Origin of the sequence: Lacticaseibacillus songhuajiangensis (assembly GCF_003946025.1) — a bacterium.
GTDB lineage: Bacteria > Bacillota > Bacilli > Lactobacillales > Lactobacillaceae > Lacticaseibacillus > Lacticaseibacillus songhuajiangensis.
The window spans coordinates 1-43,029 of record NZ_RHNR01000017.1 but is presented as its reverse complement, the minus strand read 5'-3'; the positions used below and the strand labels follow the sequence as shown (position 1 = coordinate 43,029).

39 protein-coding genes are annotated in these 43,029 nt (G+C 53.4%); 28 read left to right on the top strand and 11 right to left on the bottom strand.

Annotated features, from left to right (window positions below; all coding sequences use genetic code 11):
- Positions 1 to 218: 218 nt before the first annotated feature.
- The 21 genes from EKM97_RS05800 to recQ all read left to right on the top strand — a co-directional run bounded on the left by EKM97_RS05800 (position 219) and on the right by recQ (position 26,035).
- Positions 219 to 1,703: a UDP-N-acetylmuramoyl-L-alanyl-D-glutamate--2,6-diaminopimelate ligase gene (locus EKM97_RS05800; protein WP_164507453.1), complete on the top strand. Its 1,485-nt coding sequence runs from the start codon at positions 219 to 221 to the stop codon at positions 1,701 to 1,703.
- A gap of 256 nt (positions 1,704 to 1,959) precedes the next feature.
- The gene (gene rimP, locus EKM97_RS05795; protein WP_164507452.1) at positions 1,960 to 2,433 is read left to right on the top strand and encodes a ribosome maturation factor RimP; all 474 of its coding nucleotides are present in this window, start codon (positions 1,960 to 1,962) and stop codon (positions 2,431 to 2,433) included.
- A gap of 24 nt (positions 2,434 to 2,457) precedes the next feature.
- Positions 2,458 to 3,666: a transcription termination factor NusA gene (gene nusA / locus EKM97_RS05790; protein ID WP_125571431.1), complete on the top strand. Its 1,209-nt coding sequence runs from the start codon at positions 2,458 to 2,460 to the stop codon at positions 3,664 to 3,666.
- A gap of 11 nt (positions 3,667 to 3,677) precedes the next feature.
- A complete protein-coding gene (rnpM, locus tag EKM97_RS05785; RefSeq protein WP_125571430.1) occupies positions 3,678 to 3,977 on the top strand; it encodes an RNase P modulator RnpM in 300 nt (99 codons plus the stop codon).
- On the top strand, positions 3,974 to 4,282 hold the full coding sequence (locus EKM97_RS05780) for a YlxQ-related RNA-binding protein (RefSeq protein ID WP_125571429.1): 309 nt from the start codon (positions 3,974 to 3,976) through the stop codon (positions 4,280 to 4,282). The genes rnpM and EKM97_RS05780 overlap by 4 nt, the downstream gene beginning before the upstream one ends.
- A gap of 13 nt (positions 4,283 to 4,295) precedes the next feature.
- Positions 4,296 to 7,157 (top strand): translation initiation factor IF-2, encoded by a 2,862-nt coding sequence (infB, locus tag EKM97_RS05775; RefSeq protein WP_125571428.1) that lies wholly within the window; start codon positions 4,296 to 4,298, stop codon positions 7,155 to 7,157.
- A gap of 188 nt (positions 7,158 to 7,345) precedes the next feature.
- Positions 7,346 to 7,693 (top strand): 30S ribosome-binding factor RbfA, encoded by a 348-nt coding sequence (rbfA, locus tag EKM97_RS05770; protein ID WP_125571427.1) that lies wholly within the window; start codon positions 7,346 to 7,348, stop codon positions 7,691 to 7,693.
- A 78-nt stretch (positions 7,694 to 7,771) separates the two neighbouring features.
- Positions 7,772 to 8,521: a TerC family protein gene (locus EKM97_RS05765; RefSeq protein ID WP_125571426.1), complete on the top strand. Its 750-nt coding sequence runs from the start codon at positions 7,772 to 7,774 to the stop codon at positions 8,519 to 8,521.
- A gap of 1 nt (position 8,522) precedes the next feature.
- On the top strand, positions 8,523 to 9,449 hold the full coding sequence (gene truB, locus EKM97_RS05760) for a tRNA pseudouridine(55) synthase TruB (RefSeq protein WP_125571425.1): 927 nt from the start codon (positions 8,523 to 8,525) through the stop codon (positions 9,447 to 9,449).
- Entirely contained in the window at positions 9,436 to 10,377 is a 942-nt protein-coding gene (ribF, locus tag EKM97_RS05755; RefSeq protein ID WP_125571424.1) for a riboflavin biosynthesis protein RibF, read from the top strand. The genes truB and ribF overlap by 14 nt, the downstream gene beginning before the upstream one ends.
- Positions 10,378 to 10,604: 227 nt before the next feature.
- Positions 10,605 to 11,642 carry a heat-inducible transcriptional repressor HrcA gene (gene hrcA, locus EKM97_RS05750; protein WP_125571423.1) on the top strand — a complete coding sequence of 346 codons (1,038 nt, stop codon included), beginning with the start codon at positions 10,605 to 10,607 and terminating at the stop codon, positions 11,640 to 11,642.
- A gap of 36 nt (positions 11,643 to 11,678) precedes the next feature.
- A complete protein-coding gene (gene grpE / locus EKM97_RS05745; protein WP_125571422.1) occupies positions 11,679 to 12,230 on the top strand; it encodes a nucleotide exchange factor GrpE in 552 nt (183 codons plus the stop codon).
- 36 nt (positions 12,231 to 12,266) lie between these two features.
- Complete coding sequence (dnaK, locus tag EKM97_RS05740; RefSeq protein WP_125571421.1) at positions 12,267 to 14,129, top strand: molecular chaperone DnaK; 1,863 nt, start codon at positions 12,267 to 12,269, stop codon at positions 14,127 to 14,129.
- A 335-nt stretch (positions 14,130 to 14,464) separates the two neighbouring features.
- Positions 14,465 to 15,610: a molecular chaperone DnaJ gene (gene dnaJ / locus EKM97_RS05735; protein WP_125571420.1), complete on the top strand. Its 1,146-nt coding sequence runs from the start codon at positions 14,465 to 14,467 to the stop codon at positions 15,608 to 15,610.
- An 81-nt stretch (positions 15,611 to 15,691) separates the two neighbouring features.
- Entirely contained in the window at positions 15,692 to 16,903 is a 1,212-nt protein-coding gene (locus EKM97_RS05730) for a hypothetical protein (RefSeq protein ID WP_125571419.1), read from the top strand.
- Positions 16,904 to 17,213: 310 nt separating this feature from the next.
- Positions 17,214 to 18,890, top strand: coding sequence for an acetolactate synthase AlsS (gene alsS, locus EKM97_RS05725; protein WP_125571418.1), 1,677 nt, complete (start codon positions 17,214 to 17,216; stop codon positions 18,888 to 18,890).
- Positions 18,891 to 18,900: 10 nt separating this feature from the next.
- Positions 18,901 to 19,611: an acetolactate decarboxylase gene (budA, locus tag EKM97_RS05720; RefSeq protein ID WP_125571417.1), complete on the top strand. Its 711-nt coding sequence runs from the start codon at positions 18,901 to 18,903 to the stop codon at positions 19,609 to 19,611.
- 459 nt (positions 19,612 to 20,070) lie between these two features.
- Complete coding sequence (locus EKM97_RS05715; RefSeq protein ID WP_225419224.1) at positions 20,071 to 20,928, top strand: DUF2399 domain-containing protein; 858 nt, start codon at positions 20,071 to 20,073, stop codon at positions 20,926 to 20,928.
- A 62-nt stretch (positions 20,929 to 20,990) separates the two neighbouring features.
- Positions 20,991 to 22,094 (top strand): A/G-specific adenine glycosylase, encoded by a 1,104-nt coding sequence (gene mutY, locus EKM97_RS05710; RefSeq protein ID WP_225419223.1) that lies wholly within the window; start codon positions 20,991 to 20,993, stop codon positions 22,092 to 22,094.
- Positions 22,095 to 22,172: 78 nt separating this feature from the next.
- Complete coding sequence (lepA, locus tag EKM97_RS05705) at positions 22,173 to 24,011, top strand: translation elongation factor 4 (protein ID WP_125571416.1); 1,839 nt, start codon at positions 22,173 to 22,175, stop codon at positions 24,009 to 24,011.
- 248 nt (positions 24,012 to 24,259) lie between these two features.
- Positions 24,260 to 26,035, top strand: a complete 1,776-nt coding sequence (recQ, locus tag EKM97_RS05700) for a DNA helicase RecQ (RefSeq protein WP_125571414.1) — start codon at positions 24,260 to 24,262, stop codon at positions 26,033 to 26,035.
- 88 nt (positions 26,036 to 26,123) lie between these two features.
- On the opposite strand, the gene EKM97_RS05695 is transcribed toward recQ, so the two are convergent.
- Positions 26,124 to 26,468 carry a hypothetical protein gene (locus EKM97_RS05695; RefSeq protein ID WP_125571412.1) on the bottom strand — a complete coding sequence of 115 codons (345 nt, stop codon included), beginning with the start codon at positions 26,466 to 26,468 and terminating at the stop codon, positions 26,124 to 26,126.
- Between the two features lie 403 nt (positions 26,469 to 26,871).
- Between EKM97_RS05695 and EKM97_RS05690 the strand changes: the two genes are divergently transcribed.
- From EKM97_RS05690 to EKM97_RS05675, 4 genes are all read left to right on the top strand, one after another.
- Positions 26,872 to 27,129 carry a hypothetical protein gene (locus EKM97_RS05690; RefSeq protein ID WP_125571410.1) on the top strand — a complete coding sequence of 86 codons (258 nt, stop codon included), beginning with the start codon at positions 26,872 to 26,874 and terminating at the stop codon, positions 27,127 to 27,129.
- 342 nt (positions 27,130 to 27,471) lie between these two features.
- A complete protein-coding gene (gene galE / locus EKM97_RS05685; protein WP_125571408.1) occupies positions 27,472 to 28,464 on the top strand; it encodes a UDP-glucose 4-epimerase GalE in 993 nt (330 codons plus the stop codon).
- 149 nt (positions 28,465 to 28,613) lie between these two features.
- The gene (gene recJ, locus EKM97_RS05680) at positions 28,614 to 30,893 is read left to right on the top strand and encodes a single-stranded-DNA-specific exonuclease RecJ (protein WP_225419222.1); all 2,280 of its coding nucleotides are present in this window, start codon (positions 28,614 to 28,616) and stop codon (positions 30,891 to 30,893) included.
- Between the two features lie 17 nt (positions 30,894 to 30,910).
- Positions 30,911 to 31,438: an adenine phosphoribosyltransferase gene (locus EKM97_RS05675; RefSeq protein ID WP_125571406.1), complete on the top strand. Its 528-nt coding sequence runs from the start codon at positions 30,911 to 30,913 to the stop codon at positions 31,436 to 31,438.
- An 89-nt stretch (positions 31,439 to 31,527) separates the two neighbouring features.
- Here the strand turns inward: EKM97_RS05675 and EKM97_RS05670 are convergent, their stop codons facing one another.
- Positions 31,528 to 31,836, bottom strand: a complete 309-nt coding sequence (locus EKM97_RS05670) for a hypothetical protein (protein WP_125571404.1) — start codon at positions 31,834 to 31,836, stop codon at positions 31,528 to 31,530.
- A 159-nt stretch (positions 31,837 to 31,995) separates the two neighbouring features.
- Here EKM97_RS05670 and EKM97_RS05665 point away from each other — a divergent pair, with 159 nt between their 5' ends.
- Together EKM97_RS05665 and EKM97_RS05660 are read left to right on the top strand one after the other, a co-directional pair.
- Positions 31,996 to 32,502, top strand: a complete 507-nt coding sequence (locus EKM97_RS05665; protein WP_225419221.1) for an aminoacyl-tRNA deacylase — start codon at positions 31,996 to 31,998, stop codon at positions 32,500 to 32,502.
- A gap of 78 nt (positions 32,503 to 32,580) precedes the next feature.
- A complete protein-coding gene (locus EKM97_RS05660) occupies positions 32,581 to 32,895 on the top strand; it encodes a DUF960 domain-containing protein (RefSeq protein WP_125571402.1) in 315 nt (104 codons plus the stop codon).
- Positions 32,896 to 32,985: 90 nt separating this feature from the next.
- On the opposite strand, the gene EKM97_RS05655 is transcribed toward EKM97_RS05660, so the two are convergent.
- From EKM97_RS05655 to EKM97_RS05615, 9 genes are all read right to left on the bottom strand, one after another.
- The gene (locus EKM97_RS05655; protein ID WP_125571400.1) at positions 32,986 to 33,651 is read right to left on the bottom strand and encodes an MmcQ/YjbR family DNA-binding protein; all 666 of its coding nucleotides are present in this window, start codon (positions 33,649 to 33,651) and stop codon (positions 32,986 to 32,988) included.
- Between the two features lie 231 nt (positions 33,652 to 33,882).
- Complete coding sequence (locus EKM97_RS05650; RefSeq protein WP_225419220.1) at positions 33,883 to 34,332, bottom strand: GtrA family protein; 450 nt, start codon at positions 34,330 to 34,332, stop codon at positions 33,883 to 33,885.
- 17 nt (positions 34,333 to 34,349) lie between these two features.
- Positions 34,350 to 36,272, bottom strand: a complete 1,923-nt coding sequence (locus tag EKM97_RS05645; RefSeq protein WP_125571397.1) for a hypothetical protein — start codon at positions 36,270 to 36,272, stop codon at positions 34,350 to 34,352.
- 10 nt (positions 36,273 to 36,282) lie between these two features.
- Positions 36,283 to 37,224 (bottom strand): glycosyltransferase family 2 protein, encoded by a 942-nt coding sequence (locus tag EKM97_RS05640; protein WP_164507451.1) that lies wholly within the window; start codon positions 37,222 to 37,224, stop codon positions 36,283 to 36,285.
- A complete protein-coding gene (locus EKM97_RS05635) occupies positions 37,190 to 37,867 on the bottom strand; it encodes a phosphatase PAP2 family protein (RefSeq protein WP_125571395.1) in 678 nt (225 codons plus the stop codon). The genes EKM97_RS05640 and EKM97_RS05635 overlap by 35 nt, the downstream gene beginning before the upstream one ends.
- Positions 37,857 to 38,513, bottom strand: coding sequence for a VTT domain-containing protein (locus EKM97_RS05630; protein ID WP_125571393.1), 657 nt, complete (start codon positions 38,511 to 38,513; stop codon positions 37,857 to 37,859). The genes EKM97_RS05635 and EKM97_RS05630 overlap by 11 nt, the downstream gene beginning before the upstream one ends.
- Positions 38,514 to 38,770: 257 nt before the next feature.
- Positions 38,771 to 40,144 carry a sensor histidine kinase gene (locus EKM97_RS05625; protein ID WP_225419219.1) on the bottom strand — a complete coding sequence of 458 codons (1,374 nt, stop codon included), beginning with the start codon at positions 40,142 to 40,144 and terminating at the stop codon, positions 38,771 to 38,773.
- An 11-nt stretch (positions 40,145 to 40,155) separates the two neighbouring features.
- Entirely contained in the window at positions 40,156 to 40,848 is a 693-nt protein-coding gene (locus tag EKM97_RS05620; RefSeq protein WP_125571391.1) for a response regulator transcription factor, read from the bottom strand.
- A 179-nt stretch (positions 40,849 to 41,027) separates the two neighbouring features.
- Entirely contained in the window at positions 41,028 to 41,453 is a 426-nt protein-coding gene (locus tag EKM97_RS05615) for a hypothetical protein (RefSeq protein ID WP_125571389.1), read from the bottom strand.
- A 378-nt stretch (positions 41,454 to 41,831) separates the two neighbouring features.
- Here EKM97_RS05615 and EKM97_RS05610 point away from each other — a divergent pair, with 378 nt between their 5' ends.
- Positions 41,832 to 42,872 carry a zinc-dependent alcohol dehydrogenase family protein gene (locus EKM97_RS05610; protein ID WP_125571387.1) on the top strand — a complete coding sequence of 347 codons (1,041 nt, stop codon included), beginning with the start codon at positions 41,832 to 41,834 and terminating at the stop codon, positions 42,870 to 42,872.
- Positions 42,873 to 43,029 lie beyond the last annotated feature (157 nt).

Below are 43,029 nucleotides of genomic sequence, written 5' to 3'. Positions count from 1 at the left end.
CCGACCTTCGGTCTAACCACTATTTTCAATTCCTGCATCCTTGCGGATGAAAGTTTCATGACTTACGCTGACGGACAGCGAAAAGGTTAAGGCGTTAAGAATTTTGTATCTAATTCCCCGAGAAAAGTGCGCAGTGCCTTCAAAGAAAAATCACGTTTGGCCGGCAAACTAGAAGCATCAAGTAAGTATGAACGATTGAATTAAGGGAGATGCTTTCGATGAATGCACAAAAACTGAGCCAATACCTGCTACTGCAGCCTGATGACCGCGAGAAAGTTGCCGATTTCCGTGCCCAGATTACGCACTTAACGAGTGATACGAAGGAGGTTCAACCTGGTAGTTGCTTCGTCGCAATTAAAGGTGAACACTTCGATGGTCACCAGCATCTTGATGAAGTCTTTGCGGCCGGGGCCGTGTTGGCCGTTGTTGAACAGGCCGTGCCCCGTGAATACGCCGAAAGAACCATTAAGGTTTCGAGCACACGCAAGGCACTCGCTCAGCTTGCCCACGCCTTTTATAACGAACCCAGTCGTAGTTTGAATCTAGTTGGCGTCACCGGCACGAACGGTAAGACGACCGTGAGCCAGTTGATTGCCCAAGTGTTGACCAATGCTGGGCGTCATAGTGGTTTGGTAGGTACTGTGCGCGGTGATGATGGTAAGAAGCAGTTTCACTGCGTCAATACCACGCCTGATGCGTTGACGCTGGCACGGGCAATGAACCAGATGCGCGCTAATGGCCTGCATGACTGCGTGATGGAAGTCAGCTCGGTTGCCCTGGATCAGGGGCGCACATGGGGACTGGATTTTGATACCACAGTCTTCACCAACCTGACTGAAGACCATCTTGACTACCATGGCACAATGGAAAATTATTTTCAGGCGAAAGCTAAGCTATTCACCCAGATGCAAGGCTATGGCGGTCACGCGAAGACTGCCGTTCTGAATGTCGATGACGTTTACGGCCAGCGCTTGGTGCCACTGGCAACCGGCACTGGTGCGAGTGTGCTGACTTACGGCATCAAGCAGGAAGCCGACGTTCGTGCCGTGCACCTGCGCATGGATGATCGCGCCAGCTATTTTGAAATTCAGTTCGGTGGCCGCAGCTATCCGCTACGCATTCAGTTACTCGGACGGTTCAACGTCTACAACACGCTCGCTGCGTTTGCGGCTTGTTACGCCCAGGGACTGACTCCCGAAGAAATTATTGCGGGCCTCACGCGGGCACACGGTGCCACCGGTCGTCTCCAGATTGTGGGTACCGGCCGCGGCGGTATCCTGGGTGTCGTTGATTATGCGCACACACCGGATGGACTGGAGAACGTCCTGACGACTCTGCAGCACGTTAAGAAGGGGCAACTCATCTGCGTCTTCGGTTGTGGGGGCGATCGTGAAACTCAGAAGCGGCCCATTATGGCCAAAATTGCGGTCAAGTTCGCCGACAAGGTCATCATCACGAGTGACAACCCGCGCAGTGAAAGTCCGCGCGCAATTGCGAGCGAGATGACCCGGGACTTGCCCAAGACCAGTTATGAATTGCAGCTCAACCGGCGCGCCGCAATCGAGCAGGCGGTGGATGAGGCCAAGCCAGGCGATCTGGTGCTAGTTGCCGGGAAGGGGCATGAGGATTACCAAATCCTTGCCGACCGCACCATCCATTTTGACGACGTTGAGGAACTTGGTAAGGCGCTGGCCATCAATTAAATCACGCAAAAACAGTCGCCTACGTGGCGGCCGTTTTTGCGTACGACCTAGCGACATCTGAAAGAGCGCGTGGCAGCGGCCGCGTAAACGCGTAGTCAAGCAAAAAAGCTTGTCACCACCTAGCGCTTATGTTATTATGATGACAGGATTTTTAGACCTCGGTCGAGTGAGCAGCGATGCTCACTCTTTTTATTGCAAGTACCTTGTGGCCGCTTGCAGTTGCGAGGTATACGCTCTTCAAAGGAGGTACAGAAATTTGAGTACGGTAGTTGAGACCGTCAGTGAAATCGTCAAGCCCATCTTGGACAAGCACGACTTTTACCTGGCAGATCTTGAGTTCACCAAAGAAGGCAGTGGCTGGTACCTGCGTGTCTACATTGACAAGCAGGGTGGCATCACGCTTGAAGACTGTGTCGTGGTGAATGATGAGCTCAGTGAAGCATTAGACGCTATTGAACCAGATCCAATTCCGCAGGCATATTTCCTTGAGGTATCTAGTCCAGGTGCAGAGCGCCCGCTCAAGACCGAGGATGATATGAAAAACGCGGTTGGTGAGTACATTCACATCAGCTTGTTCCAGAAACAGGACGCCAAGAAGGTGTACGAGGGAACGCTGAAGGAATTGAATGACGACAGCCTCGTTCTCGTTGTGAAAGACAAAGCCCGGCGCAAGGAACTTACTTTTGACCGTAAGAATATTGCCAAGGCACGGCTTGCCATTGAGTTTTAATTAGCGAGTAAAGGAAGGAAACACATGTCTAAGGAAATGTTATCTGCACTCGATGTTCTGGAAACGGAGAAGGGTGTTAAGAAAGAAGTCGTCATCGGCGCGCTTGAAGACGCACTGACCGCGGCATACAAGCGTAACTACAACCAGGCGCAAAACGTTGAAGTGACCTTCGACCAAAAGAAGGGTGACATCAAGGTTTTCGCTGTTAAGGAAGTCACCGAAGAAGTCTTTGACTCACGCTTAGAAGTGAGCCTGAAGGACGCGCTTGAAATCAACAAGGCATACGAAATCGGCGACGAGATTCGCTTCGAAGTGACGCCAAAGGACTTCGGCCGCATTGCTGCGCAGACCGCTAAGCAGGTCATCATGCAGCGGGTGCGTGAAGCAGAACGTGGCATCATCTACGACGAATACTCCAAGTACGAAAACGAAATTATGCAGGGTGTTGTTGAGCGCCGTGACAACAAGTTCGTTTACGTCTCCCTTGGCAAGATTGAGGCGGTACTCGGTAAGTCTGACCAGATGCCAAACGAGCGTTACGAGGCCCACGACCACGTTAAGGTCTTCGTCACCAAGGTGGAAAATTCCACTAAGGGCCCACAAGTCTTCGTTAGCCGCACCGCACCTGGTTTGGTGAAGCGCTTGTTTGAACAGGAAGTGCCAGAAATCTTTGACGGTACCGTTGAAATCGTGGGTATTGCCCGTGAGGCCGGCGACCGGACTAAGATTGCAGTTCGTTCAACCATCCCTGACGTTGATGCCGTTGGGACCACAGTCGGTCCCCGTGGTAGCCGTGTGCAGGCCGTTGTTAGCGAATTGTCTGGTGAAAACATGGACGTTGTGCAGTGGGAAGAAGACGCTTCTGACTACATTGCCAACGCTCTGAACCCAGCGCAGGTTATCGCCGTTCAGTTTAACGATGAGGACAACGAACGTAGCGCAACGGTCATTGTTCCTGACTACCAGTTGTCACTGGCTATCGGGAAGAAGGGCCAGAACGCACGTCTGGCTGCTAAGCTCACCGGATTCAAGATTGATATTAAGCCTGAATCCGAAGTTGAATTCGTTGATGACGAAGAACTGACCGCCGAAGACGAAGAATTGCAGGAAGAAACAGAAGAAAGCATCGCAGCCGCAACAGATGATGTTGATGGCGATGCTGCTCCTGCTGAAGACGACGACGCGGCTACGGACGACGACGTCAAGGAAACTGACGAGGACACAGAGGAATAGGAGGTGGCACAATGAAGCCACGGAAAATTCCGATGCGGAAAGACCTCCTTACGGGTGAGATGCACCCGAAGAAGGAAATGATCCGCATTGTTCGGCTCAAGGACGAGACAATCGAAATTGATCCGACCGGTAAGAAGGCGGGCCGCGGTGCCTACGTTGCTTTGAACCCTGAAGCAGTTCAGGATGCAAAGCAGAAGCACGTTCTGGAGAGCGCGTTCAGCGTGAAGGTAGATCCTAAGTTTTATGATGACCTTTACGAGTACGTTGACCACCAAAAGGCGCGGCGCGAGCTGTTTGGCGACAAAGCATGAATAACAAGGACCGTTTAATGAATCTACTTGGCCTCGCTCAGCGAGCAGGTAAACTCGAGACGGGGACCGATTTTGTGCTGAGAGCAATTACGGCGCAAAAAGCCCGCCTCGTTGTCCTTGCAAATGATGCAAGTGTAAATCTGGATAAAAAGATGCGTGACAAGAGTGCTTTTTACAAGGTGCCATTGATTGCCGAGCTCAGCACTGCTGAGCTGAGCATTGCAGTGGGCCACAAGCGCAGTGTTGTTGCCGTCATGGATTCAGGTTTTGCCAAGTCGATCACGAAACTCACGAAGCAAGATTAAGGAGCGTGAACAGATGGGCAAAAAACGCGTGTACGAAGTTGCTAAGGAGATTGGCGTCTCCAGCAAAGCCGTGATTTCCGCCGCTCAGGCGCACGGCATCGACGTGAACAACAACATGAATTCAATTAACGAACAGGATGAGGCAACTATTAAGAACGAATTGAACACAGATAAAACTGTTAAGTCTCAGGGCAGCGCCCCTGAAAAGAAGACCGAAGCCGCGGCTGCAAAGCCAGAAGCAAAGGTAGAGGCCAAGACCGAAGCCAAGGCACCAGCTAAGGCGGAAGCAAAAGACGGCGCTAAGCCTGGGACCACGCATGCTAACCACGTGACGGCTAGCGGCAAAACCAAGATTAGCAAGAACGCGATTCGCCGTCCTGGTACTCAGGGCGCCAACCGTGGCGGTCGCAACGAAGGTAACAATGGCGGCAGTCGTAACAATGGCAACCGCAATGGTAACCAGAGTCGCGATAACAATCGTGGTGGTAGTCGCAACAATGGCAGCCGTAATGGTCAGGGTCGGAGCAACGACAACCGTCAGCGCCGCAATGACAACAACGGGAGCCAGAGCGCACCAGTACGTCGCGCACCAGGCCGCGCAGCTGCGCGTGTTGAAGCACTGCGCCAGCGTCAGGCTAGCGAATTCCGCAACAGCAACTCCCCAATTGGTCGTTTTGAAGAGACCAAGAAGGCGGAAACGCCTGCCGCAAAGCCAGCAGCAACGCAGCAGAACAAGCCAGCGGAACAGGCTGCTAAGGCTGCTGTGAAGGCAGAGACCAAGTCTGCAGTTCCAGGCTTGAAGATTATCAGCCGTGCTGCAGACCAGAAGCCTGCTACAAACAGCAGCCGGCCAAGTAACGGTCGCAGCAACAGCAGTGCGCGCCCAAGCGGCAGTCGCAACAACAACAACGGTTCCCGTCCTGCAACTGGTTCACAGCCCGCAGCAGCTTCTAGCAGCAGCGACAAGAAGCGTCAGGAACGTCAGCAGAACCGGGAACGGAACTTCCGCTCTGGCCGCGAAACCCCATACAAGGGGAAGCGCAACAAGCGTAACAAGCGCCAGCAGCGCCGTGACGAACCAAAGAAGGTTATGCCACAGCGTAAGGACCGGCCATTACCAGAAACACTCGTTTACTCCGTGGGGATGAACGTCCAGGATCTGAGTAAGGCACTGCACCGCGAACCAGCTGAAATCATCAAGAAGCTGTTCATGCTGGGCATCATGGTTAACCAGAACCAGAGCCTCGACAAGGACACTATTGAACTGATTGCGACCGATTACGGCATCAACGCTGAGGAAAAGGTTGTTGAAGACATCACTGACTTGGACAAGGTCTTTGAAGAAGAAAACGCTACGACCGAAAACCTCAAGCCACGTGCACCAGTTGTTACCATCATGGGTCACGTTGACCATGGTAAGACGACCCTGCTGGACAAGTTGCGCCACACGCACGTGACCGAAGGCGAAGCCGGTGGGATTACCCAGCACATCGGGGCTTACCAAGTTCGCCTGAACGACCGGCTCATCACCTTCCTGGATACCCCAGGGCATGCCGCATTTACCAACATGCGTGCACGTGGTGCTGATATTACCGATATTGTTATCCTGGTTGTTGCGGCGGATGATGGTGTCATGCCACAAACCATCGAAGCAATTAACCACGCCAAGGCTGCCAACGCGCCAATCATCGTGGCGGTTAACAAAATCGATAAGCCGGGTGCTAACCCTAACCACGTGATGGAACAGCTTGCTGAATACGAACTGATTCCTGAATCATGGGGTGGTGAAACCATCTTCGTTGAAATCTCCGCGAAGTTTGGTAAGAACATCGACCAGCTGCTCGAAATGATTCTGCTTGAAGCCGACATGCTTGAATTGAAGGCTAACCCAGAGCAGAAGGCCGTTGGTACGGTAATCGAAGCCCGTCTGGACAAGGGCCGCGGTTCTGTTGCGACCGTTCTGGTTCAGCAAGGGACGCTGCACGTTGGGGACCCAGTCGTTGTTGGGAATACCTTCGGCCGTATCCGGACGATGACCAACGATCGTGGTCGCCGCGTCAAGGAAGCCAAGCCAAGCACCCCAGTTGAAATCACCGGGATGAACGACGTGCCTCAGTCCGCTGACCGTTTCGTTGTCTTCGACGACGAAAAGTCTGCCCGTGCTGCTGGTGAAGAACGTGCTGAACGTGCCCTGGTTAAGGAACGTGAAAGCACGCACCACATTACACTGGACAACCTCTTCGAATCCATGAAGGAAGGCCAACTCAAGGAAGTTGACGTTATCATCAAGGGTGACGTTCAAGGCTCCGTTGAAGCAATTGATGGCTCCTTGCGTAAGCTCAATGTTGAAGGCGTTCGCGTTAACATCATCCACAAGGCCGTTGGTGCCATCAGTGAATCTGATGTTACGCTCGCCAGTGCATCTAACGCCATCATCATCGGGTTCAACGTGCGTCCTACCGCTCAGGCACGGGCACAAGCTGAATCTGAAGACGTGGACATTCGTCTGCACAGTGTCATCTACAAGGCTATCGATGAAATCGAAAGTGCCATGAAGGGGATGCTCGAACCAACCTACGAAGAAAAGGTTACCGGTTCCCTTACTGTTCGTGAAACCATCAACGTTTCTAAGATTGGGACGATTGCTGGTTCCTACGTCGACACTGGGTACATCACCCGTGATGCTGGCGTCCGCCTGATTCGCGATGGGATTGTGGTTTACACTGGTAAGCTGGGCAGTCTGCGCCGCTTCAAGGATGATGTCAAGGAAGTACGGAGTGGGTTCGAATGTGGTCTCACTATCGAAAACTTCAACGACATCAAGGTTGATGACCAGATTGAAGCTTACGTGATGGAAGAAGTTCCAGTTAAGTAAGAATTTTGACTCAGTTAAGTTGTGGTTGGCGTGCTGTCGTTAATGCGCAGTCGCGCTCCAAGAGGCTGATTGCTACCAGCTAAGGTGGTACCGGCACAAATCCTAAATGCGGGATTTTTGCCACCACCACCTTAGCTAACGCAATCAAACCGCCTCTTTCCGCAGCCTACAAATAAGGAGGCCGTAGTATGAAACACCGAATTGGCCGTGTGGAAACACAGATTCAGCGTGAAGTTGATGACATTTTGCTTAAGCTTGTTAACGATCCGCGGGTTGATGGGGTTACCATCACCGGCGTCCAGCTAACGGGGGATCTACAACAGGCGACGATTTACTTCAGCATCCTCAGCGATGATGAAGCAAAAGTCGCGGAGGCTCAGGCTGGCCTGGATAAGGCCAGCGGCCTGATTCGCCGCGAAGTCGGCAAGCGCGTGCGCTTGTTCAAGGTGCCAAGCATCACGTTTGCGCAGGATAAATCTGTGCAGTACGGTGCGCGCATCGACGAACTGATTGCCGAAGCAAAACGTAAGGATTAATCGTTAGTGGAGGGGCGCCAGGCGGAAGCCGGCGCCCCTTCGTACATATGTTGTTAAATTGAAAGGGCGATTGCGTCGATGAACACCATCATTAATTTGTATAAACCTTTTTTTGAAGCTGCGGATTGGCACGCCGCAGTGATGACCGGCAGTGGTTTATTGACCATTGCGATGTTGGCCCTGATGGAATGTTTGCTGTCCGTTGATAACGCGGTGGTCCTGGCGGCGCAAACGCGATCTTTGGAAGACCCAGTTAAGGAGAAAGAGGCACTAGTCTACGGCTTGTGGGGTGCCTACATTTTCCGTTTTATCGCCATTGGTCTGGGTACCTACCTGATGAAGTTCTGGGGCGTGAAGGCCGTGGGTGCGGCATACTTACTGTGGATGTCGCTGCATTTCTTCTACAAGCAGCACAATCCGGACCCTACAGAGGAAGACGGCGGACCCAAGCGCAAACCACGCTCGTTTTGGGGGACTGTAGCCACAATCGAGTTGCTGGACATTGTGTTCTCCATCGACTCGATTCTCACGGCGCTCGCGATTGACAATAACCCAGTCATCGTCTTGCTCGGGGGGTGCATTGGCATTCTGGCCATGCGGTTGGTCGCGCAGGTCATGATTACCCTCATTGCCAAAATCCCGGAATTACTCTACATGGCCTACGTCCTAATTGGCGTCATTGCCATTAAGTTAATTCTGAGTCTGCCCATAATTAATATTGAAATCCCGAACCTCGCCTTCAGTGTGGTTGTTTTCGGGGCGTTCGGTGCGACGATGTTGTGGCATTATTACCGGCAACGGCAGCACTCTGCGCGAAAGGAGAAGTAAGATGAACGGGTTCCTTGCAATGTATAAGCCAGTTGGCATGACTTCAGCCGACGTGGTGTACAAGGTGCGCAAGATTGTGCACATGAAGAAGGTTGGTCATTCCGGCACGCTCGATCCGAACGTTGATGGGATGTTGCCCATCGCGCTAGGTGCGGCCACAAAAGCCATTACCACCTTGCAGGACGGCGGCAAAATTTATTCAGGGGAAGTGACCCTGGGTTTTGCCACGACAACTGAAGATTTGGACGGGGATGTGGTCGAGCGCACGCCGCTGACCGCTGCGATTAGCAACGCTCAGATTGATGATGCGATGGCCAGCTTTATCGGCACCATTACCCAAATTCCGCCGATGTACTCGGCAGTTAAGGTCAATGGGCGCCGGCTCTACGACTACGCTCGTGCTGGCGAAACGGTCGAACGTCCGCAGCGGCAGGCCGTGATTAAAGAATTTACCCGGGTGAGTGAACCAGAGTTTGACGCCGCGGCAGGCACGCAAACCTTCAAGTTTGTTGCTAAAGTCGGTAAGGGGACCTACATCCGGACACTAGCAGTTGATCTGGGCCGCAAGCTGGGACTGGCGTCATGCATGAGTCAGCTGACCCGTCAGGAAAGCGGCGGCTTCACATTGGATGAATCCACGACCTTAGAACGCTTGCGCGAACTTGCGGACGCGGGTCAGCTGGAAGAAGTCTTGCACCCGATTCAGCACGCCTATCCGGACTTGCCAGAAGTTGAATTGACGCAGGCGCAGTGGGCGCTCGTGCAAAATGGTGGCTTTGTCGCGCTAAACACGACTGCCCCACGTGTGCTTGTCCGCCATGCCGGCATTATGAAGGCTGTCTACGCGCGCACGGATGAGGGCGGCTACCACCCGGAGACGATGTATCTGGCCAATGATTTTGGGGGTGCTCACGGTGCAAACAATTGATGTGCTGCCGCCACTAACGGCCGCCCAGTTTCCTGAACAGCAGGTGGTGCTCGTCCTGGGCTTCTTCGATGGGGTGCACCGGGGCCACCAGGCAGTGATTGCGGCCGGTCGCGCTGAGGCGGACCGGCGGCACTTGCCGCTGGCGCTGATGACTTTTGACAAACACCCCGCCATTGTTTACGGCGGTGTTGATGAAGCTAGCTTTAAGTACCTATCGCCGCGCACGCGCAAGGAAGACCTGATGCGGGCGAATGGGGTCGACTTGTACTACCGGGTGCACTTCACGCCTGAGTTTGCCCACTTGTCGCCGCAAGCATTCGTTGATGATTACCTATGCGGCTTAAGGGCAGCAGTCGTGGTCGCAGGTTTTGACTATACGTACGGTAAGAAAGACATTGCGAACATGGCGCTGCTGCCTAGCTACGCACGGGGCCGCTTTGCGGTGATTGAAGTAAAGGAGCGCACAGATCAGATGAGCAAAATTAGTTCGACCCGCACGCGCCAAGCGCTCGCGGATGCCGATGTTGATTTAGCCAACGAACTGCTGGGGTACACTTACCAAACCAGCGGCACGGTGGTGCACGGTGAGGCGCGCGGCCGCACCATGGGCTTTCCCACCGCGAACATCGCGGCCGACCCCGAAGTCTTGACGCCGGGCATCGGGATTTACGTCGTGCGGATGCATGTTGCCGGTAAGATCTGTGGGGGCATGGCCTCGGTTGGTCGTAACGTGACCTTTGGTGATGACCGGGACGTCACCGTGGAAATCAACCTGTTTGATTTCAGTGGTGATTTGTACGGTCAGCATGTTCAGGTTGACTGGCTGCACTATCTGCGCGGTGAAGTAAAATTCACCGGCATGGATGCACTTATCGAACAGTTGCACCAGGATGAACAAAACAGCCGTGATTACCTGGCTAAACACTAGATTATTGGAAATGAGTCGACGCCTACCAGCGGTGGTAGGCGTCGGCTTATTTTTGATTTGCTGAAAAATGCAGATGCCCACCTCGGCCGGTTTCTAGGACCAGAGACCGATTTTACAAACATATTGATAATCGTTGGCAGAGAGGTGTTTACATTGCTAATTGTGCGTGCTATTATAATGAGCGTTAGCACTTATGAAATATGAGTGCTAAAAAGGAGGTGGAAGCCATGCTAACGAAACGTGAGCTACTCGTGCTCAACGAGATTATCAAGTTGTATACCGAAACCGGGCAGCCAGTTGGCAGCAAGACGCTTCTATCTGAGTTACCGATGCACGTCAGTTCTGCAACGATTCGTAACGACATGGCGGCTCTGGAAGATCAGGGCCTGATTACGAAGACGCATAGCAGTTCCGGACGCGTGCCTAGTGCAGCGGGGTACCGGTATTACCTCGACAACATGCTGACGCCGGCAACCGTATCGCCGTCAGCAATTCAAACCATTGAGCAGTCCTTCGGTGGTAACTACAGCCGCATTGATGACATCGTCGAGCAGTCAGCCAAGATTCTGTCGCAGCTGACGTCTTACACGGCGATTACACTCGGTCCAGAAGTTTCAGCGTTAACGCTGGAGGGTTTTCGGCTAGTACCGCTTGGCGGGCGTCAGGTGATGGCAATTATCGTCTCCAGTGACGGTAGTGTGCAGAACCAGGTGTTCACTATTCCGGAAGGACTCAAAACCGATGAGATTGAAGAAGCGATTCGGATTATCAACGACCAGTTAGTGGGTTTGCCACTGACGGACGTTGCCAAGAAGTTGCAGACGGACGTGCCAGCCATGCTGATGCGCCACCTGTCTACTCCGGATGGTTTCCTCGATGTCTTCGGCGATGTGCTCAAGCAGGCCGTGACCGAGCGCTTTTACGTTGGCGGCCGTTTGAACTTGATGGATTACTTCGGCCCGGACAATATGAACGAGCTGAAGAAAGTCCTGCACATTGTGGATCAGCGCGATTCGCTGAACAAACTGCTGAGTGGCGGTGCGAATAGTCCCATCTCGGTTCGCTTAGGATCAGAATTATCGGACGAATCACTCCAGAATCTCAGTGTGATTACAGCGCGCTACAATGTCGGTGACCACGGGCAGGGGATGATTGCCATCCTCGGGCCAACATCAATGCCGTATTCCAAGATGATTGGGCTGCTCGACGCCTTCCGCGGCGAGATGGCAAAACGGCTAACCAATTACTATAACGATTTGCATTGAGGGGCTTAGCCAATCAATGGTGAAGGGAGCCAGAACATGAGCAAGCAAGATGACAAGGCTCAAGAAACTGTAGATGTGAAAGCAGAAGTTGAAAAGCATTCCGCAGCCGATCTTGAAGCATTGTCCAAGGCGGCCGGGGCCGATGTCGCTAAACTCCAAGCAGAGCGCGACGAGTTTGAAGACAAGTACCTGCGTAGTGCCGCGGAAATTCAGAACATGAACGCGCGGTTCAAGAAGGAACGGGCCCAGTTGCTACATTTTGACGGCCAGAAGGTTATCACGGAGATTCTCCCCGTTCTTGACAACCTGGAACGAGCACTCCAGACTGAAGTTGAGGGCGAAAGCGCCCAGCAGCTGAAGAAGGGTGTCGAGATGGTCTATGATCATCTGCAAACCGCCCTCAAGGATGCGAACGTCACCGAGATTAAGAGTTTCGGTGTCCCGTTTGACCCGAGCGTTCATCAGGCAGTCCAGACCGTGCCGGCAGATGCCGAGCACGAGAAGGACACCGTCGTAACGGTGCTCCAGCGTGGATACAAGTTGCACGAACGCGTTCTGCGTCCCGCAATGGTTGTCGTTGCTAACTAAATTAGTCAATTAAAATTTTGAAACGAGGTATGACACATGTCAAAAGTTATCGGTATTGACCTAGGTACCACTAACAGTGCTGTCGCAGTTCTTGAAGGCGGCGAACCAAAGATTATTACCAACCCAGAAGGTAACCGCACCACACCTTCCGTTGTTGCGTTCAAGGATGGCGAAATCCAGGTTGGGGAAGTTGCTAAGCGTCAGGCCATCACTAACCCTGACACCATCATTTCCATCAAGCGCCACATGGGTGAAGCCGGCTACAACGTTCAGGTTGGCGACAAGAAGTACACCCCTCAGGAAATTTCCGCGATGATTCTCCAGTACATCAAGAAATTCTCTGAAGACTACCTTGGTGAATCCGTTAGTGAAGCGGTTATCACCGTACCAGCTTACTTCAACGACAGCCAGCGTCAGGCAACTAAGGATGCTGGTAAGATCGCCGGTCTTGATGTTAAGCGGATTGTGAACGAACCAACCGCTTCTGCCTTGGCATACGGCCTGGACAAGACCGACAAGGACGAAAAGATTCTGGTTTACGACCTTGGTGGTGGGACCTTTGATGTTTCCATCCTCCAGCTCGGTGACGGTGTCTTCGAAGTTCTGTCTACCAACGGTGACACTCATCTTGGTGGGGATGACTTCGATGAGAAGATCATGGACTGGCTCGTTGCTGGCTTTAAGGAAGCTAATGGCGTTGACCTTTCTAAGGACAAGATGGCACTCCAGCGTCTGAAGGATGCTGCTGAAAAGGCCAAGAAGGACCTCTCCGGTGTCAGCTCGACCCAGATTTCCCTGCCATTCATCTCGGCTGGTGCTAATGGCCCACTCCACTTGGAACAGACTTTGACTCGTGCCAAGTTCGATGAATTGACCCACGACCTCGTGCAGCGGACCAAGATTCCTGTTGAGAACGCCCTGAAGGACGCCGGCCTCTCCACTGGTGAAGTTGACCGGGTCATCCTCAACGGTGGTTCAACCCGTATTCCTGCCGTTCAGGAAGCTGTTAAGAGCTGGACTGGCAAGGATCCAGACCACTCCATCAACCCTGACGAAGCTGTTGCCCTTGGTGCCGCTGTCCAGGGTGGTGTGATTACTGGTGATGTTAAGGACGTTGTGCTCCTTGATGTGACGCCACTTTCCCTTGGTATTGAAACCATGGGTGGTGTCTTCACCAAGCTCATCGATCGCAACACGACCATCCCAACGAGCAAGTCACAGGTCTTCAGTACGGCTGCTGATAACCAGCCTGCTGTGGATATTCACGTGCTCCAAGGTGAACGGCCAATGGCCGCCGACAACAAGACCCTGGGCCGCTTCCAGCTGACCGACATCCCAGCTGCACCACGGGGGATTCCTCAGATTGAAGTTAAGTTCGACATCGATAAGAACGGGATCGTTCAGGTTTCCGCTAAGGACATGGGGACTGGTAAGTCTCAGGACATTACCATCAAGAGTTCATCAGGTCTTTCCGATGACGAAATCGACCGCATGGTCAAGGAAGCTAAGGAAAACGAAGAAGCCGACACCAAGCGTAAGGAAGAAGTTGACCTGCGCAATGATGTTGACCAGCTGATTTTCCAGACTGACAAAACCCTGAAGGATCTTGAAGGTAAGGTTTCCGAAGACGAAATCAAGAAGGCTAAGGACGCTGAAGAAGAGCTGAAGAAGGCTCAACAGGATAACGACCTCGAAGCCATGAAGACTAAGCGCGACGCTTTGTCCAAGATTGTCCAGGACCTGACCGTCAAGCTTTACGAACAGGCACAGAAGGACCAGGCTGCTAAGGGCGGCGACGCTAACGCCGCTGGTGGCAATGCTGATCAGTCCAACTCTGGCGATAAGGGCGACGACGACACGATTAACGGCCAGTACAAGGACGTTAACGACAAGAAGTAAGCGCAAAAGCAATGGCCAAGGTTCGCGCTGCGAGCTTTGGCTTTTTGTTTGAAAAGGCGAAATTACCGACTTTTGCCGCGGAAGCAGTTGCCCCTTGCGCTAGTTGCGGGTAAAATTGTGAAGACAGCTTAAAGCAAACTGTAGTGGCGACAAGATTGCGCCCTAGAGTCTAGATGGAGGAATGTGGGTGCGTAGACGCAGTTTCTGGTCGCGCTCCAAAAGGCAGCCAGTCGACCTCGCGCTTTAGCGCGTAGTGAGACGAACACTGTAAGGCCCCTGGTCGTACACGGGTCTAAACGCCTTTTGACACAGCCCTCAATAGAGGAGGCCATTTGATGGCGGAAAATAAAGACTACTACGCAATTCTCGGGGTCTCTCGGGATGCGAGTGCAGATGAAATCAAAAAGGCATTTCGCAAAATGTCCAAGAAGTATCACCCGGACCTGAACCACGAGCCCGGTGCTGAAGAGAAGTTCAAGGAAGTTAACGAAGCCTACCAAGTACTCTCCGATGATCAGAAGAAGGCTAACTACGACCAGTACGGGAGCGCTGACGGCCCAATGGGTGGCGGCGGTTTCGGCGGTGCTGGTGGTGCCGGCGGCGACTTTGGGGGTTTCGGCGGCGGTTTCGACGATATCTTCAGCAGTTTCTTCGGCGGCGGCCAGCAGGGAGCAACCCGCACCCAGCCGCGCGCAGGCGCCGATTTGCAGTACCGTTTAGACCTGACTTTTGAAGAAGCCGTCTTCGGGAAGACGACCGAGATTGCCTACAACCGGCAAGGGCGTTGTCACGTCTGTTCTGGTAGTGGGGCAGCTAACGGTGAACAGCCCGTTACTTGCAGCAAGTGTCATGGTCGCGGCTTCGTGACCATCCAGCGCAACACGCCACTTGGTGTGATGCAGACACGTGCGACCTGTGACGTCTGCAACGGGACCGGTAAGGAAATCAAGAACAAGTGCACGAACTGTCACGGTAGCGGTGTTGAAAACGAACGCCACACCATCGAAGTGACGGTTCCTGCCGGTGTTGACGACGGTCAGCAGATGCGTCTGGACAACGCTGGTGAGGCCGGGAAGAACGGTGCACCGTTCGGTGACCTCTACGTGGTTTTCCGCGTGGCACCAAGTAACAAGTATGTCCGTGACGGTGCCGACATCTTGATGGATCTGGACGTTTCCTTCGCCCAGGCGGCCCTTGGGGACGAAGTGAAGGCTGACACCGTTCATGGTGCAGTGCAACTGAAGATTCCTGCCGGAACGCAAAGTGGCACGAAGATGCGCCTGCGCGGCAAGGGGGCACCACGCCTCCAGAGTACGGGCACCGGTGACCAGATTGTCACCGTCCGGATTCACACGCCAAAGCACCTCAACCAGAAACAAAAGGATGCGCTGATGGAATTCGCCGCTGCTAGCGGGCAGTCGGTTAAGCCACACGAAAGTACCTTGTTCGACAAGGTGCGCGACGCGTTCAATAAGAAGTAGTAATGGCAAAATGGCATCTCAGTGGCGCTACGGGGCCGCGGGGATGCTGTTTTTGTGTAAGGATGAGAAAGGGGAACGCAGATGCAGTTAATCGATAAGTACCGGCGTGACGTGACGCAACTGCTCGCGGACGCCGACAAGCAGAATTTTGCCAGCATCGTCAAGGCAATTGAGCTGACGAGCCACTACGCCGCACTAGCTTTGGATGAAGGCGGCTTGGCGGCGGATACTGATGACGACCTGGAGTACAGTGATGCCAAACCGCTGGTACCGCGGCAGACAGCGCCAACGCCCGCACCGGCCGTGGATAAGCAGTTCACCGACGATGTGAACTCGTCAGTTGCCGCCAGCACGCAAAATGTGGGCGCGATTGCGCCCGCTAGCGATGAATTCAAGGTAGAACGGAAGCTCATCGGGGCAATTGCCGGTAACCACTTCTTCACTGAAGCGGCCGTGCGGGAGCTTGATTTGGCGGATGGCGACACCGTGCGCGTGCGTGAAGATCTTGCCGGCACTGAGGACGAAGTCACGATCATCGACCGTAATCGCAGCACCGCGGCACCGCGCATTGAGCAGATTCGCTTTGCCATGGTCAAACGTGATGACAGTTTGCCAGCTGATTATAACTTTAAGGCTGAAAAGGACCTGCACGGTGACGTGCTGATGCGCACTGACGAAGGCTTGCCATTCACTTTCCTGATTAAACCTACAGATGCCGCCCGCCTTGGCCTGAGGGATGGGGACCTCGTGGACCTCAGCTGGTACCGGACGGACGGCCCGCAGCTCGCCACCGTCACCTGGGTGTACAAGGACAAGAAGGGGCTCAAGCCGCTGCAGAAGCACTTGGCTAAGCCGAAGAAGAAGCAAGAGAAGGCGGCCGCAGAGGCGGATGATCACGCTGCTGATGTGGTGACAGCCAAGACTTACGATCCGCAACTTGATTTTGACCTGGACGGTAAATCCGTTCTGCTCATCGGCAACGTGGCATCTGCGACCGGATTGGGGGCGGTGGTTGCCGCCCACAACGGCGGTGAGGTTATCGCCACCGATTCGCAAAAGGGTGGGCAGCTGAAGCATAAGCTGAGCCGTGCCGGCGTTGCGGTGCTCATCACGGACGAAGTGCACCACATCACGACCAACACTAGCATCAAAATTGCGAAGAAGCTGAAAGTGCCATACGCCGTTGCCAATAGCGATGCGCCACTGATGGTGGAGCGGGCATTATACCGTGCGATTGCGGGAATGCCGGCTTATGAAGCAAGTAACGCGCAGTTTGAGTATCCAGAAAAATAAAGTGTCGATACACGCAAAAAGGAGTCTCGTTGAGAGGCTCCTTTTTGCGTGTAGATAATTATAATTATGTTAACCTATTGCGTAGTTTAGCCACGATGTGAGCGCAGGCATGTCATGAAAGGCCACTGTATTCGCCATTACCGATACAGCACTTGCTCTAAAATGATACAGAAACAGGCAACAATAATACAATTCATGCAAATAACACCGTTTCCAAAAGAACACATGCGTGCTATTATAGTTACAGCACTTACATTTGGTTAGCATCACCACAAACCAATGTATAATCTAGAAAAGAAGGTAATCAACAATGACTGAAGAAACGAAACACGGCGCCGATCTCATCATCGACTCCCTCGAAAACCATGATGTCCCATACGTCTTCGCAATCCCTGGTGCGAAAATTGACCGCGTGTTTGAACGCTTAGCACACCCAACCAACGCCAAAACACCACGGCTGGTCGTTGCCCGCCACGAACAGAACGCCGCCTTCATGGCTGCAGGTGTGGGCCGGATTACCGGTAAGCCCGGTGTTGTCATCACCACCTCTGGTCCTGGCGCTTCTAACCTGGCTACCGGTATGGTGACCGCGCAGGCAGAAGGGGACCCCATTCTCGCCATCTCTGGACAGGTGCAGCGCAAGGACCTGTTGCGGCAAACGCACCAGAGTATGCGTAACGCCGAGTTGTTTGCGCCCATCACTAAGTACTCCGCTGAGGTGCAGGATCCTGATAACATTTCCGAAATTATTGCCAACGCCTATCAGGCGGCGGAATCTGGTAAGCAGGGTGCTGCCTTCGTATCTGTGCCTCAGGACGTCACCGACAGCGTGGTCACCAGTAGTGCCATTAAGCGTCTGAAGGCACCAAAGCTTGGCCCTGCCGCTCACGAAGACGTTGAAGCCCTCGCCGATGCCATCAAGAACGCAACTTTGCCCGTTTTGCTGCTGGGTATGCGCGCTTCCTCGCCCGAAGTGACTGCGGCGATTCGCTCACTGCTCAAGGCAGCGGATCTGCCAGTTGTTGAAACCTTCCAGGGAGCTGGCATTATCTCCCACGAACAGGTGGGCAACTTCTTCGGCCGTGTGGGGCTGTTCCACAACCAGCCCGGTGATGTCCTCCTGAAGCAAAGTGACCTCGTGGTGGCCATCGGGTACGACCCAATTGAATACGAACCCCGCAACTGGAACGAAGCCGGCGATGCCAACATCATCGTCATTGACAGTGAACCCGCCCAGATTGACCACAACTTCCAGCCGGAAACGGAACTGATTGGTGATATTGCCAAGACGGTGTCTGCTCTTGAACCTGAGGTTGAGGGTTACAAGGTCGCCGACGGTGCAATTGGTTTCCTGGAGCACTTACAGAACGAATTGACCAGTCGCGACGTGCCACCAGTTGCCAAGAACCCTGACCTGGTGCACCCACTGGCCATCATTCAGGAACTGCAGGAACAAGTTGATGATGATATGACCGTTGCCGTCGATGTTGGTAGTTTCTACATCTGGATGGCGCGTCACTTCCGTTCCTACCAGCCGCGCCACCTGCTTTTCTCCAACGGGATGCAGACACTGGGTGTGGCACTGCCATGGGCGATTGCGGCAACGCTCGTGCGTCCGGGACAAAAGGCCGTCTCCGTGTCCGGTGATGGGGGCTTCATGTTCTCCTCACAGGAACTGGAAACGGCAGTGCGCTTGAAGAGCAACCTGGTGCACATCATTTGGAACGATGGTCACTATGACATGGTCAAGTTCCAGCAGGAAAAGAAGTACGGCCGGGCCTCGGCTGTTGATTTTGGCTCAATTGACTTTGTGAAGTATGCTGAAAGCTTTGGCGCCAAGGGACTCCGCGTTGAAAAGCCGTCTGACTTGCACAAGGTGCTCAGTGAAGCGTTTAGCTACAACGATGGCCCCGTGATTGTTGACATTCCCGTTGACTACAGTGATAACCTGAAGTTGGCAAGTGATTTGCTCGACGACCAGATGTAGGGGGATTAGCATGACAGAATCGACTTTGTATCAACACGGCACGCTCGCACTCCTTGTGCCCGGATTGTTTCGGGGAACCATGCGTGTGGGGGAGCTGATGCAGCACGGTGATACCGGTATCGGTACGCTGACCGGGCTAGACGGCGAGCTCGTAATGGAAGCGGGCAAGGTGTACCAGGTGGCGGCAACCGGTCAGGTGCGTGTGGTTGACCCCGATGAACTGGTGCCTTTTGCCAACGTCCACTACGCCGACTACACGGATGCGGGTACGCTCAACAAGCTGGCATTTACAGACCTGCAGGCGCGACTGCTTGAACTGATGGGCACGCAAAATGCCTTCTATGCGGTTCGCATTCATGGTGAGTTTAGTCATGTACACACCCGGGCGGTGGCTGCACAGCGCGAACCCTACCCGACTTTGGTGGCGACCGCTGCTGCGCAGCATGAGTTCCATGCTGACGATGTCGAGGGAACGCTGAGTGGTTACTTCTCACCGGCGTTGTACGCTGGTGCGGTGTCGCCCGGGTTTCACCTCCATTTTCTGAGCGATGATCACCAGTTTGGTGGCCATGTACTTGGCGGCGAGCTGGCAGACGGTGCGGTGCAGTTACAGCGTTTTGACGATTTTCAGCTGCATTTGCCGAATGATGATGCTGATTTCAAGCAGGCAGACTTCACCGGTTCAGACGTATTAGATCAGATTCACCAGGCGGAAAATTAAAGCCCCATGGGGGGGATGCAGTTTCTGCGAAGCACACGGTTGTGCTTTGTGGGAGCTGCTTTTTTGCGTGTGGCGCGCGGGTAAAACTAAAGCTTAACCACTTAGAATTCGCCAAATAGTTCGACTGCAACCCGAAACACACTCTGTGGCAGTGCGACGCTCGTGTGCAGTCAAAATATCAGGAACCAGCGATATTGATAAAAATTTTTGTGCGAAAAACAGATTAACCGTATGAAGACGAGTTGCTGCGTATTTTTCAAATTCACAGAAGGCACCAATTACTTTGCCGATATCGGCGTCGCTGGCGGTCAGCGCGATGCTACAATTGGAGCGCAGAACAGAATAATGGCGGACAGCACTACCAGCTGCGGGTGCGCCGTGGTTGCCCGCGTCCGCAAGCTGATGGTCAATTTCACTTGAACCGCGTGCAGTCGGTGCTCACGTGGGTGGAGGAATATGATGGCTGAGAAAGTAGCAATGAGCACTTCCAGTGAGCTCTATGTCCAGGAATACGAACGCGCCACCGGCCGCCGCGCACCCGAACGGGCCGCGGCCTTGGCGCCACTGTTTCGCAAAATTAAGCGGGGTGAGCAACTGCCACCCCGCGGTCAGCAGGCTGTTGATTGTGGTTTCACTGCGCAGACGTTAACGGATAAAGATGTGCGCCCGACTGTTTTCAAGTACTATCAGTGGGTATTGCTGCATCCGCTGGCAGAGTACCCCGTGCGCGAACTAAGTGACCCGCTCATGGGTAGTACCGCGACGGTCTGGAACGTTTTCGTGTCTGACTTGCCGGAGCCGCTCACAATTAACCAGTGGCAGGTGGCGGGGATGCGCAAACTGCCATTGCGCTCACAGAAGATTGTGGTGCTCGAAAACAGCGGCGTCGCTGTGTGGTTGCACCATTTGCACCCAGAGTGGCCGCTACTATTGCAGGGCGGCCACAACTTGAATTCGGCGTACACTGGAATCGTACAGATGCTGGAACAACGTGGCGTGCAGTTTGCCTACCTAGGCGATCTAGATAGTGAAGGGATTGCAATTGCGGCTAGCTTCACGGATATTTTGCGTGAACAGACACCAGCTGAAGTTTTGCAAATCCAATCACCAATTCAAGTCATTACTTGGATTGGGAACTATGGCATCGCTGCGCGGAAGCGAACTGCCGGGCAAACTTTTGGTGAATCAACGTTGCAGTTTGAAGCGGACACCATCAGTACCCGCGGCGAGTTTGTTGAACAGGAACAACTGATTACCGAGTATGAACGAGTGATTCCGGAATGGTTGGCAAAAGACAGTCGCACAGTAAATAAATAGACAAAAAGGTCGGCAAACAGCCTCGTTTGCCGGCTTTTTGTGTTCCTTGTATAATGTAAGTTATGGACAATAAAACGAACCACATTGTGTGGACAGATGATCAAATTGCCGATTTTCGGCAGACGCTGCTGGCCTGGTACGATGCCGAAAAACGCGATTTGCCGTGGCGGCGGGACCAAGACCCTTACCACGTCATGGTCAGCGAAATTATGCTGCAGCAGACGCAGGTGCAAACAGTCATTCCTTATTACGAACGCTTCTTGACTGCATTTCCGACGGTCCAAGCACTCGCGGATGCACCTGAAGCGCAAGTGCTGAAGGCGTGGGAAGGGCTGGGTTACTATTCGCGCGCCCGCAACTTGCAAAAGGCGGCGCAACAAGTAACGCATGAACGCGGAGGCGAGTGGCCGCGGACTGCTGCGGGGCTCAGTGAACTGCGAGGGATTGGTCCGTATACTGCCGGCGCGATTGCCAGCATTGCGTATGGGGAGGCCGAGCCTGCTATTGACGGCAATGCCTTTCGGGTATTTGCCCGCCTGCTGTGCATTCCAGATGACATTACCAAACCCAAGACAAGGCAAGTATTCGACCGTGTGATTCGGCGCATCATTGACCCTGAACGGCCGGGGGACTTTAATCAGGCAATCATGGACCTAGGCAGTTCGTACATGGCCGCCAAGAATCCTGACCCGGCGCACTCACCAGTGGCACGTTTTGATGCCAGTTACATCACGGATCATGTGCTCGACTACCCAGTGAAGACAAAGAAGCCGCGGCCAGTTCCCGTGGATTACTTCGCCATTGCGGTGCACTCTGAAGCTGGCTGGTTAATGACACCGCGGCCCGCTGATGGTCTGCTTGGGGGCATGCTGATGTGGCCACTCATCCAGAAGGAGGGTCTGGTAGACATCGCGGCTTCCAGTGATGTCGCGGCAGCCAATGCCGTTTTGAGCGCAGCACTCGGGACGCAGTTGCAACTGCTTGACGCCGGCGTACCGATCGTGAAGCATACCTTTACCCATCGCCAGTGGCGTTTACAGATTCTGCGTGCCGATGTGCAGGCATTTACCCCGCAGGATAGCGACTATCAGTGGGCCGACGCCGCCACTCTAGCTGCCAACTCGCTGCCGACCGTGCAGAAGAAGTTATTCCGCGCGCTTGAATAGTGCGGACTGCGCAACGGTAGCGCGCGTTATCTGTTACAATGGAAGTTAGGAAATTTACTGAAAGCGGGAACCATATAAATGAATTACGATGAAATGCGGGAACGCCAGCAGCACATTCGCAACTTCTCGATTATTGCGCATATCGACCACGGTAAGAGTACTTTGGCCGACCGAATTTTGGAGATGACCGACACCATTTCTGCGCGGGAAATGAAGGCACAGGTCCTCGATGACATGCCACTGGAACGGGAGCGCGGGATTACCATCAAGCTGAACGCGGTTGAACTGACTTACCACGCCAAAGACGGTCAGGATTACATTTTCCACCTGATTGACACGCCGGGACACGTCGATTTCTCATACGAAGTCAGCCGCTCGCTGGCGGCCTGTGAGGGGGCACTTTTAGTTGTGGACGCCGCGCAGGGTGTTGAGGCCCAGACACTGGCGAACGTCTACCTGGCAGTTGATGACGACCTGGAGATTGTGCCGGTCATTAACAAAATTGACTTGCCTAGCGCTCAGCCGGACGTCGTTAAGGAAGAAATTGAAGAGATGATTGGTCTGGACGGCGACGATGCCGTGCTCGCCAGTGCGAAGGCCGGCATCGGGATTGAGGAAATCCTCGAACGGATCGTGTCCGATGTGCCGGCACCGAGCGGCGATGTTGAAGCCCCACTCAAGGCACTGATTTTCGACTCCGTTTACGATTCCTACCGTGGCGTTGTGCTAAACGTGCGGGTTGTGGACGGCTCCGTGAAGGTTGGCGACACCATTGAGCTCATGAGCAACGGTAAGAAGTTCGAAGTCACTGAAGTTGGGGTGATGTCACCGAAGGCCGTGAAGCGTGATTACCTGATGGCGGGGGATGTTGGTTACATCACGGCCTCCATCAAGACCATTCAGGATACGCGCGTCGGGGACACCGTAACCAACGCGGACAATCCCACCGAGAAGGCACTGGAGGGTTACCGCCAGATTACGCCAATGGTTTATGCCGGGGTCTTCCCAACGGATAACGCCAAGTTCAACGATTTGCGCGAATCATTGGAAAAATTGCAACTGAATGATGCGGCACTTGAGTTTGAACCCGAAAACAGTAAGGCGCTGGGCTTCGGGTTCCGCTGCGGTTTCCTGGGACTTTTGCACATGGACGTCGTGCAGGAACGCTTGGAACGCGAATTCAATCTGGATCTGATTATGACTGCGCCATCGGTCGATTACCACGTCATCAAGACGGACAACACGGAAATCACGGTGGAAAACCCAGCTGAAATGCCCGATGCCAGTGAGATTAAGGACATCAAGGAGCCTTTTGTTAAGGCTAGCATCATGGTGCCAAACGATTACGTGGGTGCTGTCATGGAACTGTGCCAGCGCAAGCGTGGTGAGTTCGTGACCATGGATTACCTGGACAAGTACCGGGTGAACGTCATCTACAACATGCCGCTCTCCGAAATCATCTACGATTTCTTTGATGACCTGAAGAGTAACACCAAGGGTTATGCGAGCCTGGATTACGAAATCACCGGTTACCGCGCCAGTGACCTGGTGAAGATGGATATTCTGCTTAACGGTGATCCAGTCGATGCGCTCGCTTCAATTACGCATAAGGACTTTGCCTTTGCACGTGGTCGCGCCATCACCGCCAAGCTGAAGGAAACCATTCCGCGCCAGAACTTCGAAGTGCCGATTCAGGCCGCAATTGGGAACAAGATTATCTCCCGGACGACCATTCGGGCTTACCGTAAAGACGTGACCGCCAAGATTCATACCGGTGACCCCGACCGGCGTGCTAAACTGCTCGACAAGCAAAAGCGCGGGAAGAAGCGGATGAAGGCCGTGGGTTCTGTCGAAGTACCGCAGGAAGCCTTCATGAGCTTGCTGGAAGTGAATGAGAAGGACGTCAGGGGCAAGTAATCGTCAGTTCAGCATTGATGCAATAAACAAGTCTCTAAAAAACGCCGTCAACCTTCCCTCACATTGTTACACGTGAGGAACGGATTGGCGGCGTTTTGAATAAGTGATGAATAGCGGAAGGATTCTCATGGGAAAGCCCCCACACTTTGTCGTAATCTACAAGCAGACGCACAGGGATTGTACAAACCCGCCGAAGACAGATAAACTTGATATAGAAATTTTGCGAAACGAAGAGGGAGATTGTGTTCATGGCCAATGCAGCAGCCTTACAGGTGCTAAAGGACAAATTCGGGTACGACAGCTTTCGGCCCGGTCAAGACGAGGCGATTGAACGCGTCATGTCGGGGCAAAACACGCTGGCGGTCATGCCGACCGGGGGCGGGAAATCGCTGTGCTACCAGATTCCGGCGCTACTAGCGGACGGCCTGACGGTGGTCGTATCGCCACTGATTGCCCTGATGAAGGACCAGGTGGATGCCCTCAACGAAAATGGGATTCCGGCGACCTTCATCAACAGTTCGATTGATTATCAGGAGCTTAATTACCGGATGAACATGGCGGCGCGCGGCGATGTGAAGTTGCTTTACGTGGCGCCGGAACGCTTTGATGCTCCCGGCTTTCTCGACGAACTGGACGGCATCAATATTGCCATTCTGGCCGTTGATGAAGCGCATTGTATTTCGCAGTGGGGACACGACTTCCGGCCGTCCTACCTCAAGTTGCAGGAAGTCGCTGGCCAGTTGCGTTCGCATCCCGTTGTGATTGCACTGACAGCGACGGCGACGGAGCGGGTTGCACTGGATATTTGCGACCGTTTGGACATTCCCAAGGCGGGGATGATTAACACCGGCTTTGAACGCAGCAATTTGTCTTTTCAGGTGATTAAAGACCAGGATAAGGACACCTACCTGCTCGAATACCTGAAGCTAAACTTAGATCAGCCGGGCATCATCTACGCCAGCACGCGTAAAGAGGTTGAACGCCTGTTCAGCCTGCTGGAAAGCAAGCATTATCCAGTCACCAAGTACCATGCCGGTTTGACTGAACGCCAGCGCAACGCCAACCAGGAGGACTTCCTGTTTGACCGGAAGACCATCATGGTCGCCACCAACGCGTTTGGGATGGGGATTGATAAGAGTAACGTCCGCTTCGTCATCCATGACCAAGTACCTGGCGACCTCGAGTCCTACTATCAGGAAGCCGGACGTGCCGGGCGTGATGGTCTGCCAAGTGAAGCCATTCTGCTCTTCAAACCGCAGGACGTCCAGATTCGCCATTTCTTTATTGAGCAATCTGAAGGTGACGACGAGTACAAGGGCAAAATGTACGGCAAGTTGCAGACGATGCAGCAATACGCCAACACTGGCGATTGCCTGCAGCAGTTCATCCTGCGCTACTTTGGCCAAACGGGCACCCAGCCTTGCGGTCGCTGCTCTAACTGTCTTGATGACCGTGAGTATATGGACGTGACGGTTGACGCGCAGAAAGTCTTGTCATGCATCGTGCGCATGCATGGCCGCTTTGGGAAGAACATCATCGCCCAGGTGTTGACCGGCGCAAATAACGCCCGCATTCGGGAACTTAACCTCAGCCAGTTGAGTACGTACGGCATCATGAGCAGTCAACGGCAAAAGGAAGTCGCCGGCTTCATTGATTTTCTTACCGCCAGCGGTTACATCGTGACCAGCGGCGGCCAATATCCAGTGCTTGGTGTTGGTGAAAGCGGCGGTGCCGTGCTCCGCGGCGAGGAAAAAGTCCAACGCAAAATGGCGGCCAAGGCGAAGCAATCCTTGCCCGTCGACGACGAACTGTTCCAGAAGCTGCGCGGCATTCGCTCCAGTCTGGCCGAAAAGCAAGGTGTCCCACCATACGTCATTTTCTCCGACCAAACGCTGCGTGATCTTTGCCGGCAGCAGCCGACCACTAAGGTTGAAATGCTGCAGGTTAAGGGGATTGGGCAGAATAAACTCGATAAGTACGGTGATACTTTCCTGGCGGCACTTGCTGAAGCCGTTGGCGAATAAACCTATGTAGAAAATAGTCAAAAGATGGCTCCCGCCGCCCAATGATTGGGCTACACGGGAGCCTTTTTGACCTAGCACTACGCTTGCACTATGGTCGGCAATAAGCCACGATGCCGGCGGCAATGATGAGGGCACCCGCGATAAGGCCAAAAATGCCGCCACAAATGATGGCCATTAAGCCGCAGAAGACGATCCCCCCCGCCGTGTAATAGCGGCTGTCGTTAATGAAGAAGGGCAGACAGATGGCGAAAATGCACGCCACCATCAGTCCCAGGGCGCGGCCGTCCACCGGTCCGGCTCCGTCCGCGGCAATTTGGGCGGAGTTCGCCGCCGATTCCTGGATGACGGCAGATAGCAGGCCAATAACACCACCACTGACGCACAGGATTGTCTCCGCGTACCTCTTGCTGGCCGATTTGTTTGATGCTTTCACAACAATCACTCCAATCCGCTTGATCAATCCATATTCTCGCTACAACTTAAGTATAATGGGGCGGCGCTAGTGAATTGGTGATTTGGTCAAAATGCGTGCTGTCTTGGCTGCTTTTTGCACAAAAAATGCTGTTAGGTCAGGCTGTCATCACTTGAGCTTGCACGAACTAATGATGGCTTTACAGTATTTTGCAAATAACAAACGTTTTGTAAGAAGGTGCTCGGCACCAAAGGTAAATGTTATGTAACGAACAGGTAACGGCCATCTTTGCAAAACCAATAGTAGCGGTATTTGCTTACCTGCTTAATTGTAAAGGCTGTGTACAAGTGCTCGCACACAACGAAATTCAGGCATATATTAAACGTGAAGGTAATGGCAAACTTCATTTCGGGGGGAACGAATAATGCAAGGTTACTTTCGATTTAAGGAATGTACGCCGGACTCGTGGGATTATTATTACATCGCGGCGGTGAATGCTGACAGCGGGTTGCAAGAATGGGGCTTGATTCGCATTCATCGGCACAATCACTATGAAGTGCTGCGCGAACCCATCGAGAGTTTTCCGGGCGAGGGTGTGTTGGTGCGTTATTTTGGCTTAAAATACTTGCTCGCGTACTTGTTTAAGGAGCGCGTGGTGGAGGAGGTCTACTTTGACGACTAAGACTGCAAATGTTTCCGTAGAGCAGGGGAGTGGCCGAACGGTCTACGGTGGAAAATTATCTGCGGGGGACTGCGTTTGAAGGCGAATCGAGATGAACCGACGCAAGTGCAACAGTCGCCGCGGCAATTTGCGGAACTTTCGACAGCTTTACCAGCATCAAAGCAACGACGAAAACACCGTCCTAGGGTGCAAGGGGACGGTGTTTTCAGTTTAGCTTCGGGGTGATAAGGTCGCAGTGAATGCCTGAGCAAATCTTTTGTTTTGCTAAAAGAAGCACTTGTGTGAGCGCTCGCAGGGGCAAACTGGTAGAATATGAATGACAAAACATTCGGAGGGATAAACATGACAGTTCTCGTTCTTGGTGGTGCCGGCTACATTGGCTCACATACCGTCGACCAGTTGGTCAACGGTGGTTATGATGTTGCGGTTGTCGATAATTTGGTTACCGGACACACGGAAGCCGTAAACCCCGCAGCACGCCTGTATGTCGGCGATGTGCGCGATAAGGAATTCATGCGCACGGTGTTTACTAAGGAAAACGTGGAGGGTGTCGTGCATTTTGCCGCCTTCTCCGTCGTTCCAGAAAGCATGCAGGATCCGCTCAAGTACTTCGATAACAACACTGCGGGCATGATTCACCTGCTCGAAGTGATGAACGAGTTCGGCGTGAAGAACATCGTGTTCAGCTCAACTGCGGCCACTTACGGCGAACCGAAGCAGATTCCAATTAAGGAAACTGATCCCCAGATTCCGACGAATCCCTACGGTGAGAGCAAGCTCGCCATGGAAAAAATCATGCACTGGTCTGATTTGGCCTATGGTATCAAATTTGTGGCTCTGCGTTACTTTAACGTGGCTGGTGCCAAACCGGATGGCAGCATTGGCGAAGACCACAATCCCGAAACCCACCTGATTCCAATTATTTTGCAGGTGGCAGAAGGTAAGCGCGACAAGCTGCAGATCTTCGGTGATGATTACCCAACGCCAGACGGGACTAACGTGCGTGATTACGTACACGTCCTCGATCTGGCGGATGCCCACATTCTGGCGCTCAAGTACCTGGCCGCCGGTAACGAGAGTAATGCCTTCAACTTGGGGAGTGCAACTGGCTTCTCCAACCTGCAGATTCTGGATGCCGCACGTCAGGCAACCGGCAAGGAAATTCCTGCCGAAATGGCGCCTCGGCGTCCCGGTGATCCAAGTACCCTGATTGCTTCCTCTGACAAGGCGCGCGAGATTCTCGGCTGGAAGCCAAATTATGACGACGTCGAGAAGATTATTGGCACCGCTTGGACCTGGCATGAAACGCACCCAGACGGGTACAGCAGTAAGTAAACCTGAATAGTTCGTCATTGCCATCGCCGCGTGCGATGGCTTTTTCGTTTCGCGGCAGGGGCGGATGCGTATCGCGAAAATTCACCAGCGGCGCTGAAGCGAGCGGCCATTTTCTGGTATACTAGTTCAGTTAGAAAGGACTCGATGACGTGAACTCACATTACGACTGGCAACTAGATAAACAGGCAGATGCCCGCACAACTGCGGAGCTGGCGGCGCAGCTCCACGTGAGTCCGCTGCTGGCCGCACTCCTAACGCAGCGCGGGATTACTGACGCGAGTGCTTGGGAGCATTTTGCAAAGCCCGACATGGCAGACTTGCACGATCCATTTGCGTTGCACGACATGCAAAAGGCGGTGGACCGCATCACGGCGGCCCTGGAGAACGGCGAAAAAATTACCATCTATGGTGATTATGACGTCGACGGGCTAACCAGTACCACCATTATGAAAGAAGCCATTGAGAGCATTGGCGGCGATCCGGAGATTTACATTCCGAATCGCTTCAGTGATGGCTACGGTCCGAATCTGGATGTTTATAAGCGTCTACAGGCAAACGGCACGCAGCTTCTGATCACCGTGGATAACGGGGTGAGTGGGAAAGAACAAATTGCTTGGGCAATGGCTAACGGCATGGACGTTGTTGTCACCGATCACCACGAACTACCGGATGAGTTACCAGATGCCGTTGCTGTGGTGCACCCGCGTTATCCCGGCAGTCATTATCCATTCGGTGATCTGTCTGGCGCTGGGGTGGCACTCAAAGTGGCCAGCGCACTGCTTGGTGAAGTACCAGTCGAGAGTTTTGACTTAGCTGCACTCGGTGCCATTGCCGATGTGGTTTCCTTAGTGGATGAAAACCGGATTTTTGCCCAAGTTGGTCTGCAGATGCTGCGGGACCAGCCGCGGGTCGGACTGGCGGCACTCATGGAAGTCGCGGGCGTGGACCCAAGCACCGCGGATGAAATGACCGTGGGTTTTGCCATCGCGCCGAGGCTGAACGCGATTGGCCGGCTCGGCGATGCGACTCCTGGTGTGCGTCTGCTCAGTACTTTTGATGAGGACGAAGCCAAAGAACTCGCCACCAAAATTGACGCCACCAACAAAAAGCGCCAGCAGCTCGTCAGCGACATTGCGGATGCAGCCGAAGAGATGGCGGAGACGCCGGAGAACCAAGCGGCCAGTGCCTTAGTGCTGGCAGGCGAGGGCTGGCATCAGGGCGTTGTCGGCATTGTGGCCAGCCGGATTGTTGAAAAAACGGGCAAACCGACGATTATTCTGGCCATTGACCCCGAAACGGGTGAGGCGAAGGGGAGTGGCCGATCGATTCCTGCCTTCCACCTGTTCAAGGGTTTGCAAAAAGCCGCTGGTGTGCTCGATCATTTCGGGGGTCACGCCATGGCCGCGGGGCTCAGTTTGCCAGTTGCCAAGATTCCGGAACTACGTGAAATCCTGAGCACTGCCGCCGCCGAAGTTGTTGGTGAAGGCAGCAAGCCGCCACTGGCCATTAGCGCGCGGGTTGAGGCCAGTGACATCAGTATCGACAACTACAACGCATTGCGGCAGTTGGCACCATTTGGCGCGGCTAATCCGCAACCCGTGTTTAGTGTGACGGCCAGCGCCATTGACGATATTAAACAGATTGGTCAAAACGGTAAACACTTGCGCTTCCGTGTCAATGGTAGCTATGGTGCGATTGCGTTTGGCATGGGCAATTTGGCCAGTGATTTGGCCAGTGCGCAAAAGGTCAAGTTGGCCTTCACCCTTGGTCTGAACACTTTCCGTGGCAATACCAGCTTACAGCTGGAGATTAAGGATATTGGCATTCAGCAAGATGATGTGGTGGATTGGCGCGGGCCGAGCCTTGAACGCCAGCAATTACTCCATCCGCACACTTACGCTTTCTTTGATAAGCGGGTGATGCGCTTGCTGCAAAGTAAGGCAAACTTCGGTGGTCCCGTCATGGCCGTCGACGAACTACCAGCTGCGGCTGCCAACGTCGTCTTGGTGGACATGCCGCGCAGCGAAGAAGAGTTGGTGAACGCAATGCGGACGGTGGAATTGCCGGTGAGCGTGCTGTTTTACGCGAGTCCGGTAGCTACGATTGCGCTCCCAACGCGTGCCGAGTTCGGCGCTGTCCTGCAGTTTTTACGGCAGAACCCGAACTTTGACAAACACAAGCTCGGTGTGGTGGCAAAGACGGTCCATATGAACGTTAACCAAGTCATTTTGGCTGTACAGGTGTTTTTCCAGCTGAATTTTGTTACTATTAATGGTGCATTTATTACGGCGGTAACCAATCCGCAGCGACAACAGCTGCAAACCGCCCCGGCATATGTGCAACGTCAGGCTGAATTACGGCTGGCGGAACACCTGCAAACTGCTAGTCGGGGTGCATTGCGCACAGAGTTACTGGGTTACCGTAACTAGGATTGTGAGGAGTAGTCATGGCTATTGACTTCAGAGATTACATTGCAAGCGTCGAGAACTTCCCGGAACCGGGTATTACCTTCCGCGACATTTCCCCGCTGATGGCTGACGGGAAGGCATACGGTGCCGCAACCGACGCCATTGCTGAATACGCAAAGGGTAAAGGCGTCGAAATGATTGCCGGTCCCGAAGCACGTGGGTTTATCGTGGGCTGCCCAGTTGCCTATAAGCTTGGTGTTGGCTTCGCGCCTGCCCGCAAGAAGGGCAAGCTGCCGCGCGAAACCGTAAGCGCCAGCTACGGCCTTGAATATGGTAAGTCCACTTTGTACCTGCACAAGGACGCCATTAAGCCTGGTCAGCGGGTGCTCGTCTGTGACGATCTGCTCGCAACAGGGGGCACCATCGCTGCCACCATCGAACTGGTGGAACGACTTGGCGGGATTGTGGTCGGAACGGCCTTTATCGTGGAATTGTCCGACCTGCACGGCCGCGATAAGATTAAGAATTATGACATTATGGCACTGACCGAATACGCGGGTGCTTAGGTTAATTAACGCAATACAAAAAAGCTGACCGCCGCATCGTTTGTGTGATGCGGGCGGTCAGCTTTTTGATTTGGACAGCTTTCGGTGATTTAGCGGCGTTCTTGCGTGCGTGGCTTGGTGCTGACAGGTTGGATGGTCATTTGCCAAGCGGCGAGCGGGCAGATGAGCATGAAGGCGGTCGCACCACCAACAATCCAGAGACAGGCTTCCTTGAAGTCAGCACTCGGTGCAAAATTGGCGAGCGGATCGGTATCGCTCCGCTCAATTTTGAGGGTGTTAGTATGGTGGAGAATATTACCCACCATAATCTGATTATTCTGATTAATTGACCCAAAAGTCGTCACACCCCAAACAAGCAGGATGGCGGCAGCTAATACTGAATACAAAAACTTACGCATGTGCAAACACCTTTCATTACTTTCGCTTTCTAGCATACCATGTTAGCGTTTCCTTGTAAGGGGTTTCCGACAAGTTTCACAAACTGCCGCATTTTTCCTAGGATTTAGTAAGCAAATTTGCTAAGCTAGTCTAGTATGATATAGAAACGAGGCATTATTTTGAGTAAGAAAAAAGCAAAAGGCGCTGACAAGACGCTAGTTGAAAAAATTCTGGACCAACACCATATCGCCTATGAACCGGTGTCGTTTGCAACCCACCAGGACGGCGACGTGATGCAAATTAGTGAGGACCAGATGCAAGAGTCCGAGCACGAAGTTTACAAGACCTTGGTGCTCACTGGTAACAAGACTGGTCCCTTGGTCGGCGTGGTGCCACTCGATATGCACATCGATTACAAGAAATTGAGCGCGGTCTCTGGCAACAAAAAAGTGGGCATGGTGCCGCTGAAGGATCTGGTCAAGACGAGCGGCTATGAGCATGGTGCGAACAACCCAGTCGGTATTCGTGAGCGTCACAACTACCCGATTTTCTTTGGCAATGAGGCCAAGGAAGCGGGCACCATCTGCGTCAGCGCCGGCAAAATTGGCCGTTCGGTGCGCGTTGATGCGGTCGCGCTAGCGAAGTTTGTGGATGCACAGTTTGCAGACATTACCGCTGCTGAGTAGGCGTGCACGCGATTGTCGAAAGAGTATAATTAAGAGAGATAGACGGGCGGTGTAATTCCGGCCCAGAGGGAGGCAACTATGTTTAGTGCCAACAGAAGTCGTTTTGCCACGTTTGGCGTCATTTCCAAACTCCCTGGCGCCATTATTGACGAGATTTGGGGGATTATCGACAACAACCTGCAGGGCGTTTTTCCACTGCAGAACTTGCTGCGCTTTGACCTCATTAACAACGATGGCAAGTTGCAGATTCACTTTTCTGAAGACAAGTTGGAAGCAGAACTTGCCTTCGATCAGCAGTATGAATACAGCGACAGTTTTCCGCAGGCCGTCTTCGCCTATGACGATGGGAAGGCGCAAACCATTTTGCTTCAGGAAGAAGCAGACGCACAGTAGCGCGAAACTGCACAATTGAATCGTAAAAGGCCCGCGTGTTCAGTTAAAGTCTGAATGCGCGGGCCTTTTACGATTCGAATCTGCCAGTTATTACTGCGCCAGTTCACGACTGTCCGCGATGGCTGCCATGAGGTTCGCCATGTGGTGCGCCGCGTTCAACTGGTATGACAGCCAGTGCTGCTTGTTCATGTGGTACGCGGGTAGTGCAGTGTGCGCTTTTAATTTGGCGGTAATTGTCGCGGCATCGGCGCGGACAACCAAGACATCGGTTAGATGATCACCGGGTAAGCCCACCTTGCTTGCCGGGATTCGCACCAAGATGGCGTACCATTTGCGATTATCTGCGCGGCGAATAATCGCGTTATTTGGGAATTTTTGCCAGAGGAATTCAAGCTTTTCACCATATTCGGCAGCGAGTGCGGCAACAATCGCCGCACTTTGGCCGCTGGCAAAAGTCGCCCGTTTGAAGCAGCCGCGGGCAATGTCTTTTAGCGCCGCCACGTAGGACTGGCGCACCTCACCAACGAAAGTGCCCGTATTGGCGGGATCAAGATGCAGAACGTAAGGCGTATGTGCATCGGCGTCGGTGACGACTGTCGTCATCGCGGTATCGTGAATGGTCACGGTCAAGATGAAGTTGTGTACGAGTGCCGTGCGATACGTCCAATCGGTCCCAGCACCTTTGAAACCGTACGCCGCCAGTTTAGTCCAATCGGCTTGTAACTGGTGAAAAATTTGATCTTGAATGGCTGTCATGATGAGACCTACTTTCCGGAATTATTCGTCGCAGCGCAATGCATAATGATCTTGGTGCCTGCCGCAATATTAATATTATTGTACACCTCATCGGCGTGCACCTAACACGCCCGCCGGTCATTGTTTGCCAGCCCGGTACTCTCCCAACACTTTTGCCGCGTAACGTAAAAAACAGCCGCACCGAATTACTTCGGTGCGGCCGTTTTTTCTTGCCTAAATTAGCGTCAAGGTTTAACGCCCATTTTTAACCTCGCTGGGCGTAGCGACTGGCTGGTGTTGCATGCTGAAAATTTGCTGACTAAGGAAGTAATTCAGCACCACGACGATAATCTGGTCGATGAATTTCACCGCGAGCGGATTGCCGTGTAGCAAGCTCAAACCGACGAAGAGAATCACGGTGTCGGCAGCTAGGGAGGCCAGACGTAAAGCGAAGAAGGAGACGCCTTCGCGGAGCACAACTGGCAGAGCGCGGGAGTGGGAGGCGAACACGAATTCTTTATTCGCCACGAAGGCGAAGGCCACACTGACGACCCACGCGATTAAGTTGGCCCAGAACCATGCCGCTTGCAGGTGGGTGAGTTCAAAAAACAGAAAAACGTTAATCAGGGTGGTCAAGCCGCCAATGATTAGGTAGCGCAAGGCCTTCCCGTACTGGCGGTATAAATCCAGAATCTTTTGCAAAATGTTGCCTTCTTTCCTTATTTACGCATGACCGTGTAGACGAAGGCGGTCGTTTGGGGATTGTTGCGACTACCTTGCAGTGGGTATGCAGCCAAATGGTAATGATTCGTTGTGACCAAGTCCACAGACTGCGCTTGAGCCTGCGGGTTGCGTACCCGGATCGTGTAGGTGCCAGCGCTTAGCTGGCGGTGCGTCTTGTAAACGGTGTGACTGCGATGCAAGTGGATGACCTGCTTGGTTCCGGCCTTAGTCAGTGTGACCGCAACGTGCGCTCCTTGATGAATCTGCACGGACAAGTAGTTGGCACTAGCGGCCAAGTGCACCTGCTGCGTAAACTGCTTACCAGGCGCTAGTTGCGTTGGTGTGGCATTGTACTGGACAGACATCTGGCTCCGCTGCGCCGAAACGACAACCGGGCTCGGCGGGATTGGTGTGGGTTTCAGGAACAGCAGGGGGAGGGCAAGTCCGGCTGCGCCGAGTCCCACTGCACGCCAGCGGCGTGTTTTGGTTTCTGCGACTGGTAGACCGCTGTAGGCAAGCCAGAGTAGCGGTACGAGCGCCTGGCCGTAACGTGCCTCGGTTTCCCAGACCAGAGTGTGGAATGCCAAGTAGCCTAAAGCCGTCATGATACTCAGCAGCAGGACAACGCTGCGGCCGTCAGCCTGCAGCATTGGCATTGCCAGCAGCCGGGTGGCAAGTGCCAGGAGCAGCGCAATGCTGGCAACCTGGTAGACCAGGGCCAGCCAGAACTGAATCAACTTTGCGTTTTGGATGTACCACTTAGGCGCTGTACGGTAGCCGCCATTGTACCAGCTCTGGATGCCATGCACATCGAATAGTGCGCTGAGTTTGGTCGCCCAGAGTTTCACAATCCCAACGAAGCCCAGCTTTTGCAGGCGTTTTGGTAGTTGCTTAACATCATATTGCTGGCGCGCCTGCTTACTGTGCATGGCGACCAGCGCGCCGGTATCTTTACCGCTGTATTTACCCTTGCTACCCTGGTTATAACCCATGTAGATCCAGTGGGTGATGGGGAAAGCATAGCGATCGTTGGCGGTAAAATCACTCGCGCTGTCAATGATTTTGGTTGCCGGCACCGACAGGCCAATCCCGAGCACAATCAGGAATGCGGGAACAAGGAGCTTGCTCTTCTTAAGCAGACCGTGGGTTCCCAGGATGATGGCGGTGAGTGCTAGTGCTGGAATTAACACGATCAGACTCGGTTTAAGCAGGTAGCCCAGCATTGTGAGCAAAGTGAGGCCGATTCCGCGGTAAATTCGTTGCCGATGGCTGCTTTGCTGCCAGTGGCGCAACAAGTTCATCACGCCGAGCAAAACGAACATGGTGGGTAGATCAGAGTAGAAGACCTGCAGGTAGTAAGTGTAGGCAAAAGGCGTCAAGGCTGCGAACGCAAATGCCGCGAAGGTCACGCTGTTGCGCCGGCTCATTGCGTATACTGTGTGCAAGAGCAAAATAATGAAGCCGTCGAGCGTGAGCAAGCTCAGCAAGTGGATGGCCGCATTCGTGCTGAGTCCGACAACTGTGCCCAAGCGTAGCCACAAGGAAAGCAGGTAAGCCAGCGGCACGTTGTTGGCGTAGCGCCAGAAGTAGGTGCTGGTCCACACGTGGTTGCCTGCTGCCAGCTGATCAGCCTGTGCAAGTACGCGAAACGGATCGTGATAAACGGTCACCGGCATGGCGCTGAGGGACCAGATTTGGCCGACGAGCATCAGTAGTAAGCCGCCGCCAAGCAAGTAGGCAAAATGCCGCCGACTGAGTTTATTGAGTTGCGGCGCGATGAAGTGGGCCGCAATCAGCACCAGCGCACTCAGGAGTAGCATGAGCAAACGGCTGCCCTGAATCAAATTGGCGTGAATGCCAACGAAGAGGCAAACAATGAGTACGCCGGGAAAGAAGTATTGTGCAAACTTGTGGTTCATGATATCCCACCTAATCTAACTTGCGAGCAACTGTGTAACGTGGCCGGTGCTTAACCTCCGTAGTCATTTTGCCAATGTACTCACCGATGATGCCTAGACTGACCATCTGCAAACCGCCCATGAACCAGAGTGAAATCATGAGGGAAGACCAGCCGTGGACGGCCAGCCCTGTGAACTTGGAGATGAGGGTGAAGATAGACATCCCCACCGCCAGCAGGCAGGCCAACACGCCGAGAATCAAGATCAGCCGTACCGGTGCTACAGTGAGACTCGTAATCCCGTCCCAGGCAAACGCGAGCATTTTCTTCAATGGGTACTTGGATTCGCCGGCCATTCGGGGAGTGCGCTTGTAGTACACCTTACCGGTCGTGTAGCCGAGCTTAGGGATAATGCCGCGAATGAAAATGTTGCGTTCCGGGTACTGGAGGAAGGTCTCGACGGCACGCTTGGACATCAACCGGAAATCGGCGTGGTTCGGGACAAGCTCCACTCCCAGCTTCTTCAGCAGGCCGTAGTAAGTTTGCGCCGTGGTGCGCTTAAACCAAGAATCACTATCACGGTTGTTGCGCACCCCGTAAACGACGTCGGCGCCACCAGTGTACTGACTGACCATGTCCGGAATCTTGTTCGGATCATCCTGCAGATCGGCGTCAATGGTCACCGTGACTGCCGCAGTTTTAACTGCCTCACTGAGGCCAGCGATGAGCGCGGCTTGGTGGCCGAAGTTACGGGAAAACTTGAGGCCGCGGACACGGGAGATTTCTGCGTTGAGACGTTCAATAATCTGCCAAGTTTTGTCGGTAGAGCCGTCATCGACAATGAGAATATCGGCGCGTTGTTCAAGGTAGTTGGCTGCGGCAATTTTGTCTTCAATGTTCAGTAGCGTCTTGACGGATGATTCCAGAATTTTTTCTTCGTTATATGCTGGAATGACGATTGTTAGTTTCTGCATGTGAATGCCTGCTTTCAATGAATGTGCTGTAAATTTTGGTCCAGAGTGGTTGTGCCAATAACCAGCCGGCGGTGCCGAGAAGCATGCTGGCAATCACGTCGGATGCGAAGTGGTCGCGCAGGTAAACCCGCGAGGTGGCAACTAGGCCGATCCAGACAACGCCGACGATGACACTGACGACGCGTTGCTCTTCATCGTGGAGGTGCGGTGTGAGTACCCAGATAATGCAGAGCACCAGGACGGTCGTGCAGAGCACGTGGCCACTAGGAAAGCTGTAGCCCGTGTCTGCGACGAGTTGGTGCGTCGGCCGAGGCCGGGCGACAAGCTGCTTAACGATGTAGGCAATCGCCGACGTTCCTAACTGAATACCGCCGCACCAGATTGCGGCGTACCAATCGCGCCGCAGCAAGAGCGCAGAGCAGAGCAACGCGGTGAGGCCAATGGCGACCAGCGGACTGCCCAGTGTCGCGATGATTGAGAAAAGAAAAGTATTGAGCGGTCCGACCGGTTTGATCAGTGCCGAACCGGCAACGGTGCTGTCAAGTGCTTGCAGCCACGCTGCGTGTGCGAGCACGCCGCCTGCCAGCAGCAAGAAAGCGGCCAGTAGCAGACCGCCGCGCCAATAACGCTGACTAATCTTCATTCTGAGCGCCTCCCTTGTGCTTCAGCGCCAAGATGACAGCTGGTAGCAACGACACAAAGACTACCGCCAAGATGATGAGTTCGAAGTGGTTCTTCACAACCGGCACGTTGCCGAAGAGGTAACCGGCACCCAGGCCGATGGTGACCCAGGAAACCGCGCCGATGATGTTGTAGCTGACGAAGCTGCGGAAGTGCATTTTGCTGACGCCAGCGGTGAAGGGGATGAAGGTGCGAATGATCGGCATGAAGCGGCCCAGAAAAATAGCTGCCTTCCCGTGCTTAGAAAAAAACTGCTCGGATTGGTGTAAGTAATTGGGCTTGATGAAGCGTCGCAGTGGCGATTGGGTCGTGAGGTAGTGACCGCCGTGTTCGCCAATTTCAAAATTCAAGGCATCACCGGCAACTGCGGCGATGATGAGGATCACCCATAACAGTGGCAGACTGAGCGGATGTCCCGCCATCGCGGCGAGTGAGCCGCATAGAAACAGTAGGGAGTCGCCCGGCAAGAATGGGAAGATGACGATGCCGGTTTCAATGAAAATCAGCAGAAACAGTAGCACGTATGTGAAGCCGCCGTACTGCGCGAGGAAGCTCGGCAGCAGGGTGCTCATTTTGGGAAATAGTGAGCTAATAAGTAAGAATGACATGTGGGCAAACCCTTTCGTTAATTCAAGTATTGATGACAAGAATTAGGATAGGCTGAAAGCCACTTTCGTCCCACTTAGGCAAAATGAACTTTAGCTCAATTTTCTTCAGAGCCATGATGCCAAATCCCGTCATATCGGCATTTGATTCTGAAAAAAATTCAGAAAACAGTAAAAACTACGCATGAAAAAAAGTCACTCCTTTTTGAGGAGTGACTTTGAAAGCGCGACATATTCAAATTCGGTAATGAAGCCTGTCTTTAATTGGCATCGGGGGATGTTGGTAAGAGTGGCAGAATGAGCCGGAAGGATGTCCCTTTGGGCTGATTATCTGCGACTTCGAGGTGCCCGCCGTTGTTCTGCGCGAGCCGGTCTGCAATCGCTAGCCCGAGCCCAGTGCCCGGAATTGAACCGCGAACATCAGCACTGCGATAGAAGCGTTCAAAAATATGTGCCTTATCTTCATCGCTAATCCCGGCGCCCTGGTCACTAACGGTCAGAACGCAGTTACTGCCGTTCTGCTTAAGGGTAACGGTGACTTCACTGTCAGCAGGGGAGTACTTGGCCGCATTGGTCAAGAGGTTGCCCGCAATTTGTTCAATGGCAACCTCGCTGCTCAGCACTTGCACACCGGGTGCAATCTGTACCTGCAGTGTTTGCGTCATGGTGCCGGCGAGCTTCTGCGTAATCCCGGTAAGAGTGGCGCTGAGATCAAGTGTGTGTGCATCCGCTACGGAGCGGTCCGCCCGCGAAATCTGGAGTAACTGTTCAAGCAGCTGTTGCATGAGGCGCGACTCTTCCGTGATGTAGTGGACGGATTTGGCGACGATTTCCGGATGCTCCGCCGCGCGCCGCTCAATCAATTGTGCATGGCTGCGGATGGTGGCAATCGGCGTGCGCAGTTCGTGTGCGGCATTCATTACGAAGAGCTTCTGCTGTTCTTGACGTTCACCCAGTAATTTGAGCAAAACATTAAAATTGTTGGCCAGTTCCGTTACCTCTGCTGGTTGCTCTGGCACGGGCAATTGCATTGAGCCGGGTTCCGTTGCCGCAGCAGCAACCTGGGTACTCTCGGAAAGCGTTGTGAGCGGGTCGGTAAGCCGCCTGGTGAGTCGGCGCACGTAAAACGGCGTGGCAATCAACGTGATGACGAGCACGGCAATTGTGGCTTCAATGACGCGTTCCAGCACTTCTAAGTGGTAATCCAAACTCTGCCAGAGGGTGTAGTGAATGCCCCGAGCATGACCGGTCCGTCGCAACAACAATCCGCGGCCTGGTCGGTAATAGATGTTGGCAAAAATCGGTAACTTACGTGGCTTTACAGCCAGCAAGTCATGCGCATCGGGTGAGTAGTAGTACTTCACCTTGGCATCCTTGCGCGCGTTATTGACGTAAACGTAACTCGAACTGGTGTCGATGGTGCTGTTTTTACGCCAATTCTCCCAATCATCGTCCCCGTCAATTTCGGCCTCTTTCAAACTGTTAATGACGTTGGCACTGTCGTTGTTGGCTTCTGTCAGTAGTTGCTTACCCACGGCGATGATAATGACAATGCCCAGTAAGAGCGTAATGGTCACGATCATGCCGAGCAGATTGCGAAGCATAATGGCCGCACTTGATTTCTTTTGACGCATGGCGCGCCTCCTCAGACGTTGATTGAGAGCATGTAACCAGTGCCGCGAACGGTGTGAATCAGTTTCGGTGCCGCGGAATCACTGTCAATTTTGTGGCGCAAGTTACGGACGTAGACATCCAGAATATTGGGTTGACCGTCAAAATCGGCGCCCCACACGGTGTCCAGTAGCTCATCACGGGAGCACGCCTCATCTTGGTGGCTAATCAAGGCCAGCAGCAGCTCGTACTCGCGCTGGGTGAGGGGGATAATCCGGTCATCGCGCGTTACCCGTTTGGAATCGGTGTCCACGCTAAGATCACCCGCGGTGTATAGGGACGCACTCGTCTTGTCAGCCTGGCTGTGCCGCAACGCGACTTCGACACGCGCAATCAGCTCTTCCATTTCAAAAGGTTTGGTCATGTAGTCATCAGCGCCACCGGTGAGACCGGCCACCTTGTCGCCGATGTAATCACGCGCAGTCAGCATGATGATGGGCACGTGGCTCGTTTTGCGAATGCGGCGCAGAACGCTGAAGCCGTCCAGTTTGGGCAACATCCAGTCCAGGATAATGACGTTAATCCGCGCCTCATTGCGGTGAAATTCCTCGAGGGCGTCAACCCCGTTGGCTGCCCAGATCACGTTCATGTCTTCAAGTTCGAACTCGGTTTTGAGTGAATCTGCAAGTCCTTCCTCGTCCTCGACCAGTAAAAGGGTGGTTTTCATGTGCTTCCTCCAGTGCCAGAATTTAACATTTCAATCGTACATATTAACAAGAAGATTATAGCGCGCGGGTGACCCGAAAATGCAAGTCTTCACAATTAATGACAATAGCCACTGTTCCCCTGACAACGTAAAAACGCGGTGCTCGCATGCACCGCGTTGTCTTGAACCGTTGAGTTAATTTAGCCGCAGAGTTCGCCGTTTTCAATCCGCAGGCGGTCAATAAACACTGAATCAATGCTGGACAGTGCTTGCGCCTGGTCAGTTTTGGCTACCCCAAACTGGTCCTGATCCAAGCGGTCGCCGTGCATCGCGTCCATGATGTTGCTGATGGCCCGGTCGTAAGCTTCGACGCTGAGTAAAATGTCGGCGTGCAAACGGTCGTATTGTGCAGGGACGTTCAATTTCCGAATTTCCTCCAGAAATGGCCGGAAGCGAACCAAGTTGCGCGTGAAGTAGTTACGCAAGTTGCCCAAATTCTCGCTCGCAAGGCAATTACCACAAATAATATTTTCACAAGTATGGATGTATTCATTGAATACTTGTTTGAATACCAGCAGCCGTTCCAGCTGGCGAGTAACGTCGGTCAAGTATACGCTGTTGTTCATGATAATTCCCCCCGAAATTAATTTATTAGGTTTGGTTTCGCTTACATACATAGCGTAAATTACGTTTATCTTATTGACAAGATTATCTGCCGTTAATGTGCAGATTTTTTTATTTGTATTTTCTTTTTGAAAAATAATTAAAGATACGGAAAATACACAAATTAGAAATATGTAATGGTTGACCACCTATTGGACTAATGTTAGGTGCTAAAGCATACAAGCGCTTGTGAATGTGGGACTTAGGAGGAAGTAATCGCCACCAATGTGGGAACCATGAAGAAGGAGGACGTGATTCTCATGACATTTTGACCCTACAATGTTCGGGTTTCCTGTAAACTAAAAAGTAATACATGGCCCAGTGCCCAGAAAGAGGATGCTATGAAAGCAGCGATTTTCGTTAAACCAGGTCTCATTGAACCCCAGGAACGGCCGATGCCAGAACTTGTGCATCCCGGTGACGCCATCATCCGCGTCGTCCGGACTTGCGTGTGTGGTTCTGATCTTTGGTGGTATCGCGGTGTCCATGACAAGGATGCCAGCTCACCAATTGGCCATGAAGGAATTGGGGTTGTTGAACGGGTCGGCAGTGACGTTAAGAACGTGCAAGCGGGGGACTTCGTGATTATGCCGTTCACGCATGGGTGCGGTCACTGCGCCACTTGCCGAGCCGGGTTTGAAGGCAACTGCTTGAACCCCGTCACTGACGGCATCGAAATGGGCTTCCAGGCGCAGTACACGCGTTACACCAACGCGGACTGGTCACTGGTCAAAATCCCGGGTCAGCCGAGTGACTACAGCGATGACCAGCTTAATGACTTGTTGACGCTGTCCGACGTGATGGCCACGGGCTACCACGCTGCGGCGAGCGCTGAAGTGAAGCCAGGTGACACGGTGGTTGTCATGGGGGATGGGGCCGTTGGTTTGTGCGGAATTATTGCTGCTAAGTTGCGCGGCGCCGCCCGCATTATCGCGATGAGCAGTCACGCTGATCGTCAGGTGCTGGCGACTGAGTTTGGGGCGACTGACATTGTCGCCGAACGCGGGGAAGCGGCAGTCGCACACGTCCTGGCACTCACTGATGGTGCTGGTGCAGACGCAGTTCTGGAGTGCGTTGGGACGGAACTCTCCACGGATACGGCCGTGAAGGTCGCACGTCCTGGGGCAGTGGTTGGCCGCGTGGGCATTCCGGATACACCAGAGATGAACACCAACAACCTGTGGTGGCGCAACGTCGGTTTGCGTGGCGGTCTGGCCTCCGTCACGACTTACGACCGAGCGGAACTGTTGGCGGCTGTTCTGAAGGGCGAGATTCACCCTGGCCGGGTGTTCACCAGCCAGTTCAAGCTGGACGATATTCAGGCAGCCTATGAGGCCATGGACCAGCGCCAGACCGTGAAGGCACTGGTTGTAATGGATTAAGCACACATATTTAGTGGCTGGTGAATTAGCCCTAACTTTCAGGCAAATCCGCGATAACTTTGTAATCAATCTTCACCGCAGTCTTATTCTTTTTGGCAGTAATCGAAATTGGTCTACTTAAAACTGCGAGAAGATTTTCCAAATTCGCCATGACCAC

What these genes read in the sequence shown, in the direction of transcription:
- EKM97_RS05625 (WP_225419219.1), bottom strand. Translation starts at nt 40,144, where the DNA reads ATGCGTCAAAAGAAATCAAGTGCGGCCATTATGCTTCGCAATCTGCTC.
- EKM97_RS05715 (WP_225419224.1), top strand. Translation starts at nt 20,071, where the DNA reads ATGGCTGAGAAAGTAGCAATGAGCACTTCCAGTGAGCTCTATGTCCAG.
- EKM97_RS05630 (WP_125571393.1), bottom strand. Translation starts at nt 38,513, where the DNA reads ATGTCATTCTTACTTATTAGCTCACTATTTCCCAAAATGAGCACCCTG.
- EKM97_RS05610 (WP_125571387.1), top strand. Translation starts at nt 41,832, where the DNA reads ATGAAAGCAGCGATTTTCGTTAAACCAGGTCTCATTGAACCCCAGGAA.
- EKM97_RS05645 (WP_125571397.1), bottom strand. Translation starts at nt 36,272, where the DNA reads ATGAACCACAAGTTTGCACAATACTTCTTTCCCGGCGTACTCATTGTT.
- alsS (WP_125571418.1), top strand. Translation starts at nt 17,214, where the DNA reads ATGACTGAAGAAACGAAACACGGCGCCGATCTCATCATCGACTCCCTC.
- EKM97_RS05615 (WP_125571389.1), bottom strand. Translation starts at nt 41,453, where the DNA reads ATGAACAACAGCGTATACTTGACCGACGTTACTCGCCAGCTGGAACGG.
- EKM97_RS05655 (WP_125571400.1), bottom strand. Translation starts at nt 33,651, where the DNA reads ATGACAGCCATTCAAGATCAAATTTTTCACCAGTTACAAGCCGATTGG.
- EKM97_RS05675 (WP_125571406.1), top strand. Translation starts at nt 30,911, where the DNA reads ATGGCTATTGACTTCAGAGATTACATTGCAAGCGTCGAGAACTTCCCG.
- truB (WP_125571425.1), top strand. Translation starts at nt 8,523, where the DNA reads ATGAACGGGTTCCTTGCAATGTATAAGCCAGTTGGCATGACTTCAGCC.
- galE (WP_125571408.1), top strand. Translation starts at nt 27,472, where the DNA reads ATGACAGTTCTCGTTCTTGGTGGTGCCGGCTACATTGGCTCACATACC.
- grpE (WP_125571422.1), top strand. Translation starts at nt 11,679, where the DNA reads ATGAGCAAGCAAGATGACAAGGCTCAAGAAACTGTAGATGTGAAAGCA.
- EKM97_RS05690 (WP_125571410.1), top strand. Translation starts at nt 26,872, where the DNA reads ATGCAAGGTTACTTTCGATTTAAGGAATGTACGCCGGACTCGTGGGAT.
- EKM97_RS05640 (WP_164507451.1), bottom strand. Translation starts at nt 37,224, where the DNA reads ATGCAGAAACTAACAATCGTCATTCCAGCATATAACGAAGAAAAAATT.
- EKM97_RS05800 (WP_164507453.1), top strand. Translation starts at nt 219, where the DNA reads ATGAATGCACAAAAACTGAGCCAATACCTGCTACTGCAGCCTGATGAC.
- dnaJ (WP_125571420.1), top strand. Translation starts at nt 14,465, where the DNA reads ATGGCGGAAAATAAAGACTACTACGCAATTCTCGGGGTCTCTCGGGAT.
- rbfA (WP_125571427.1), top strand. Translation starts at nt 7,346, where the DNA reads ATGAAACACCGAATTGGCCGTGTGGAAACACAGATTCAGCGTGAAGTT.
- mutY (WP_225419223.1), top strand. Translation starts at nt 20,991, where the DNA reads ATGGACAATAAAACGAACCACATTGTGTGGACAGATGATCAAATTGCC.
- dnaK (WP_125571421.1), top strand. Translation starts at nt 12,267, where the DNA reads ATGTCAAAAGTTATCGGTATTGACCTAGGTACCACTAACAGTGCTGTC.
- EKM97_RS05670 (WP_125571404.1), bottom strand. Translation starts at nt 31,836, where the DNA reads ATGCGTAAGTTTTTGTATTCAGTATTAGCTGCCGCCATCCTGCTTGTT.
- rnpM (WP_125571430.1), top strand. Translation starts at nt 3,678, where the DNA reads ATGAAGCCACGGAAAATTCCGATGCGGAAAGACCTCCTTACGGGTGAG.
- budA (WP_125571417.1), top strand. Translation starts at nt 18,901, where the DNA reads ATGACAGAATCGACTTTGTATCAACACGGCACGCTCGCACTCCTTGTG.
- hrcA (WP_125571423.1), top strand. Translation starts at nt 10,605, where the DNA reads ATGCTAACGAAACGTGAGCTACTCGTGCTCAACGAGATTATCAAGTTG.
- EKM97_RS05780 (WP_125571429.1), top strand. Translation starts at nt 3,974, where the DNA reads ATGAATAACAAGGACCGTTTAATGAATCTACTTGGCCTCGCTCAGCGA.
- EKM97_RS05635 (WP_125571395.1), bottom strand. Translation starts at nt 37,867, where the DNA reads ATGAAGATTAGTCAGCGTTATTGGCGCGGCGGTCTGCTACTGGCCGCT.
- EKM97_RS05620 (WP_125571391.1), bottom strand. Translation starts at nt 40,848, where the DNA reads ATGAAAACCACCCTTTTACTGGTCGAGGACGAGGAAGGACTTGCAGAT.
- nusA (WP_125571431.1), top strand. Translation starts at nt 2,458, where the DNA reads ATGTCTAAGGAAATGTTATCTGCACTCGATGTTCTGGAAACGGAGAAG.
- EKM97_RS05765 (WP_125571426.1), top strand. Translation starts at nt 7,772, where the DNA reads ATGAACACCATCATTAATTTGTATAAACCTTTTTTTGAAGCTGCGGAT.
- infB (WP_125571428.1), top strand. Translation starts at nt 4,296, where the DNA reads ATGGGCAAAAAACGCGTGTACGAAGTTGCTAAGGAGATTGGCGTCTCC.
- EKM97_RS05730 (WP_125571419.1), top strand. Translation starts at nt 15,692, where the DNA reads ATGCAGTTAATCGATAAGTACCGGCGTGACGTGACGCAACTGCTCGCG.
- EKM97_RS05660 (WP_125571402.1), top strand. Translation starts at nt 32,581, where the DNA reads ATGTTTAGTGCCAACAGAAGTCGTTTTGCCACGTTTGGCGTCATTTCC.
- recQ (WP_125571414.1), top strand. Translation starts at nt 24,260, where the DNA reads ATGGCCAATGCAGCAGCCTTACAGGTGCTAAAGGACAAATTCGGGTAC.
- lepA (WP_125571416.1), top strand. Translation starts at nt 22,173, where the DNA reads ATGAATTACGATGAAATGCGGGAACGCCAGCAGCACATTCGCAACTTC.